The 52026-nt window shown below is 57.9% G+C and carries 51 protein-coding genes, 3 tRNA genes, 1 rRNA gene and 1 other annotated feature; of the genes, 31 read left to right on the forward strand and 24 right to left on the reverse strand.

Going from position 1 to position 52026, the window contains the following annotated elements; translation table 11 throughout:
* From rrf to J3351_RS11770, 4 genes are all read left to right on the forward strand, one after another.
* A 5S ribosomal RNA gene (rrf, locus tag J3351_RS11755) occupies window positions 1–86 on the forward strand; the annotation flags it as partial.
* Window positions 87–647: 561 nt separating this feature from the next.
* On the forward strand, window positions 648–1328 hold the full coding sequence (locus J3351_RS11760; RefSeq protein WP_207697806.1) for a DUF1287 domain-containing protein: 681 nt from the start codon (window positions 648–650) through the stop codon (window positions 1326–1328).
* 308 nt (window positions 1329–1636) lie between these two features.
* The gene (locus tag J3351_RS11765) at window positions 1637–1966 is read left to right on the forward strand and encodes a PadR family transcriptional regulator (RefSeq protein WP_005936428.1); all 330 of its coding nucleotides are present in this window, start codon (window positions 1637–1639) and stop codon (window positions 1964–1966) included.
* The gene (locus tag J3351_RS11770) at window positions 1963–2631 is read left to right on the forward strand and encodes a hypothetical protein (protein WP_156069899.1); all 669 of its coding nucleotides are present in this window, start codon (window positions 1963–1965) and stop codon (window positions 2629–2631) included. The genes J3351_RS11765 and J3351_RS11770 overlap by 4 nt, the downstream gene beginning before the upstream one ends.
* A gap of 124 nt (window positions 2632–2755) precedes the next feature.
* On the opposite strand, the gene J3351_RS11775 is transcribed toward J3351_RS11770, so the two are convergent.
* The 5 genes from J3351_RS11775 to J3351_RS11795 form a co-directional block, all read right to left on the reverse strand.
* A complete protein-coding gene (locus J3351_RS11775) occupies window positions 2756–4294 on the reverse strand; it encodes an AAA family ATPase (RefSeq protein WP_207697807.1) in 1539 nt (512 codons plus the stop codon).
* A gap of 12 nt (window positions 4295–4306) precedes the next feature.
* Window positions 4307–5749 (reverse strand): VWA-like domain-containing protein, encoded by a 1443-nt coding sequence (locus tag J3351_RS11780; protein ID WP_207697808.1) that lies wholly within the window; start codon window positions 5747–5749, stop codon window positions 4307–4309.
* Complete coding sequence (locus tag J3351_RS11785) at window positions 5733–6809, reverse strand: leucine-rich repeat protein (RefSeq protein ID WP_207697809.1); 1077 nt, start codon at window positions 6807–6809, stop codon at window positions 5733–5735. Before J3351_RS11785 ends, J3351_RS11780 begins: the two co-directional genes overlap by 17 nt.
* Before the next feature lie 63 nt (window positions 6810–6872).
* Window positions 6873–7025 carry a hypothetical protein gene (locus tag J3351_RS11790; protein WP_005936439.1) on the reverse strand — a complete coding sequence of 51 codons (153 nt, stop codon included), beginning with the start codon at window positions 7023–7025 and terminating at the stop codon, window positions 6873–6875.
* 24 nt (window positions 7026–7049) lie between these two features.
* Complete coding sequence (locus J3351_RS11795) at window positions 7050–8708, reverse strand: glutamine--tRNA ligase/YqeY domain fusion protein (RefSeq protein WP_207697810.1); 1659 nt, start codon at window positions 8706–8708, stop codon at window positions 7050–7052.
* Between the two features lie 203 nt (window positions 8709–8911).
* Between J3351_RS11795 and J3351_RS11800 the strand changes: the two genes are divergently transcribed.
* Window positions 8912–8987 (forward strand) — tRNA-Pro (locus J3351_RS11800).
* Window positions 8988–9039: 52 nt separating this feature from the next.
* On the opposite strand, the gene J3351_RS11805 is transcribed toward J3351_RS11800, so the two are convergent.
* A complete protein-coding gene (locus tag J3351_RS11805) occupies window positions 9040–9390 on the reverse strand; it encodes a recombinase family protein (RefSeq protein WP_207697811.1) in 351 nt (116 codons plus the stop codon).
* On the reverse strand, window positions 9353–9553 hold the full coding sequence (locus tag J3351_RS11810) for a hypothetical protein (RefSeq protein ID WP_207697812.1): 201 nt from the start codon (window positions 9551–9553) through the stop codon (window positions 9353–9355). Before J3351_RS11810 ends, J3351_RS11805 begins: the two co-directional genes overlap by 38 nt.
* A 192-nt stretch (window positions 9554–9745) precedes the next feature.
* Between J3351_RS11810 and J3351_RS11815 the strand changes: the two genes are divergently transcribed.
* The 3 genes from J3351_RS11815 (at window position 9746) to J3351_RS11825 (ending at window position 11290) form a co-directional block, all read left to right on the forward strand.
* On the forward strand, window positions 9746–10429 hold the full coding sequence (locus tag J3351_RS11815) for a hypothetical protein (RefSeq protein ID WP_207697813.1): 684 nt from the start codon (window positions 9746–9748) through the stop codon (window positions 10427–10429).
* A gap of 385 nt (window positions 10430–10814) precedes the next feature.
* On the forward strand, window positions 10815–11033 hold the full coding sequence (locus J3351_RS11820) for a hypothetical protein (protein WP_117477396.1): 219 nt from the start codon (window positions 10815–10817) through the stop codon (window positions 11031–11033).
* 26 nt (window positions 11034–11059) lie between these two features.
* Window positions 11060–11290 carry a hypothetical protein gene (locus J3351_RS11825; RefSeq protein WP_207697814.1) on the forward strand — a complete coding sequence of 77 codons (231 nt, stop codon included), beginning with the start codon at window positions 11060–11062 and terminating at the stop codon, window positions 11288–11290.
* Window positions 11291–11373: 83 nt separating this feature from the next.
* On the opposite strand, the gene J3351_RS11830 is transcribed toward J3351_RS11825, so the two are convergent.
* The gene (locus J3351_RS11830) at window positions 11374–11805 is read right to left on the reverse strand and encodes an Rrf2 family transcriptional regulator (RefSeq protein WP_005936443.1); all 432 of its coding nucleotides are present in this window, start codon (window positions 11803–11805) and stop codon (window positions 11374–11376) included.
* Window positions 11806–12086: 281 nt separating this feature from the next.
* Between J3351_RS11830 and cysK the strand changes: the two genes are divergently transcribed.
* Together cysK and J3351_RS11840 are read left to right on the forward strand one after the other, a co-directional pair.
* The gene (gene cysK / locus J3351_RS11835; RefSeq protein WP_005936447.1) at window positions 12087–13019 is read left to right on the forward strand and encodes a cysteine synthase A; all 933 of its coding nucleotides are present in this window, start codon (window positions 12087–12089) and stop codon (window positions 13017–13019) included.
* An 89-nt stretch (window positions 13020–13108) separates the two neighbouring features.
* A complete protein-coding gene (locus J3351_RS11840) occupies window positions 13109–14050 on the forward strand; it encodes a tRNA-dihydrouridine synthase (protein ID WP_207697815.1) in 942 nt (313 codons plus the stop codon).
* Between the two features lie 45 nt (window positions 14051–14095).
* On the opposite strand, the gene J3351_RS11845 is transcribed toward J3351_RS11840, so the two are convergent.
* Window positions 14096–14341, reverse strand: coding sequence for an IreB family regulatory phosphoprotein (locus J3351_RS11845; RefSeq protein WP_005936452.1), 246 nt, complete (start codon window positions 14339–14341; stop codon window positions 14096–14098).
* A 187-nt stretch (window positions 14342–14528) separates the two neighbouring features.
* On the opposite strand from J3351_RS11845, the gene J3351_RS11850 reads away from it, so the two are divergent.
* Both J3351_RS11850 and J3351_RS11855 read left to right on the forward strand, forming a co-directional pair.
* A complete protein-coding gene (locus tag J3351_RS11850) occupies window positions 14529–14945 on the forward strand; it encodes a holo-ACP synthase (RefSeq protein ID WP_117477392.1) in 417 nt (138 codons plus the stop codon).
* A gap of 143 nt (window positions 14946–15088) precedes the next feature.
* Window positions 15089–15439 carry a type II toxin-antitoxin system PemK/MazF family toxin gene (locus J3351_RS11855; protein ID WP_005936458.1) on the forward strand — a complete coding sequence of 117 codons (351 nt, stop codon included), beginning with the start codon at window positions 15089–15091 and terminating at the stop codon, window positions 15437–15439.
* Window positions 15440–15492: 53 nt separating this feature from the next.
* Here J3351_RS11855 and J3351_RS11860 read toward each other — a convergent pair whose 3' ends face one another.
* Entirely contained in the window at window positions 15493–15879 is a 387-nt protein-coding gene (locus tag J3351_RS11860) for a metal-dependent transcriptional regulator (RefSeq protein ID WP_035395062.1), read from the reverse strand.
* A 403-nt stretch (window positions 15880–16282) separates the two neighbouring features.
* Between J3351_RS11860 and J3351_RS11865 the strand changes: the two genes are divergently transcribed.
* Window positions 16283–17425, forward strand: a complete 1143-nt coding sequence (locus J3351_RS11865; RefSeq protein WP_097772746.1) for a ribose-phosphate pyrophosphokinase — start codon at window positions 16283–16285, stop codon at window positions 17423–17425.
* Window positions 17426–17521: 96 nt separating this feature from the next.
* Here J3351_RS11865 and J3351_RS11870 read toward each other — a convergent pair whose 3' ends face one another.
* The 3 genes from J3351_RS11870 to J3351_RS11880 all read right to left on the reverse strand — a co-directional run bounded on the left by J3351_RS11870 (window position 17522) and on the right by J3351_RS11880 (window position 20257).
* Window positions 17522–18073: a Fe-S-containing hydro-lyase gene (locus J3351_RS11870; protein WP_207697816.1), complete on the reverse strand. Its 552-nt coding sequence runs from the start codon at window positions 18071–18073 to the stop codon at window positions 17522–17524.
* Between the two features lie 156 nt (window positions 18074–18229).
* On the reverse strand, window positions 18230–19069 hold the full coding sequence (locus J3351_RS11875) for a fumarate hydratase (protein ID WP_207684804.1): 840 nt from the start codon (window positions 19067–19069) through the stop codon (window positions 18230–18232).
* Window positions 19070–19084: 15 nt separating this feature from the next.
* Window positions 19085–20257 carry an NADP-dependent malic enzyme gene (locus J3351_RS11880; RefSeq protein ID WP_207697817.1) on the reverse strand — a complete coding sequence of 391 codons (1173 nt, stop codon included), beginning with the start codon at window positions 20255–20257 and terminating at the stop codon, window positions 19085–19087.
* A gap of 280 nt (window positions 20258–20537) precedes the next feature.
* On the opposite strand from J3351_RS11880, the gene J3351_RS11885 reads away from it, so the two are divergent.
* From J3351_RS11885 to rfbB, 9 genes are all read left to right on the forward strand, one after another.
* Entirely contained in the window at window positions 20538–21680 is a 1143-nt protein-coding gene (locus tag J3351_RS11885; RefSeq protein WP_242699402.1) for a trigger factor, read from the forward strand.
* A gap of 237 nt (window positions 21681–21917) precedes the next feature.
* Window positions 21918–24530: an ATP-dependent chaperone ClpB gene (gene clpB / locus J3351_RS11890; protein ID WP_035395067.1), complete on the forward strand. Its 2613-nt coding sequence runs from the start codon at window positions 21918–21920 to the stop codon at window positions 24528–24530.
* Between the two features lie 306 nt (window positions 24531–24836).
* The gene (locus J3351_RS11895; protein ID WP_207697818.1) at window positions 24837–26156 is read left to right on the forward strand and encodes an HlyC/CorC family transporter; all 1320 of its coding nucleotides are present in this window, start codon (window positions 24837–24839) and stop codon (window positions 26154–26156) included.
* Between the two features lie 154 nt (window positions 26157–26310).
* The gene (locus J3351_RS11900; RefSeq protein ID WP_207697833.1) at window positions 26311–27381 is read left to right on the forward strand and encodes a sporulation protein SpoIID; all 1071 of its coding nucleotides are present in this window, start codon (window positions 26311–26313) and stop codon (window positions 27379–27381) included.
* A gap of 131 nt (window positions 27382–27512) precedes the next feature.
* Entirely contained in the window at window positions 27513–29942 is a 2430-nt protein-coding gene (locus J3351_RS11905) for a glycosyltransferase family 2 protein (protein WP_207697819.1), read from the forward strand.
* Between the two features lie 4 nt (window positions 29943–29946).
* Window positions 29947–30738 (forward strand): glycosyltransferase, encoded by a 792-nt coding sequence (locus J3351_RS11910; protein WP_207697820.1) that lies wholly within the window; start codon window positions 29947–29949, stop codon window positions 30736–30738.
* A 287-nt stretch (window positions 30739–31025) separates the two neighbouring features.
* Complete coding sequence (gene rfbA, locus J3351_RS11915) at window positions 31026–31913, forward strand: glucose-1-phosphate thymidylyltransferase RfbA (RefSeq protein ID WP_156182605.1); 888 nt, start codon at window positions 31026–31028, stop codon at window positions 31911–31913.
* 19 nt (window positions 31914–31932) lie between these two features.
* Complete coding sequence (gene rfbD / locus J3351_RS11920) at window positions 31933–32847, forward strand: dTDP-4-dehydrorhamnose reductase (RefSeq protein WP_097771807.1); 915 nt, start codon at window positions 31933–31935, stop codon at window positions 32845–32847.
* 53 nt (window positions 32848–32900) lie between these two features.
* Complete coding sequence (gene rfbB / locus J3351_RS11925; protein ID WP_005936500.1) at window positions 32901–33965, forward strand: dTDP-glucose 4,6-dehydratase; 1065 nt, start codon at window positions 32901–32903, stop codon at window positions 33963–33965.
* A 299-nt stretch (window positions 33966–34264) separates the two neighbouring features.
* Here the strand turns inward: rfbB and J3351_RS11930 are convergent, their stop codons facing one another.
* The 4 genes from J3351_RS11930 to J3351_RS11945 form a co-directional block, all read right to left on the reverse strand.
* Complete coding sequence (locus tag J3351_RS11930; protein ID WP_207697821.1) at window positions 34265–34720, reverse strand: DUF3592 domain-containing protein; 456 nt, start codon at window positions 34718–34720, stop codon at window positions 34265–34267.
* 87 nt (window positions 34721–34807) lie between these two features.
* Window positions 34808–35884, reverse strand: a complete 1077-nt coding sequence (locus tag J3351_RS11935; protein WP_154277649.1) for a 6-phosphofructokinase — start codon at window positions 35882–35884, stop codon at window positions 34808–34810.
* Between the two features lie 148 nt (window positions 35885–36032).
* Window positions 36033–36105, reverse strand: a tRNA-Pro gene (locus tag J3351_RS11940).
* A 34-nt stretch (window positions 36106–36139) separates the two neighbouring features.
* Window positions 36140–36213, reverse strand: a tRNA-Gln gene (locus J3351_RS11945).
* Between the two features lie 177 nt (window positions 36214–36390).
* On the opposite strand from J3351_RS11945, the gene J3351_RS11950 reads away from it, so the two are divergent.
* Complete coding sequence (locus tag J3351_RS11950; RefSeq protein ID WP_005936512.1) at window positions 36391–37272, forward strand: CPBP family intramembrane glutamic endopeptidase; 882 nt, start codon at window positions 36391–36393, stop codon at window positions 37270–37272.
* An 86-nt stretch (window positions 37273–37358) separates the two neighbouring features.
* On the forward strand, window positions 37359–38843 hold the full coding sequence (locus J3351_RS11955; protein ID WP_207697822.1) for a C69 family dipeptidase: 1485 nt from the start codon (window positions 37359–37361) through the stop codon (window positions 38841–38843).
* An 88-nt stretch (window positions 38844–38931) separates the two neighbouring features.
* Here J3351_RS11955 and J3351_RS11960 read toward each other — a convergent pair whose 3' ends face one another.
* The 6 genes from J3351_RS11960 to J3351_RS11985 form a co-directional block, all read right to left on the reverse strand.
* Window positions 38932–39486 (reverse strand): DUF4358 domain-containing protein, encoded by a 555-nt coding sequence (locus tag J3351_RS11960; protein ID WP_207697823.1) that lies wholly within the window; start codon window positions 39484–39486, stop codon window positions 38932–38934.
* A 158-nt stretch (window positions 39487–39644) separates the two neighbouring features.
* On the reverse strand, window positions 39645–40085 hold the full coding sequence (locus J3351_RS11965; protein ID WP_097771813.1) for an Lrp/AsnC family transcriptional regulator: 441 nt from the start codon (window positions 40083–40085) through the stop codon (window positions 39645–39647).
* Window positions 40086–40685: 600 nt separating this feature from the next.
* Window positions 40686–41951, reverse strand: a complete 1266-nt coding sequence (hflX, locus tag J3351_RS11970; protein WP_207697824.1) for a GTPase HflX — start codon at window positions 41949–41951, stop codon at window positions 40686–40688.
* Entirely contained in the window at window positions 41948–42553 is a 606-nt protein-coding gene (locus J3351_RS11975; protein WP_207697825.1) for a GNAT family N-acetyltransferase, read from the reverse strand. Before J3351_RS11975 ends, hflX begins: the two co-directional genes overlap by 4 nt.
* A 159-nt stretch (window positions 42554–42712) precedes the next feature.
* On the reverse strand, window positions 42713–43045 hold the full coding sequence (locus J3351_RS11980; RefSeq protein WP_207697826.1) for a type II toxin-antitoxin system RelE/ParE family toxin: 333 nt from the start codon (window positions 43043–43045) through the stop codon (window positions 42713–42715).
* Window positions 43042–43308: a type II toxin-antitoxin system prevent-host-death family antitoxin gene (locus tag J3351_RS11985; protein ID WP_207697827.1), complete on the reverse strand. Its 267-nt coding sequence runs from the start codon at window positions 43306–43308 to the stop codon at window positions 43042–43044. The genes J3351_RS11980 and J3351_RS11985 overlap by 4 nt, the downstream gene beginning before the upstream one ends.
* Window positions 43309–43393: 85 nt before the next feature.
* Between J3351_RS11985 and J3351_RS11990 the strand changes: the two genes are divergently transcribed.
* The 7 genes from J3351_RS11990 to J3351_RS12020 all read left to right on the forward strand — a co-directional run bounded on the left by J3351_RS11990 (window position 43394) and on the right by J3351_RS12020 (window position 51623).
* Window positions 43394–45184 (forward strand): bifunctional homocysteine S-methyltransferase/methylenetetrahydrofolate reductase, encoded by a 1791-nt coding sequence (locus tag J3351_RS11990; RefSeq protein ID WP_207697828.1) that lies wholly within the window; start codon window positions 43394–43396, stop codon window positions 45182–45184.
* Window positions 45185–45215: 31 nt separating this feature from the next.
* Window positions 45216–45447: a binding site (T-box leader), on the forward strand.
* Window positions 45448–45503: 56 nt separating this feature from the next.
* Window positions 45504–48209: a valine--tRNA ligase gene (locus J3351_RS11995; RefSeq protein ID WP_207697829.1), complete on the forward strand. Its 2706-nt coding sequence runs from the start codon at window positions 45504–45506 to the stop codon at window positions 48207–48209.
* 4 nt (window positions 48210–48213) lie between these two features.
* Window positions 48214–48723, forward strand: a complete 510-nt coding sequence (locus J3351_RS12000) for a VanZ family protein (protein ID WP_005936544.1) — start codon at window positions 48214–48216, stop codon at window positions 48721–48723.
* A gap of 4 nt (window positions 48724–48727) precedes the next feature.
* A complete protein-coding gene (locus tag J3351_RS12005; RefSeq protein WP_156071146.1) occupies window positions 48728–49993 on the forward strand; it encodes a folylpolyglutamate synthase in 1266 nt (421 codons plus the stop codon).
* 184 nt (window positions 49994–50177) lie between these two features.
* Window positions 50178–50492, forward strand: coding sequence for an anti-sigma factor antagonist (locus tag J3351_RS12010; RefSeq protein WP_005936547.1), 315 nt, complete (start codon window positions 50178–50180; stop codon window positions 50490–50492).
* A gap of 2 nt (window positions 50493–50494) precedes the next feature.
* Window positions 50495–50935, forward strand: a complete 441-nt coding sequence (gene spoIIAB / locus J3351_RS12015) for an anti-sigma F factor (RefSeq protein WP_035395071.1) — start codon at window positions 50495–50497, stop codon at window positions 50933–50935.
* 19 nt (window positions 50936–50954) lie between these two features.
* Window positions 50955–51623 (forward strand): sigma-70 family RNA polymerase sigma factor, encoded by a 669-nt coding sequence (locus J3351_RS12020; protein WP_207697830.1) that lies wholly within the window; start codon window positions 50955–50957, stop codon window positions 51621–51623.
* 216 nt (window positions 51624–51839) lie between these two features.
* On the opposite strand, the gene J3351_RS12025 is transcribed toward J3351_RS12020, so the two are convergent.
* Window positions 51840–52026: hypothetical protein (locus J3351_RS12025; protein ID WP_207697831.1), on the reverse strand; the 187-nt coding region annotated here is incomplete at its 5' end.

Raw genomic sequence — 52026 nt, forward strand, 5'->3', positions numbered from 1 at the left:
TTCCCATTCCGAACACAGAAGTTAAGCTCACTCGTGCCCAAGATAGTTCGCTGGAAACGGCGCGTGAAAATAGGTAGTCGCCGACTTAAACAAAACCCCTGAGGAAGAAATTCTTCAGGGGTTTGTTGTTTTTGTGCGGTATTTTCTTTCACCGGCAAAGAAATTGCCAAAAGTTTCTATTTTTGCTTGATTTTTTCGTGCATTATGTTATGATGATATTGGGGATGCTGGTTGGCCAATCCCATTCTATAATGATGTGTTATCTAGTGACCTCGGATCCGCTTATTCAACATTAGACAGAAGAAAGGAAATCAGAAAGGATTAAATTATGAAACGTGCAATACTTGTACTGCTTTCGGTTGTTCTGATGCTGGGTGTGCTGTGCAGTTGCAGCACCAACGATAAGGCTGCGGATGATTCGGTTCAGACTACCACCTCTTCTCACCACTCTGGTCATCATGCAGAACCCGGTGAACCAAACCATCATAAATAAATCGGCATAGATGTAGTCCGCCGACTTAAACAAAACCCCTGAGGAAGAGATTCCTTGGGGGTTTGTTTTTACCATTTTCCGAGAAAGAATATATGTTAGAGGATTGCAGACTGGACTAAAAACTGGTATTCTCAGAACAGAAAGGGGTGAGAATATGCGTTCGGACATGACACGCAAAGATTCAGCAATGTATTATGCGATAATGATAGTACTTTTTGTATTTTGCAGTATTGTATTTTATGTGCAGACACATTACCAGCATACCTCGGCAATCAGGCCGGAGGACGATTATAAGGGCAAGATACCGCAGCTTCATAGTAGCGAGGATCGGGATGATGACGGTGTAGATGACCAGTTAGATATTCTGAACGGTGCACTGGCCTATGTGAGTACACATCCAAAATACAAAAGCCGCTACTATGAGAACGGTTATCCTGACGATAATTACGGAGTGTGCACTGATGTAGTGGCTTATGCGTTGAAATATGCCGGATATGATCTACAAGTGCTTGTGGACGCGGATATCCGGGTACACCCACAAGATTATATGGTAGCCGAGCCGGATGCAAACATAGACTTCCGGCGGGTGCGAAACCTGAATATATTTTTTTCACACACAGCAGTTGCCCTGACCACAGATGTCTCAGAAATAGAAGCATGGCAGGGTGGCGATATTGTAATCTTCGAAAGACATATCGGCATCGTGTCCGACCGACGAAATAAAAATGGAGTGCCCTATATCATTCACCACAATGATCCATGGCAGATGGCCTACGAGCAGGACATTCTGGAAAAACGAACTGACATCGTGGGTCATTACCGAATTTCAAAATAAAAAGCGGTCCTACTGCACGGTTATGCACAATGCAGCAGGGGGGCATACTTTATTGGGCGGTATATCGGTTACGATACGGGCTTCTGCAGATAGTTCGCTGGAAACGGCGCGTGAAAATAGGTAGTCGCCGACTCAAGTGAAAGCTCTGAGATGAAAATCTCAGGGCTTTTTTGTTGTGTATTACCGAAATGCGAAGATACAGTTTGTTCAAACCGCGCATAGCGTACTGCTTGACAGACTGACTACTATGTAATACAATGTAGATAAGCTACAACGCATTGCATAGTAGATAGAAAGGAGGAAGCGGATTGGAAAATAATGCACAGCTGCTAAAGGGTGTATTGGAATATTGCGTGCTGCGGCTGATTGAAAAAGAACCAACCTATGGCTATGAAATAGTGATGCAGTTAAAACAGGTCGGTTTTGCAGAGATCAGCGAAAGCACGCTGTATCCGCTGCTTTTACGCCTGGAGCAGCAGGAGAAGGTGACAGTGGAGCGGCGACCTTCTCCCAAGGGACCAAGCCGGAAGTACTATGTGATCACCGAAAGGGGGACGGATTCTCTTTTGGATTTTCAACAGGAATGGAACCGCCTGTGCGGTTTGGTAGAAAAGATTTTTCGGGAGGATAGAAGATGAATAACTATTTCACCTTGCGAAGAGCGAACCGTCTGCGCGTAAAACTGCTCAACAGCAAAAGCCAGGAGCAAATCAGAGAGGTTATTCGATATCTGCGGCGTACCAGTTGGGATGAGTGCGGCGTAGAGCTGATATACAGTGACCTGATCGATATGGCGGTGCAGGCCAATGAGAATGGGCAGGAACTATTCAACGTGATTGAGGATGCAAAAACCTTTGCTGAGGAGGTTAAGTCAAGCCTTAAAACTTTGAGGACTGGAGATTATTTCTGGTTTGTGGCACCACTGTATTTCTTCTTTGGCTGGGGGATAGGGGGTCTGCTGCTGTATCCGGTGGTTCCGGACTGGGTGTTTGAACTCTCACTTGGGTATTTGATGCAGCTTGTGGTCTGCATAACTGCTTTTTGCTGGCTGTTCCGGAAGATGATGGAGCAGGCGGGGTTTCCGCCAAGCAAGCATCGTCTGAAATACTGCGGCTGGCTGGTGCTTTATATTGCAGTGCTGTATGCAACAGGTGCATTTTTTACACGGATCGCTGGAGCTTTTGTTTTGCTACGCCTGCCGATTTTGCCTTATGCCCTTTTCAGCCTCCTGCTGGGTGCGGGGTTGTATGGCATAAAATTTTGGAAGTATGGCAAAGATGAACGCTTGAGAGAACGTATCTGAATCCTCCTTATGATGCACGTCTGCCGGGCCGTGGAAAACGAGCTCATCCCTGACCTGAACAAAGTAAAGAAGCGCTTCATCCTCTCCCGGATGAGGCGCTTCTGTGCTTATAAATGATGAGTGCTTACTGCCCTCCGTGGCGGCGGGCTTCGGCGGCAAGCTCCTGCTGCAGCGCGGCCTTGCGATGGTCGAGCAGCAGGTCTTTGTTGTACCGGAAATAGCGGTCGCAGCCATTTTCGGTGATGAAGGCATGAGAAGCGGGGTTCAAGGTCAGCTCCGTGACGAACACCACCATCTCCTGGCTTTCGGCAAAGGCGTTCTCCATAAAGTCAAATGCAGCTTCCAGCGCGGCGCTGGCGGCTTCCTGTGCCTGATCCCGGGCCTCGGCAAGGGACTGGAACTGTGTGCGCAGGAGGTCAAAGGCGGGCTGTGTGCTCACCGAATTGGCGCGGCGCAGCTCCGCATCCCAGCTGCGGAGGGCGGCATACACCTGCAGGCGGGTATTCAGCGCGTCATGGCCCAGCAGACCGGCAGCACGCTGGCGCTGGGTCTCGGCATCATAGTCCGTGACCATCTGACCGAACAGGGTAAGCTCCCCATCCGGGATGTCTGCAGGCAGGGTGGAGAAGCCCTGTTTGGCCTCCCGCAGGAAGGCGTAGCAGGCATCGGCGACGGCATCGGCCTGCCGGGAAGCAGTGAACCGGGTGTTCAGACCGGACAGAATCAGACTGACCAGCGAGAGCCGTTCATCAAACGGTGCATTGAGCAGGCGGGCATAAACGGCAGGCTTGACCTGACCGGCCAGAATCTCCTCTACGCCGTAGTTATCACGATACTTATAATAGAGATCAAGATAGGCAGAGAAGTCCTCTGCGATCTTCTGGTGCTGGAGATACTGCCGGATGAGTGCTTCATCTGCCTGCAGGCCCAGCGATTCATAGGTGTCCAGCAGGTTGGACAGATCCTCCCAGCCGCGGGCAGTGACGAACTGTGTGCCGTCCACGTCGGCGTTGATCTGGTAGAAGTTCTGGGGATGCAGATCGAGGTAGCTCAGGATGGCACTGTGGATGTGGGCTGTGCGGGCGTAATCTTTCCATACCTGCAGGTCGGGCTCAATGTCCATCCGACGGACACGATCCAGCGTGACGATATCGAAATCGCGGACAGATTTGTTATACTCCGGCGGGTTGCCTGCCGCCACGATGACCCAGCCGGCAGGCACTGCCTGGTTGCCGAAGGTCTTGCACTGCAGGAATTGCAGCATGGTGGGGGCCAGCGTCTCGGAAACGCAGTTGATCTCGTCGATGAAGAGGATGCCCTCTTTCAGGCCGGTGGCTTCCATCTTGGCGTAGACACTGGAAATGATCTCGCTCATGGTGTATTCGGTCACAGAGACATCCTTGTCGCCATAATGGCGCTGCCGGATGAAGGGCAGGCCCACGGCGCTCTGGCGGGTGTGGTGGGTGATGGTGTAGGCCACCAGTGCCACGCCGCACTCCCGGGCGGCCTGCTCCATGATCTGGGTCTTGCCGATGCCCGGAGGGCCCATCAGCAGGATGGGGCGCTGCCGGATGGAGGGAATGGCATACTCGCCCAATGCGTCCTTGGCCAGGTAGGCTTTGACAGTGTGTTCGATCTCTTCTTTGGCGCGTTTGATATTCATAAGTTCACATCCTCACGAGTTGTTTAATTCACGGTAAGGGTCGTCCTCTTCGGCCAGCGCGTCGGCCAGTGCCGATGCGGCCCGGGCCGTTGGCCCTGAAAATTCATCCTCATCCAGAACCACCTTCATGGCCCAGGGGGGAACGTTGGCATCATCGAATTTTTCGCCCAGGAACAGGAACGCGGTGTCGTAGGCCGGGCGGCGGGTCGGGTAGGTGCCCATGCCATCGGTAAAATAGAGCAGGCCCCGCAGGTTGGAGAACTTCTTCTCGGCGCAGAGCTGGTTCACATATTCAAAGGCAGGCCGGAAATCGGTGCCGCCGCCGCCCCGCAGCTCAAAGTGGTTCATGGCATGGATGAGCTCGTCTTCGTTACGGATGAGCAGATCCTGCCGGATGGCGTTGTCTGCCTGAATGAGATGCAGGTTCATCCGGTGGAAGAAGTTCTCCCGCCCTTTCAGCAGGGTGTAGGTTTCGGCCAGAAAGGCCCGTACCAGCTCGCCGGAGGTGGAGTAGCTGGTGTCAATGACCAGCGCCAGCTCCTCGATCTTCTTGCTTTCCCGGGTCTCCAGGGGCTCGATCAGGGGCATGTTACCGTAGACCGACAGGCCGTAGGTGTAGAAGTTCAGGTCGAACTCATCCGGATCGAGGTGGACCTCCTCCCGGGTCACGCAGAACCGGCGCAGGAAATCCTGATAGCTCCGGCGGCTGCGGTTGGCGGCCTTGACCTGCTGCTTCAGGGCATCGGCACCGTCACCGGCTTCCTTGTCCCGCAGGTCCAGCTCGGTCTGCATCCGCTCACCGATCTTCTGCCACGTCTTCTGGGGCAGGGGCGTGGGCATCTGCTGGGGCTGCTCGGGGGCATCCTTGGGCCACAGGCGGTGGTCATCGGTGTAGAATTCCCGCTCCAGCTGGCGCAGAATGCCGGGGGTCTGGCCCGCCAGCCACCGGTAAGCCGGGGCAGCGGCCACCACCCTGCCCTCCGCGGCAATGGCGGCGTAGGCGTTCTGGCGCACCCAGGTCAGCGGGCGCTTGACACTGGAACGATTCAGATTGTCCAGCACATTCTCCACGGCGATATCGCAGGCCAGATTCCACAGCCGGGCATCCCGCTTGCCCTTGAGCCAGAGATGCCGGAATACGCAGTGGAATACCGTGTGCAGATACAACCGATTGAGATATTTTGGGTTCTCCTGGTAAAGCCGCAGCAGGGCGCTGGGCTGATAATAGAGGTTCACACCGTCTGTGGCCAGCACACCGCACCGCTCGTCCGGTACCGGGGTCAGGGCACTGAGCGCCATATCCAGAAAGCGGAAGTCGAGGTACAGCCCGCTGCGCACCACAGCCAGCACCTCGCCACCCATCCGGGCCTGCCACTCCTCATGGGTCTCAGGCCGTTTGGATGCAAAGGGCTTGCGGGGGTCGAAGAATTTTTCTTTTTCAGAAATCAAAATCATACCTCCGCTTCTTCGGGGCGGAACCCCTCTTTTTGTGCTCTGCGTCGGCCAGCAGTGCAGCGGCAGCTGCGTTGTCTGCCTTGGCGGCAAGCGCCGCGCCCTCAGCAAAGGCAGCAGCATCCAGCACATCCAGCGCCAGCAGATCCTTTATGCTGTCGGTATCCTGTGCCTTCAGCAGGCGCTGGAGCACAAGGCCGGTGTGAGCGGCCAGAAATTCACGGTAGGGGGCCTTTGCCTTTTCGGTCAGGTTCCATGGCCAGCGCAGGCGGTCAAAGCAGAGCATGGCTGCCACGCCCTGATCCTCGGCAGCGTGGCCGTCCGGGAAGATGGCATCATATTCTGCGGAAAGGATTTTTCCATCCAGAAAACACTGTCTGTAATGGTACCCCTGCCCCGAAAAGGTGTGAAGCAGGATGTGGGCGGGGCTTTCCTCTACGTCCTCCCAGTAGGCGGGGTACCATAGCCCTGCCCGGGGACGCGCCTCGCCCGGGAGCCAGAACAGTGCCCGCACGGCTTCGGTGATGTTGTTCACAAGGGCGAACAGGCCGGTCTTTTCCTCGGGAGCGGCCCGGACAAGGAGGTCTGCCAGCGCAAAACAGTTCAGGAACACGTCGCTGCCCACGGTCAGATCTCCGGCTCCCACACTGAGCCGCCGCAGCCTGCGGCAGTTGTAAAAGGCGCAGCTGCCGATGACCTGCAGGCTGTCCGGCAGGATGACCTCCTCCACGAAATTGCCGCACACCGGGTGCAGCTCCTCCGGGGCAGCAGCCCCTTCCCCGAAATCGAGGTCATAGCGGCCATGCCGTCCGGTCAGGTCGCGGCCAAAGGCCTGCACAAGGGTGCAGGTGCCGTCCGGGCTGACTTCATAGCGGCAGAGCGCATCGGCCCCGGGCAGGCTTCTGGGCTTCTCGGAGAAGCAGTAGTCCCCCAGCTCGGTGATGGCCAGCACCCCGCCCTCCGGGCCCGGTACGCTTGCGGGAAGGGCCGCACAGGGCGCGTCGCCGTAAACACGGGTCAGGCGGGCGGTGTTCTTCTGTAACGGGATGATATCGATAAACATAGGGTCTCCTAACAAAAAAACTGCTGCACGGGCAGAGCCGTGCAGCAGTTGGGAGGGATGCGGTTACTGTGCGGCCTGTGAAGAAGCGGTAGAGGCGGCCGCATTGTCGGCAGCTGGAACCGTGCCGGTATTGGCAATATACAGGCTGAGGAACACACCCATGATGAGGGTGGCAACAGCCATCAGGATCGCATTCCGGATCAGATGCTTTTTCATCTGTTTGTACTCCTTTGAAAGGATTTACTTTGCAGGCTTGAAGCTGTCGCGCAGAGTGACCACGCGGTTGTACACGCCGGGGTTCTTGCTGTCCGGGGTGAAGAAGCCGGTGCGGACAAACTGGAACTTCTCGCCGGGCTTGGCATCCTTCAGGCTCTCTTCCAGCTTGCAGCCCTTGCGCACCACAACGCTCTCGGGGTTCAGGTAGTCCTTGTAGTCGCTGCCCTCGGGGATGGCGTTCATGTTGGACTCGGTAAACAGCTTGTCGTACAGGCGGACTTCAGCATCCACAGCGTGGTCAGCGCTGACCCAGTGGATGGTGCCCTTGACCTTGCGGCCATCTGCGGGGTTGCCGTTGCCGGTCTCAAGGTCGGCGGTGCAGTGGATGGCGGCGATGCTGCCGTCGGGGTTCTTCTCCACGCTCTCGCACTTGACGATGTAAGCGCCCATCAGACGAACCTCGCCGCCAATGGTCAGGCGCTTGAACTTCGGGGGCGGCACCTCGGCAAAGTCCTCGCTCTCGATCCACAGCTCGCGGGTAAAGGCGACCTTGCGGGTGGAGGCATCGTTGGCTTCGCGGTTGGGGTTGTTGGCCACGTCAAAGAATTCAGTTTTGTCGGCGGGGTAGTTGTCCACGACCAGCTTCACAGGGTCCAATACGGCGATCCGGCGCTGGGCGGTCAGGTCCAGCTCACTGCGGATGCAGGCTTCCAGCTGACGCATGTCGATCAGGTTGTCGGACTTGGAGATGCCGGCCTCCCGGACAAAGGTGAAGATGGAGGTGGGGGTGTAGCCGCGGCGGCGCAGGCCGCACAGGGTCGGCATCCGGGGATCGTCCCAGCCGTCCACGATGCCCATTTCCACCAGCTCGCGCAGGTAGCGCTTGCTCATCACGGTGTTGGTCATGTTCAGGCGGGCGAACTCGCGCTGCTTGGGGAACTCGGTGCCAAAGATATTCTCGATGACCCAGTTGTACAGGGGACGATGATTCTCGAACTCCAGGCTGCACATGCTGTGGGTGATGCCCTCAATGGCATCCTGGATGGGATGCGCAAAATCGTACATGGGGTAGATGCACCACTTATTGCCCTGGCGGTGGTGTTCAGCATACTTGATGCGGTAGATGGCCGGGTCACGCATGTTCATGTTGGGGCTGGCCAGGTCGATCTTGGCACGCAGGGTCTTTTCACCCTCCTGGAACTCACCGGCACGCATCCGGCGGAACAGGTCCAGATTCTCCTCCGGGGTGCGGTCACGCCACGGAGAGGGACGGCTGGGCTTGCCGGCATCGGCACCACGGTACTCGCGCATCTCGTCACGGGTCAGGTCGTCCACGTAGGCCTTGCCCTCCAAGATGAGCTTCTCGGCGTACTCGTAGCACTTGTCAAAGTAATCGCTGCCATAGAAGATGCCGCCGTTGGGGTCAGCGCCCAGCCAGTGCAGATCCTCAATGATGCTGTTGACATACTCCTCACCTTCGCGGGCGGGGTTGGTGTCGTCCAGGCGCAGGTTGAACTTGCCGCCATACTGGTTTGCGATGGACCAGTTGATGTAGATGGCCTTGGCGCTGCCGATGTGCAGGTAGCCGTTGGGCTCCGGCGGGAAGCGGGTATGGATCTCGCTGATCTTACCCTCGGCCAGGTCAGCATCGATGATCTCCGTCAAAAAGTTTTTATCTGCCATAGTGGTTTCCCCCTTGGTTTCAGGGCATCGCAGCCCGGAATTACACTTTCTTTCAATACACTTTATAATACACCATTTTTGGCTCTGCTTCAAGGCAAAAATACAAAGTAAGGGTGGTTTTTGGTGCCCCGGGCAGATTTCCGCATTCTGTGCACTTGACGAATGCACAAAAAAAGGGTATAGTATGGTAGTATTCATTTTTACGGGGTGTTGCGCAGTTGGTAGCGCGCCTGCTTTGGGAGCAGGAGGCCGCGAGTTCGAGTCTCGCCACTCCGACCATGCAGAGTGTCCTTATAGGATCTGAGTATCCTGTAATGGACACTCTGCTTTTTTATGTAGAGAATGGTGAAACGCCGGAGATGTCGCTGCTCACCCGTTCCCGCAGGCACAGCAGCTTGACCTTATGCTCGGTCAGCAGGGCGATGTACTGCTTTGTCATGCCCCAGTCCCGCCCTATACGGTCAAGGCTGCTTATCAGCACCACATCCACCTTTCCGGCAAGAACGGCCTCTATCACTTCTTGCAGAGCCGGACGGTCCAGGGTCATTCCAGAGCCATGCTCGGCGGCAGCACCAACGATGGTGTACCCGGCTTGTTCCGCATAGCGGCGAAGCTCCTTGGCCTGCCGTTCCAAAGAAAAGCTATCATCGTGAGCGACGCGGCAATAGAAATAGGCTTTCATCGTGTCGTACCGCCTGTCCCTCATGTTCCAGCATGACCGCCTCTGCGTCGGTCAGCGCAGGCTCGGGAGCGGGCTGCTCCGGCACGACGGCATTTTCTACCGCAGGAGCGGGAGCCTCGGCGGGCGAGGCTGCCTCGGGAATGTTTTTCTTATCATCTGCCATTTGCAAACCTCCTTTTCGTGGCATGAAAAAAGCCAGTCCGCAGACTGGCCGGGTGAAAGTGACCTCCCTTCATGGTTTTATATATGAAAACGCCGCTCGTTGTCCTGTTGGGCGGCGTTGACATCAAGAGTGGTGACAAATTTTCAATTACCTGATATACTTTAACAATCAAGTTATAAGGATGGTGCAATTATGAGTGAGTTAGTTCCTGCACTTAAAAATACTCTATTTTCTTCTACCCACGGAGTCGTTGGCGAATATGTTGAACTTGGGATTGACGCACTTTTAGAAAGCGAGGCATTAAAAGGAATTCCCGTTGTCAACACTATTGCAGCTATTTGTAAAACAGGGTATAACCTTCACGAACGCAATCTTATAAAGCAAACCCTTACATTTATTTCAGAATTTAATTCCGGGAGTATTCCCCAAGAGAAATTAGACGAACATCGCAAAAAACTTGATGCAGATCCTAAAGAGGCTGAAAAAGAACTTAGTCGGGTGCTTATAATTTTAGGGAATCAAATAGATGAAATCCAATCCAAGGTTTTAGGCAGTTTTTATGCTTCCTATGTAAAAGGAGCTATTTCTTGGGAAAAATTTTGCGAATTGACAGAAGCAAATCGGCGAATGTTTATTAGCGATTATGCTCTTTTATTTGAAGCTGCTATCAAAGGTGGATTAAAAATTCAAGGTAGAGAATTATATCAAGTTGACCGATTGATTTCGTTAGGACTGTTGCAAAACCAAAATCGACTTGGTGGCAATGTGTGGATGGAGATTACAGATAATCCAGATAAGCAGAATGATATAATCGTTACATCCTTAGGGATGACATTCTACCATAATGCGCCAAGCACATTAAAAATGGATATATAAGAACACCGCCCGTTGTCCTGTTGGGCGGCGTTGTTCTCGTCATTTTGAATTTTTAGAATAAATACCTCTTGCCGACTGCCAGCAAACCGTTGATATATCTGCGTTTTCTGAAATCCTATAATTACACTCCGACCACAAGAAAAGCCACGATGAACCGTTTATAAATGCGGTTTTGTCGTGGCTTTATTTGTTGTATAAATGCTCTGAAAACACTGGTTTGTGCGTCTTTTGTGCGTTATTGGCGCAAAAACTGCTGACAGAACAGACAGAGTTGAACCGTGAACTTTGTACAGCTTTACACTGTTCAACAAGGACGAAAAGCGCTATATTGTTTATGGGGCAGAATAGGCATTTTATAACAGCCCCGCCGGAAAAGAGGTTGAATATGCTGTCTGACGCGAAGAAAAAGGCAAATGCCAAGTGGGACAAGGCCCATATGATGATTTTGGGCTGTAAGGTCCGTAAGGATTTTGCGGCCCAGTTCCGGGAGGCCTGTACCGCAGCGGGGACCACCCCCAACGCTGTTCTGAAACAGGCAGCGGAACAGTTTTTGAAAGAACACGCGGTATCAGAGGGGAAAACCGCCGTGGAAGAATGCGCATAATATCCATACGAAAGGACAGGTGCAACATGAGTACAAGAGAATTGGCAAGAACCCTGCTGGACGAGATGCCGGATAATGATTTAATCTATCTGGTGGCGTATATGCAGAGCTTAAAGGCTCTTAAGGATGCAGAAATTCCCAACGTCAAGACACAAGCGGCGATTGATGAAGTGGACAGCATGATTAGAACCGGCGAGGGAGAACACTTTGAAGGCTCTACCGCTGACTTCTTCGCTCAACTGGCGGCGGAGGGCTAATTCGTGCTCCAATATGCAGCAAAGCCAAAAAGGCACGCTGATCCGTTGGAGACCAGCGTGCCTTTTTGTATTGTTTCTGTCATTTAGATGATATAATCATTCCCCGCCTGATCTGGTGCGGCAAGGTCGGCCAGAGTGATCTTGCCAAAGTAGTCGGCGATCATGTCGTTCAGGCCCTTCCACATCGTATAGGTGCGGCAGTTGGGCAGCCGCTCGCAGGCGGGAGCACCGGGCACAAGGCAGCTCACGGGGGCAAGGCTGCCCTCGGTCAGCAGCAGGATCTCTGCCACGGTGTACTGGTCGGGGGTGCGGGTCAGCCGGTAGCCGCCGCCCTTGCCGCGCAGACCTTCCAGAAAGCCGTTCTGCACCAGCACCTTCAGGATGTTTTCCAGATATTTTTCCGAGATCTCCTGCCGTTCGGCGACCTCCTTCAGCGGCACATACCGCTCCGCCTGGTGTTCGGCCAGGTCGATCATTACGCGCAGTGCATAACGGCCCTTGGTTGAAACGATCATAGCTTTTCTCCTTATCACCCCCTCAGACGCTTTGCGCCAGCGGCCCAGTCAGGGGCGGCAATGCGCAGGCATGGATGGTGGGGCTGTCCTCTTCTCATTAACAAACCTATTATACAACAGGGTTTGTAACTTTTCAATCGCTTTTTCGTTTTTCCATTGACAAAGGGGAAAAAGAGGACTATAATACCATCAAACCTACAAACCGTGTTGGTTTACAGGAAATATGGTTTGCGTCAGAATAACATCCCGGGCCCTGCGCCCGCAGAGGGAGGACTTTTACTATGAGCAAGATTTACACTTCCGCAGATCAGCTGATTGGCCACACTCCGCTGCTGGAGCTGACCCATATTGAGAAGGAAGCAGACCTGAAGGCCACCGTTCTGGCCAAGCTGGAATACTTCAACCCCGCCGGCTCTGTCAAGGATCGCATTGCCAAAAAGATGATCGACGATGCCGAGGCCACCGGCAAGCTGAAGCCCGGTTCCGTGATCATTGAGCCTACCTCCGGCAACACCGGCATTGGTCTGGCCGCTGTGGCCGCTGCCAAGGGTTACCGCATCATCATCGTGATGCCTGAGACTATGAGCGTGGAGCGCCGCCAGCTGATGAAGGCTTACGGCGCAGAGCTGGTCCTGAGCGAGGGCGCAAAGGGCATGAAAGGTGCCATTGCCAAGGCGGATGAGCTGGCAAAGGAGATCCCCAACGCCTTTATCCCCGGCCAGTTCGTGAACCCTGCCAATCCGCAGGCACACATCGAGACCACCGGCCCTGAGATCTGGGAGGACACCGATGGTCAGGTCGATCTCTTTGTGGCTGGCGTTGGCACCGGCGGCACTGTTACCGGCGTGGGCAAGTACCTCAAGAGCAAGAACCCCAATGTCAAGGTCGTGGCTGTGGAGCCTGCCTCCTCTCCTGTGCTGAGCAAGGGCGTTGCAGGTGCGCATAAGATCCAGGGCATCGGCGCGGGCTTTGTGCCGGATGTGCTGGATACCAAGGTCTACGATGAGATCATCACCGTGACCAATGAGGATGCCTTTGCGACCGGCCGCCTCATCGGTCACAAGGAAGGCGTTCTGGTGGGTATCTCTTCCGGTGCAGCGGTCTGGGCTGCGCTGGAGCTGGCAAAGCGCCCCGAGAACGCAGGCAAGAAGATCGTTGCTCTGCTGCCCGATACCGGCGACCGTTATCTGTCCACCCCGCTGTTTGCTGAATAAGCTGTAACCCCAAAGCTGCTGCGCAGAAATTTTTGCGCAGCGGCTTTTTTTGTGCTACAATAAACCCATCAATTCCAAGGAGAACTGTTATGAACTACTACGCCGCCCCGATGGAGGGGCTGACAGACCGCATCTGGCGGCAGGCCCACCAGCGCTGGTTCGGCGCACCGGAGGCCCCGGTGCGGTACTATGCGCCGTTTCTCTCGCCGCCGGAGAACCGGGTGCTCATCAAAAAGAAGATGGCTGAGCTGGAACCGGCGGCCAACCCGGGGGTGCAGGTCATCCCGCAGCTGCTGGCAAAGGACGGCGAACTTGCGGCCTGGATGATCGGGGAACTGCGCCGGATGGGCTATACCGAGGTCAACCTGAACTTCGGGTGTCCCTCCGGCACCGTGACAGCCAAGGGCAAGGGTTCCGGAATGCTCCGGGACCCGCAGAAGCTGGATGCCTTTCTGGACGCTGTTTTTTCGCAGGCAGGCGGGCCGGTGTCGGTCAAGACCCGGCTGGGCGTGGCCCGGGCGGAGGAGTTCGGGGAGATCCTGAACGTTTACAACAAATACCCCCTCTGCGAGCTGACCATCCATCCCCGGGTGATGAAACAGCTCTACCGTGGCCAGACCGACCGGGAAGCCTTTGCTGCCTATCTGCCTGCCTGCACTGCTCCGGTCTGCTACAACGGCGATGTGACCACCGTGGATGACCTGCGGGAACTGGAAGCGGCATTCCCGGAACTGTCTGGTATCATGGTGGGCAGGGGCCTCATTGCAGACCCGGCTCTTCTGCGCAAGGCTGTGGGCGGCCCTGCTGCTTCCCGGGAAGAACTGCGCGGCTACCATGATGAACTCTATCACGGCTACACCGAAGCCTTTGGGATGGCCAGCTGTGCCGTGAGCCGGATGAAGGCCCACTGGTTCTACCTCATCCACCTTTTCGATGGGGCCGACGCACTGGAAAAGCCCCTGCGCAAGGCCCGGGAAGGCTGGGAGTATGAGACGGTGGTGAACCAGATCTTTGCCTGCTGGCCAAAATAAAAGCCCGCCGCCTCCTGCGAGGCAGCGGACTTGTGTAAGCGCGGCTCAGACGTTCAGGTAGCTGCGGAGCATGGCCTGCAGCAGATCGTCACGGTCAACTTTGCGGATGAGGGAGCGGGCTCCCTTGTATGTGGTGATATAGGTGGGATCTTCGGACAGGATATAGCCCACCAGCTGATTGACCGGATTGTAGCCCTTTTCCTTTAATGCATCGTACACCTGCTGTACGATCTCGTGAATCTCGTAGTCCTTTTTGTCGTGGATCGAAAAAATAGCAGTCGCGTCGCCCACGCAATGCACCCCCTTCGGTATCCCTCTCGCATTCCGTTCCGAGAGGTCATTGGAACTTATAGCCCATTGTACACGAAATGAACGCTGACTTCAAGATTCCAAGCTGGAATTTGCACACTTTGCCTAAAAATTTTTGAAAATTTGAGTAAAAAGAACGGAGCGAATTTTCCCGTTCAGGAGGTTTTTCATGGTCTACGGAATCGGCTGCGACCTATGCAGCATTGCGCGGATGGAAAAGAGCCTGCTGGGCCCCCATGGCGCGGTCTTTGCACGCCGGGTGTTCGGCCCGGCTGAGCAGGCGGCACTGGGCCTGCCTCTGGCAGAAGAAGAGGACACGGCCCGCCGCACCGCCCATACTGTGGCCAGCGCGGCGGCGGACTTTGCGGCCAAGGAGGCTTTCCTCAAGGCGGCGGGCACCGGTCTGCGGGAGCCCTTCTCCCTCTGCGAGATCGAAGCCGTCCGCCTGCCCGGCGGGGCACCGGCCTATCGCTTTTCCGGCCGGAGCGCCCAGTGGGTGGAAGCACGCCGCCTGCGGGCACATCTCTCCCTGAGCCATGAAGACGGCATGGCCATGGCGTACTGCATCCTGGAAACGGAAACCTGAACTTCCCGTCTGCATACAATGGAATAAGCCCGCGCGTGCATAGCGGCCCTGCAGTCGGCTCATACTAAAGGCAGAGCGACTGAGGATGCGCAAAACGCACCACATAGCGGGCGCATCCTCCAAGATCAGGGAGGGAAGATTCCATGGAGGTACACAGAGGAGAAGTTTTTTACGCCGATCTTTCGCCGGTGGTGGGCTCGGAACAGGGCGGCATCCGGCCGGTGCTCATCGTCCAGAACGAGATCGGCAACCGGCACAGCCCCACCGTGATTGCAGCGGCCATTACATCCCGGCTGGACAAAGCCCGCCTGCCCACCCATATCAACATCCGGGCGGCAGATACCGGCCTTGCCAAGGACAGTGTGGTGCTGCTGGAACAGATCCGCACGCTGGATAAGCACCGCCTGCGCGAGCGGGCCGGGCAGATCACGCCTGAGGATCAGCGTCGGGTGAATCAGGCGCTGGATGTCAGCCTTGGGCTGGACAGCTACTGACAAAAAAATGAGACTGCCAAGGCCTGGCAGTCTCATTTTTTTGATGATTCCGGTTATTTTACGCTGTCCTGCGCGTCGTGGAGCAGGGCATATTCGCGAATCTTTTCCAGCGTCTGCTCGCTCAGGATATGCTCTGCCTTGCAGGCATCCTCGGCGGCGACCTCCTCGTCCACGCCCAGCTGCACAAAGAAGTGGGTCAGCAGGCGGTGGCGGCTGTAGATGCGCTCTGCGATCTCGCGGCCCGGTTCCAGCAGGGTCAGGTTGCCCTCACCGTCCACCGCGATATAGCCGTTCTCCCGCAGCTTCTTCATGGCAATGCTCACGCTTGCCTTGGTATAGCCCAGCTCATTGACCACGTCGATGGAACGGACACGGCCCATTCTCTGGTTGAGCATCAGGATCGTTTCAAGATAATCTTCTGCGGATTGGTGGATCTGCATGGTATCGGCCTCCTGCCTTCTTGATTCCCGGCCCGGGGCTGAAAACGCACGTCGGTTCGGTTTGTTATAGAATACCACATTCTCCCGGGGGATGCAAGCAATCCCTGAAAGTTTACTAAAACAAACCGACTGAAACATGAAAAATTTGTGGGTTTATGCGCAGGAACCACCGGGCAGCAGGCAGGGGGAAAGGGAAGAGGGAGGTAAAAGGAAGGTTTTTTGTGTGAAACTCACAGTCTCCAACGTGTTTTTGAACAACAGCTGTGCAAGCCGCAGAAAATGGCTCCAAGACAGAAATTAGGTGTGTCGAAATCTGTTTTTTGTGATAAAATAAGAACAGATATGCGCTTTCAGCATCTGATTTCATCGTCAAGACAACAGGAACATTGAAGGAGTTGTAAGTATGTCCAACGAGATCAATCCGATGGCATTTTTCCAGGAACCCAGCGTGGCAGACCTGCGTCTGCTGGCCTGCCCCGGTGCAGAGGAGCTGACCAAGCTGATCGACCAGCATCTGGTGGAATGGGCAAAGTCCGCAGGCGTGGAGAAGGATAGCTTTATCATCCCCTGCGAGTGCCCCCGCTTCCAGAGCGGTGACGCAAAGGGCCTGGTCAGGGAGTCTGTGCGCGGCGACGATATCTTTATCGTTATCGATCCGGGCAATTACAGCGTTACCTACAACCTGTTCGGTTACGAGAACCACCTCTCCCCGGATGACCACTTTGCCAACCTCAAGCGCCTGATCCAGGCAGTGGCCGGCAAGGCACACCGTGTGTCCGTTATCATGCCCAGCCTGTACGGCGGCCGCCAGCATCGCCGCGTGGTTCGCGAGAGCCTGGACTGCGCTGTGGCCCTGCAGGAGCTGCAGACCATGGGCGTGCGTAACATCATCACCTTTGATGCCCACGATCCCCGCGTTCAGAACGCTGTGCCGCTGCTCAGCTTCGACAATGCAATGCCCACCTATCAGGTACTCAAGAGCCTGCTGAAGAAGAACCCCGAGATCAGCTTTGATAAGGAGAAGTTCATCGTGGTCAGCCCCGACGAGGGTGCCATGAACCGCAACATGTACTTCTCCAGCGTGCTGGGCTGCAACCTGGGCATGTTCTACAAGCGCCGCGATTACACCCGCGTGGTGAACGGCCGCAACCCCATTGTGGCACACGAGTATCTGGGCGATTCCGTTGAGGGCAAGACTGTCTTTATCGCCGACGATATCATCGCTTCCGGCGAGAGCATGCTGGAGGTTGCCGGCAACCTGAAGGAGCGCGGTGCTGCCCGCATCATTGCCAATGCGACCTTCCCGCTGTTCACCAGCGGCCTGAAGAAGTTCGATCAGGCAGTTGCCGATGGTAAGCTGGACTACGTTGTGGGCACCAACCTGACCTACCGCCAGCCCGAGCTGCTGACCCGCGACTGGTATGTTGACGTGGATGTCTCCAAGTATGCTGCCTACTTCGTGGTGGCACTGAACCACGATATGTCTGTTTCCAGCATCATCGATCCCATCAAGAAGATCGAGGCTCTGCTGGCAAAGCGCAGCTGATCAGAAAAAATGCAATGCAAAAGGAGCTGTACTCCCGCGGGGGTACAGCTCCTTTTTGTATGTACAGCATTTGGCAGAAGCCTGGGCTGCTGTTCCTCAGCGGTTCCGGTAGGCCTCCGGGCCTTCCAGATACAGATCTCCGCCGTGGGCATCCAGGATGACAGTCAGGGGCATATCCTGCACGGTCAGGCGGCGGACGGCTTCACAGCCGAGGTCGGGCCAGGCGATGACCTTCAGCGTCTGGACGCTTTTGGCCATCAGGGCACCGGCACCGCCCAGAGCAGCCAGATAGACCGCGCCGTTGCGGACAACGGCCTCCTTGACAGCGGCATCCCGCTTGCCCTTGCCGATCATAATTTTGTTGCCCAGATCCAGCAGGCGGGGGCTCATGGCATCCATCCGGCCGCTGGTGGTGGGGCCGGCAGAGCCGATGACCTCACCCGGGCGCTCCGGGGTGGGGCCGACGTAGTAGATAGCGCTGCCCTCAAGATCGAAGGGGAGCGGTTCGCCCCGGTCCAGTGCTTCGATCATCCGCTTGTGGGCCTGATCCCGGGCGGTATACACCACGCCGGAGAGCAGCACGGTATCGCCTGCCCTGAGGGGGGCCAGATCCTGGGCGGTGCAGGGGGTGGTTAAGGTATATTGCATAGGTTTCTCCTTTGTACAACCTCTCAGTCGGGCTTGCGCCCGCCAGCTCCCCTGGTAGGGGAGCCTCTGGCGTATCCGGCAAGCTTTACCCGACTGCCAAGGCCTCTCCTACTAGGAGAGGTGGCAATGCGAAGCATTGACGGAGAGGTTTGACCCTTATAAAGTCGCGCTGGCCCGCCGGGTGACATGGCAGGAAACGTTCACGGCCACGGGCAGGCCCGCCACATGGGTGGGCATCTGCTCAATGGCAAGGCCCAGACAGGTGGTCTGGCCGCCAAAGCCCTGCGGGCCGATGCCCAGCTCATTGATGGCGGTCAGCAGCTCACGCTCCAGACCGGCATAATAGGGATCGGGGTTGGGAACATCCAGCGGGCGGAGCAGCGCCTTTTTGGCCAGATAAGCCACCTTGTCAAAGCTGCCGCCCACGCCGATGCCCAGCACGATGGGCGGGCAGGGGTTGGAACCGGCCAGCTGGACGGTCTCCAGCACGAACTTCCGGAAGCCCTCCACGCCGTCGGCGGGCTTGAGCATCTGGATGCGGCTCATGTTCTCGCTGCCAAAGCCCTTGGGGGCCACGGTGATGGTACAGCCGTCGCCGTCTACCAGATGAACGGTGATGGCGGCGGGGGTGTTGTCGCCGGTGTTGCCCCGGCGCAGCGGGTCGGCCACGATACTCTTGCGCAGGTAGCCGTCGGTGTAGCCGCGGCGCACGCCCTCGTGGATGGCGGCTTCAAAGCTGCCGTCGATGTGGACGTCGGTGCCCAGCTCCACAAACACGCAGGCCATGCCGGTGTCCTGGCAGATGGGCAGGTCTTTTTCTCTGGCGGCGCTCAGGTTGGACCACAGCAGGTCCAGGGTATTCTTTGCCAGCGGCCAGGGCTCTTCCTGCCGGGCCTTGTCCAGTGCCGCCTGCACATCCTGCGGCAGGCGGGTGTTGGCCTCGATGCAGAGCCGGGCTACGGCATCGGTGATGGCTTGTGCGGAGATGTTCCTCATCTCGTGTTCCTCCCTTTACAGGCGGGCAGTGCCGGTCTCGCGGGCAGCCTTTGCCACGGCAGCAGCCACGGCCTCGGCCACACGGGGGTCGAACGCGCCGGGGATGATGTTCTCCTCGCTGCGGTCGGCATCGGTGATCAGGTCAGCGATGGCATAGGCTGCGGCCAGCTTCATCTGGTCGTTGATGTCGCGGGCGCGAACGCTCAAAGCGCCCTTGAACAGGCCGGGGAAGCAGAGCACATTGTTGACCTGGTTGGGGAAGTCGCTGCGGCCGGTGGCCATCACGCGCACGCCGCCTGCCTTGGCATCGTCCGGCATGATCTCGGGGGTGGGGTTGGCCATGGCAAAGACGATGGCATCCTTGTTCATGGTCTTGCACAGCTCGGTGGTCAGGATGCCGGGGCGGGACACGCCGATGAATACGTCGGCTCCCTCGATGGCTTCCTTCAGGCCGCCCTTGATCTGGCGGGGGTTGGTCACCTCGCCCAGCCAGTTCTTGTGGGCCTCGGCGCTGTTGCAGCCCTTGTACAGGGTGCCGAACTGGTCCACGGCCACGATATCCTTTGCACCGGCGGTCATCAGCATCTTGATGATGGCAGTACCGGCAGCGCCGGGACCGTTCAGGACGATGTGCACGTCCTCCATCTTTTTGCCCACCACGCGCAGGGCGTTGATGAGGGCAGCGGTCACCACGATGGCGGTGCCGTGCTGGTCATCGTGGAACACGGGGATATCCAGCTCCCGCTCCAGCGTCTCTTCGATCTCAAAGCACTCGGGGCTCTTGATATCCTCCAGATTGATACCGCCAAAGGTGGGGGCAATGGCCTTGCAGGCTGCGATCACGCTGGCGGCATCGTGGGCATCGATACAGATGGGGAAGGCATCCACGCCGCCGAACTCCTTGAACAGCACGGCTTTGCCCTCCATCACAGGCAGACCGGCCTCGGGGCCGATGTCACCCAGGCCCAGCACGGCGGTGCCGTTGGAGACAACGGCCACCATGTTGCCCTTGAAGGTGTACTTATAAACATCGTCGGGGTTTTCCTTGATCTTGCGGCAGGGCTCGGCAACGCCGGGGGTGTAGGCGGTAGACAGGTCATCACGGGTCCTGACCTCCACCTTGCTGGTAATGCCCACCTTGCCGTGGTGGGTCTCGTGCATTTCAAGGGCGGCTTTGTTGTAATCCATGGGGTGTTCCTCCGTTTGTATCGGGCGCTTCCCGCGGAAGGGAGCGGCCGGGGTTTCTCGTATCTCTTTTATTTTAACAGAACCAGGCGGGCATTTCCACCGGAAAAGCCGCTTTTTCGGCCGGTGCCCCGCAAAAGTCGGACAAACCCGGCGCTCTATTTGTGGAATTTCTGCAAAATTCTTTTCTTTTTCACTTTTGCCCTTTATAATAAGGTCTGTACTATGCGACCCGAATCTGAACCCGGCGGGATGCCGATGTTCCAACAGGAGGAACTTTATTTTGAAAAAGATCATCACAAAGGCAGTCTGCCTGCTCTGCGCCGGTGCGCTGGTGCTGGGCGCAGCAGGCTGCTCCAAGTCCGCTGATTCTTCTTCTGTCGCTTCCAGCACAGCCGCCGCTGTTTACGGCAGCGCGGAAGATTACGATTACGAGAACTTCTCCTACAGCAGCGGTCTGGACGAGAATGGCTACTGGGAGGGTGTGAAAGCGCTTGACTATGTCACCCTGCCCGAGAACTTTGCAAGCCTTACCTTCAAGCGTTCTGAGATCGAGCCCACCGAGGAGGAGATCCAGAGCGAGATCGACAGCCTGCTCAGCGACCACGCCACCGAGAAGCAGGTAACGGACCGTGCCGCAGCGGACGGTGATACCGTCAACATCGACTATGCCGGTTCCGTGGATGGCGTTGCGTTCAGCGGCGGCACTTACAGCGGCTACAGCCTGACCCTGGGCAGCGGTACTTTCATCGATGGCTTTGAGGATCAGATCGTAGGCCACACCCCCGGCGAGACCTTTGATGTCACCGTGACCTTCCCGGAGGGATACAGCGATTCTACCGATTCCGAGGGCAACACCGTTGTCCTGAGCGGCAAAAAGGCTGTGTTCTCCGTTACCCTGAACTACATCAGCGAGAAGGTCCTGCCCGAGCTGACCGACGCGTGGGTGGCCGAGAACTACGGCGAGAGCGATGATGTTCACACCGTGGAGGAGCTGAAGGCGCTCTACCAGAAGATGCTCTACAACACCAACCTGCAGAACGCCATCATGGACGACCTGCTGGCAAACTCCACCTTCAAGGAGCTGCCCAAGGAGGTCACCGATTATCAGGTGAACCAGTGCCTGAACTACTACTACACCATGGCCAACTACTACGGCTACGATCTGGACAGCTTTGTGCAGACCGCCGCTGGCTATGAGAACGCCGATGACCTGCTGGAGGGGATGAGCGACAGCATCACCACCTACTCCAAGGAGGCTCTGCTCTATCAGGCAGTGGCCGAGACACTGGACATCGTGCCCACCCAGGAGCAGATCGATACCTATTCCTCCTACACCGGCACCTATGGTGAGAACTACTGCACCATGGTCGCCCTGATGGATGCCGTCACCGATGCGCTGACGGAAAGCGCAGTGGTGAGCTGAGTGCCCTGCCCCCATCTCAAGAGAACTTGTGCCGCTTCGGGTCTGCCGGGGCGGCATTTTTGTCTTGTTTGCAAACAATTTGTGAATTGTTGCCGTACCATCGAAAACCCTATTGACAAAGTGGGGTGTTTGGAGTATAGTTTTAGCAGTCGAATAGATAGAGTGCTAAAAATGAAATGGCAATCGATCTGAAAGACTGCTGAAATAACACTTCCGGTACGAATGGAGGTCGATTCTATGAATACCAATCAATATACGCAGAAAACACTGGAAGCTCTGCAGGCTGCCCAGCAGCTGGCTGTGGAGTACCAGCACAACGCTTTGGAGCCGGAGCATCTGCTGCACGCCCTGGCTTCGCAGGAGCAGGGCCTGATCCCGCAGCTTCTGCAGAAGCTGAACGTGGATCCGGGCAGCTTTGCCGCTGCCGTGGCCGAAAAGCTGTCGGCCCTGCCCCGGGTGTCCGGCTCCGGCCGTGACCCGGACAAGGTCTATATCTCGCAGGCAACGGATAAAGTCCTGAGCGCCGCCGCCCGGGAAGCTAAGGCCATGAAGGACGAATACGTCAGTGTGGAGCATGTGTTCCTGGGCCTGCTGGATGAGCCGACCCAGAACACCACGGAGCTGTTCCGCGCCTTCAACATCAAGAAGGATGCGTTCCTGCAGCAGCTGACTGCCGTGCGCGGCAACCAGCGCGTGACCAACGACAACCCCGAGGATACCTACAACGCCCTGCAGAAATATGGCCAGGATCTGGTCGATCTGGCCCGGAAGCAGAAGCTGGACCCCGTGATCGGCCGTGATCAGGAGATCCGCAATGTCATCCGTATCCTGTCCCGTAAGACCAAGAACAACCCCTGCCTGATCGGTGAGCCCGGCGTTGGCAAGACCGCCATCGCCGAGGGCCTGGCCCAGCGGATCGTGCGCGGCGATGTGCCCGAGAACCTGAAGAACCGCACCGTGTTCAGCCTGGACATGGGTGCGCTGGTGGCCGGTGCAAAGTACCGCGGCGAGTTTGAGGAGCGCCTGAAGAGCGTCCTGAATGAGGTCAAGAAGAGCGAGGGCAAGATCATCCTCTTCATTGATGAGCTGCACACCATCGTGGGTGCGGGCAAGACCGACGGTGCCATGGATGCGGGCAACCTGCTCAAGCCCATGCTGGCCCGGGGCGAGCTGCACTGCATCGGCGCGACCACGCTGGACGAATACCGCCAGTATATCGAAAAAGACCCCGCTCTGGAGCGCCGGTTCCAGCCGGTGCAGGTGGATGAGCCCACGGTGGAGGACACCATCTCCATCCTGCGTGGCCTGAAGGAGCGCTATGAGGTGTTCCACGGCGTGAAGATCAGCGATAATGCGCTGATCGCCGCCGCAACCCTCTCTGACCGCTATATCACCGACCGTTTCCTGCCGGATAAGGCCATCGACCTGGTGGATGAAGCCTGCGCCATGATCAAGACTGAGATGGACAGTATGCCCAGCGAGATGGATGATCTGGCCCACCGCATCACCCAGCTGCAGATCGAGCAGGTCAGCCTGAAAAAGGAGACCGATGCCCTGAGCCAGAGCCGCCTGCATGAGCTGGAAAAGGAACTGGCTGAGCTGCAGGATAAGTTCCGCAGCATGAAGGCAAAGTGGGAAAACGAGAAGAACGCCATTGGCAAGGTACAGACCCTGCGTGAGCAGATCGAGCAGACCAATGCCGCCATTGAGAAAGCCCAGCGTGAGTATGACCTGAACAAGGCTGCTGAGCTGAAATACGGTAAGCTGCCCGAGCTGCAGAAACAGCTGGAAGCGGAGGAAAAGCTGGCCAACGAGAAGAAGGAGGACAGCCTCCTGCGTGACCGTGTGACCGACGAGGAAATCGCCCGCATCGTGGCCCGCTGGACCGGCATCCCGGTGGAGAAGCTGGTGGAGGGCGAGCGCGAGAAGCTGCTGCATCTGGACGATGTGCTCCACAAGAGAGTCATCGGTCAGGACGAGGCCGTGACCAAGGTGAGCGAGGCCATCCTGCGCAGCCGCGCCGGAATCGCCAACCCCAACCGCCCCATCGGCAGCTTCCTCTTCCTCGGTCCCACCGGTGTGGGCAAGACCGAGCTGGCCAAGGCGCTGGCACAGGCTCTGTTTGACGATGAGCGCAACATGGTGCGTATCGATATGACGGAGTATATGGAGAAGTTCAGCGTCAGCCGCCTGATCGGCGCGCCTCCGGGATACGTGGGTTATGAGGAGGGCGGCCAGCTGACCGAGGCTGTCCGCCGCAAACCCTACAGCGTGGTGCTGTTCGATGAGGTGGAAAAGGCCCACCCCGATGTGTTCAACATCCTGCTGCAGGTGCTGGACGATGGCCGCATCACCGACAGCCAGGGCCGTACCGTGGACTTCAAGAACACGGTCATCATCCTGACCTCGAATCTGGGCAGTGACATCATCCTGAACGATCTGGAGCAGCGCCGGGCACAGGGTTCCAACGAACTCAGCGACGAGGCAAAGCATCAGATCGACCTGCTGCTGAGGAGCAAGTTCCGCCCCGAGTTCCTGAACCGTCTGGACGAGATCGTCTACTACAAGAGCCTGACCAAGGACGAGATGCGCAAGATCGTGGATCTGCAGCTGGCAGACCTGCGCAGCCGCATGGACGAGGGCAAGCATCTGAATCTGGACGTGACCACCGCCGCCAAGGACTACATCATCGATTCTGCCTACGACAGCGTCTATGGTGCCCGCCCCATCAAACGGTTCATCCAGAGCCGGGTGGAGACTTTGATCGCCAAGGCGATCATTCAGGGCCGCTATGCCGAGGGCAGCACCCTGACCGTGGATTACGACGGAAATGCCCTTGTGCTGAAATGATTTTCCACAGTTTTACCAGTTTTGTACCTCTGTGCCGGCTGTAATGCTTGCATGGGGGTGCGGAATATGATATTATAACAAGTAACATTGATGTGCTTTTCATCGCGGAACAGCCACGGTGGAAAGCACATTTTTGTATCCCTAGGAAAGAATTCCTTCCGTCATCGCTGCGCGATGCCACCTCCCTCGGTGAGGGAGGCTGACCGTGCGGCAAGGCTCCCTCTTTGAGGGAGCTGGCTGCGAAGCAGACTGAGGGAGTCCGTTCTTTAATAAAAAACAGAAAGTTGAGTGTGATTTTCCTTTATTATGGACGATGGCAGTATGACGCTCTGGGCAGCGCTGGTGATCCTGGTGGGTTTCTCCGCCTTTTTCTCCGCATCCGAGACCGCATTTTCCTCCCTGAATCAGATCCGCCTGAAAAGCCGCGCCGAGGACGGTGATTCCTCTGCCGCCCGGGTGCTGGCCATGGCGGAGCAGTATGACAAGCTGCTTTCCACCATCCTCATCGGCAACAATATCGTGAACATCGCCGCTGCTTCCATCGGCACCATCCTGTTTACCCAGATGCTGGGTGCCGAGCGGGGCGCTACGGTGTCTACCATTGTGCTGACGATCATTGTGCTGATCTTTGGCGAAGTGACTCCCAAGAGCCTGGCCAAGGAGATGCCGGAAAAGGTGGCCACGGCAGTCTCGCCCTTCCTTGTGCTCCTGATGGCCCTGATGACCCCGCTGACCTGGCTGTTCACCCAGTGGAAAAAGCTGCTGGGCCACTTTGTCCACAGCGGCGAGGCCGATACCATCACAGAGGGTGAGCTGATGACCATGGTCAGCGAGGCTGAAAATGACGGCGAACTGACTGACCGGGAAAGCGAGCTCATCCGCAGCGCCATCGAGTTCGATGACGTGGAGGTGGAGGAGATCCTGACCCCCCGTGTGGATGTGGTGGCTGTGGAGGATGATATCCCGCTGGAGGAGCTGGCCCAGACCTTTGCGGAGTCCGGTTACTCCCGTCTGCCTGTCTACCACGGTACCATTGATAACATCATTGGTGTGGTACATGAAAAGGATTTCTATATCGCCCGCCTGAAAAAGGCGACCAAGATCGATGATCTGGTGGTGCCCACCCTGTATACCACGGGCTCCACGCAGATCTCCCAGCTGCTGCGCACCCTCCGGGAGCAGCACCACCACCTGGCCGTTGTTGTGGACGAATACGGCGGCACCGAGGGTATCATCACGCTGGAGGATATCCTGGAGGAGCTGGTGGGTGAGATCTGGGATGAGCACGACGAGGTCACCGAGGACTTCCGCAAGCAGTCGGACGGCAGCTGGCTGGTGTCCGGCTCTGCCAGCGTCGATGATCTGTATGAGGAACTCGACCTGCCGGAGGAAGAGGATATCGATTCCAATACCGTCAACGGTCTGGTGCAGGAAAAGACCTGCCATCTGCCCAAGGTAGGCGACCGCTTTACCCTGGGCGAGTACGATGGTGTTGTTACCCGCACCGCCAAGCGCCGCGTGACGGAAGTGCGCCTGACTCCCGCCGCCCCGGCTGAGGATGCCGAGAAGGACGACGAAAAGGAGAAGCGCTTCTCCCGCCTTGCACAGCGCGGGGAGAGCCGCTGACAGGAAGCATAAGATAGAAACAGTGAAACGCCGCCGGGTGGAGCTTTTGGCTCTGCCCGGCGGCGTTTTCTTGATTCAAGTCCTTGCCCGCGGCCCTGCACTGTGCTAAACTGAATAAAATACAGAACGCAGGAGGACAAGGAACTTGAAACGGATGTTGAAGTTTGTGCGCCGGTGTGCGGCGCTGATGCTGGCGGTGGTGCTGCTCTGCATGGCAGTGCCTGCCGCCTTTGCAGCGGAAGGGGATACCCTGCCCGCCGGTGCCACCACCATGGGCGGTGCCAACACTACTCTGATCCCGGACGAGGAGGAAAACTGCCTGAGCTGGCTCTTCGGCTCTGGCGATACCATCACCATGCCCTACCTGAACGTCAAGGGGCAGGGCCTGCGCCGGAACGTGACCCTGGATCTTGAGGACTGTCTGGTGGGCATCACCTACACCGAGCTGGGCTCCATCGGCAGCTATGTCAGTGACGCGGCGGCACAGCAGGCGTGGAAAGCGCAGGCGGTGGCCATCCACTCCTATCTGGAATACCACAAGAAATACGGCTCTTCGGCCAACGCGCTGGTGTACACCCCCGTGGATCAGATCCCTTCCTCTGCCCGCAGCGCCATCCGCAGGGCAGTCTCTGAGGTCAAGGACGAGGTGCTGACCTGCAACGGCAGCGTCATCGATGCAGTGTGGTCGGCCAGCGCGGGGTACAACACCCAGACCGGCGTGTACGGCACCTGCTCCGGTCTGGATGCCTGGGGCACCGATGTGCCCTATCTGCAGAGCGTGGAAAGCCCCTACGAGGAGCAGTATCACAACCTGATGCGCCGGATCATCGGCAAGGATTACCGCTACATCGAATATAACGACAGCAAGACCGGCCAGCCCTACGAGAGCGCCGACACCACTCATAAGGATCTGGGCGGCTTTGTCCAGTACAATACCTTTGTCTCGAACGGAAAGAGCTACCGTTACATCGGCCAGTTCGTTTCCTCCCGTTATTGCTTTGATTTCAGCGCGGACGAGAACGGAACCCCCTGCATGAACTACTATGGCTTCGGCCACGGTGTGGGCATGAGCCAGTGCGGCATGGTGGGCTATGCGCAGGAGCAGGGCATGGGCTACCGGGACATCCTGCGCCACTACTATACCGGCGTGTCCTTTGGCACGGTGGGCAGCGGCAGCTCGAACGGCGGCCTGTTCGGCTGGCTGTGGAGCCTGCTGGGGCTGTAATAAATTTTGCACCGGAAAGCGCAGGAAATGCGGAAAAGCGCTTCTCAAACGGGACGAAATCTGGTATACTATTATAGTTTGTAAAAATGCGTCTGGGCGGCGGAATGGCCCAGTGAAGTGGAGAAGTCGGAATGCAGTTGGAGAAAGCAAAGGAAACAAAGCAGGACATGGAGCGCTGCCGCCTGCTGGCACAGCGCATTGCGGAGGAGCTGGCCCCGGCAACAGCTGCGGTGCTGAACGCCGAGACCCCGGCACTGGAAAAGGCCCTGCACCGGGCGGGCGTGGATGCCAACCCCTTTACAGTGGCTGCCCGGCAGGCAGACCTGCTGGTGGTGGAGGACCCCGCCTGGGTGGAGATGCCCGCGCAGCTGCCCGGACAGGTGCTGCTGGTGTTTACCGGTAGCAACGTGGCTGAGGGCTGGGCCGAGGAACTGGCCCGCCGGGGCTACTACCGGGATTTCCGCTGGCGCAGCCGGGGCCGTGCCCAGCAGTCGGCTCTGTACTGCACGGTCCAGCCTGCCACCGCCGAGATGATCGCGGGCTATGAGAAGGAGTTGGATCTCCTGCGCGACCGGATGGTGCGTGCCGAGCGCACCTGCAACGAGGAAGCCGCCCTCATTGAGCGGCTCCGCAGCGATCTTTCCCTGAGCCGCAGCCATGCCAAGAACCTGGAAAAGACCCTGAACGAGGTGACCAGCTCTACCTTCTGGAAGCTGACCTGGCCCATGCGGTATGTTGTCAGCAAGAGCCGCCAGATCTGGCACACCTTCCCGCTTTTCGTCCTGCTGGGTGAGCTGCGCCGGGACGGCATTTCGGGAGTGCGGGAGCACGCCCGCGCCAGGCGGGAGTATGCCGCCCTCTTCCCGGGAAACCTCCTGCGGGCCGACCGCTTTGCCCCGGTGGAGCTGCTGGTCAGGCAGGCGAACGATCAGCCTGCCGGTCTCAAGATCAGCATCGTGGTGCCTCTGTACAACACCCCGCTGGATTTCCTGGACGAGATGCTGGATTCCGTGGTGAACCAGACCTACAAGAACTGGGAGCTCTGCTGCGTGGATGCCGGTAAGGACGAGGCCGTAGGCCAGCATGTGCAGGCCCGTGCGAAGGCCGATGCACGCATCCGGTATCAGAAGCTGGAAAAGAATGAGCTGATCCCCGGCAACACCAACAAGGGCTTTGAGATGGCCACCGGTGAGTATATCGCCCTGCTGGACCACGATGACCTGCTGCATCCCTGCGCCCTGTGGTACGCGGCCAGGGCCATTGCCGAGCAGAAGGCCGACTTTGTCTACACCGACGAGGCGACCTTTGAGGGGAAGCCGGAGCATGTGGTGCTCTACCACTTCAAGCCCGACTTCATGCTGGACAACCTCCGCTCCAACAACTACATCTGCCACCTGACCGTGTTCAGCCGCGCCCTGATGGAGCGGGCCGGCGGCGGCGAGCGGATGGAGTACAACGGCAGCCAGGATTACGAGCTGTTCCTTCGCCTGACGGAGCAGGCTGAGAAGATCGTTCACATTCCCCATGCTCTGTATTACTGGCGCTCCAGTCCCGGCAGCACGGCGGCAGATATCTCCGCCAAGACCTACTGCATCGACGCAGGCATTGCGGCCCTCAAGGCCCACTATGCCCGCTGCGGGATCGCTGTGGACGATGTTGCCCTCATCCCCGGCACCCCGGGCTATTACAAGACCGATTACACCATCGAGCACCCGGGCCGGGTGAGCATCCTCATCCCCACCTGCGACCACATCCGGGATCTGGAGCTCTGCGTGGATTCCATCTATGCCCGCACCACCTACCCGGATTTTGAACTCATCCTCATCGAGAACAACAGCAAGCAGCCCGAGACTTTCCGCGCCTACGAGCGGATGCAGAAGGAACACCCGGACAACCTCAAGGTCGTGACCTGGGAGGGCAAGGGCTTCAATTACAGCGCCCTGAACAACTTTGGTGAGCAGTATGCCACCGGCGAATACCTGCTGCTGCTCAATAACGATACCGAGGTCATCACCCCCAACTGGCTGGAGGAAATGGTCATGTACGCCCAGCAGAAGCGGGTGGGCTGTGTGGGTGCAAAGCTGCTTTACCCCGATGACACCATTCAGCACGCCGGCATCGGCTTTGGCATCGGCGGTGTGGCGGGCCACCTGCACAAGTATTTCCCGGCAGCATCCGATGGCTACATGGGGCGGCTGAACTATGTGCAGGATGTTTACGGCGATACCGCCGCCTGCCTGCTCATCCGCAGGGAGATCTATGATGAGATGAACGGCCTGGACGAGAGCTATGCCGTGGCCTTCAACGATGTGGATTTCTGTGTCCGTGTGCGGGAGGCAGGCTACACCAACGTGTTTACCCCCTTTGCCCAGCTCTACCACTACGAGAGCAAGAGCCGCGGCACCGAGGACAACCCCGAAAAGCAGAAGCGCTTCCAGGGCGAGGTGCTCCGCTTCCAGGCCCGCTGGGGAGACCTGCTGGCCGCAGGTGATCCCTGCACCAACCCCAACTTTGATATCCAGCGTGAGGACTTCACGCTGAAGATCCTGCCTTTGGAGTGAATTGATGAAACTATCAGCCTGTATTGTTGTATATAACGGCTATGACGAGGCGCTGAAGGCGGCGCAGACGGTGCTGCACTGCACGCGCCGCTACCCGGTGACCCTGTATCTGGTGGACAATGCCAGCCCGGACGGCAGCGGCAAAAAGCTGGAGCAGGCCGTGGCGGACGGCCTGCTGGCAGCAGGCCCGGGCCAGCAGGTGGTGGTGCACTGCCGCACCGAGAACGGCGGCTTTGGCACCGGCCATAATATGATCCTGCCCGAGCTGGACAGTGATTTCCACTTTATCCTCAACCCGGATATCCAGCTGACCGCTGATACCCTGAGTGATCTGGCCGACTGGATGGCCGCCCACCCGGATGCCGTGATGGCCCGGCCCTCGCTGGTGTTCCCGGACGGCAAGCCCCAGCAGCTGCCCCTGCGCCGGTGCGCCCTGCGGCCCATGCTCTACCGCCAGCTGCCCCGGCTCAGCTTCTGGAAAGGCCAGAACGACCACTACCTGATGCTGGATGAGGACCTGACCAGGCCCATCGAGATCGAGTTCTGCACCGGCAGCTTTTCCGGTGTGCGTACCAGCACCTTCAAGGCGGTGGGCGGCTTTGACGAGAGCTACTTCATGTATGTGGAGGACGCGGATCTCACCCAGAAGATGCGCACTCAGGGCAAGGTGTATCTGGTGCCCCAGTATACCGCCATCCACGCCTGGCACCGCGCTGCCCACCGGGATCTCAAGCCCGCCCTCTGGCAGACGGGAAACCTGCTGAAGTATTTCCATAAGTGGGGCTTCAAGTGGTAAGAAACGCTCCACCATCGCGATGTGCTGCCGCCGTGGGCGGCTGAACGGTTCTGTTTGACGGCCTGTTCCGGAAAAAATTCTGGAACAGGCCGTTTTTTCTTGCTTTTTTTTCGATTTGAGAGTAGAATAAGGTGTAAAACTATCTGATGCCGCCCCGCGCGGCCGGAACTTTTACCCTGTAACTTTGTTGACAGCGGACGCAGCTCCGCTTTGAATATTACGAGGTGAGCGTTTCACCCCGTATAGCTGCACAACTTTTTCAATACAAATAAAGGAGTGCACAAATTATGAAAGGCATTATTCTGGCCGGCGGTGCCGGCACCCGGCTTTATCCGTTGACGATGGTCACCAGCAAGCAGCTGCTGCCTGTCTACGATAAGCCCATGATCTACTATCCTCTGTCCACCCTCATGCTGGCCGGCATTCAGGATATCCTGATCATCTCCACCCCCACTGATACGCCGCGCTTTGAGGCGCTGCTGGGCGATGGCAGCCAGTACGGCATCCATCTGCAATATAAGGTCCAGCCCTCTCCCGATGGTCTGGCACAGGCCTTTATTCTGGGCGAAGAGTTCATCGGCGACGACTGCTGCGCCATGATCCTGGGCGACAACATCTTCTACGGCAACGGCTTCTCCAAGATCCTCAAGACTGCCGCCGCCAATGCAGAGACCAAGGGCCGCTGCACGGTGTTCGGCTACTATGTGCAGGACCCCGAGCGTTTCGGCATCGTGGAATTTGACCAGAACGGCAAGGTGCTGAGCGTGGAAGAAAAGCCCGAGCACCCGAAGAGCAATTACGCCATCACCGGCCTGTACTTCTACAACAAGGAAGTGGTCCGGATGGCAAAGCAGGTCAAGCCCTCTGCCCGCGGTGAGCTGGAGATCACGACCCTGAACGATATGTACCTGAAGAAGGACGAGCTGGATGTCCAGCTGCTGGGCCGTGGTTTTGCATGGCTGGATACCGGCACGATGGAGAGCCTGGTGGATGCCGCCGACTTTGTCCGCATGGTCGAGAAGCGTCAGGGCATCAAGATCAGCGCCCCCGAAGAGATCGCCTTCAAGTACGGCTGGATCGACCGCGAGACCCTGCTGGAGAGCGCTTCCCGTTATGGTAAGAGCCCCTACGGCCAGCACCTCAAGAACGTGGCCGATGGAAAACTGAGATATTGATGCAGGAGGGGAATCACCCATGAAAATCATCGTCACCGGCTGCAAGGGCCAGCTTGGCACCGAGATCATCAAGCAGCTGCGGGAGGGCCGCAGCGAGATCGGCCCCATTCCCGAAAAGCTGATGAATGCCACCGTGATCCCGGTGGACCTGCCGGAGCTGGACATCTCCAACTATAAGATGGTGGATGACTTCATCCGCCGCCAGCGCCCGGATGTCATCATCAACTGCGCCGCCTACACCAACGTGGACGGCTGCGAGGTGAACCACGACGCAGCCTTCAAGGCAAACGCTCTGGGCCCCCGCAATCTGGCACAGGCCGCCGAAAAGACCGGTGCCCGCCTGGTGCATGTCTCCACGGACTATGTGTTCTCCGGCCGTGAGAACGGCGGCATTGCACAGGACGAGGCCACCATTCCCGGCCCCATCAGCGCCTACGGCTCCACCAAGCTCATGGGCGAAAAGTATGTGGAGCAGTTCTGCCACCGCCACTTCATCGTCCGCACGGCATGGCTGTACAGCTACTACGGCAAGAACTTCGTCAAGACCATCGTCAACGCTGGCCGGAAATTCGGCAAGCTGGAGGTGGTCAACGACCAGTGCGGCAACCCCACCAACGCGGTTGACCTGGCCCACGAGCTGCTGCAGCTCTGCGTGACCCATGAGTACGGCCTGTATCACTGCACCGGTGAGGGCATCTGCTCCTGGTACGATTTTGCTTCCGAGATCATCCGCCTGTCTGGTGTGGATGCCTCTGTGGCCCCCTGCACCAGCGAGGAGTACAAGGCCAAGCACCCCGAAAGCGCCGACCGCCCCAAGTGGAGCGCACTGGACAACCGGATGCTCCGCTGCACCGTGGGCAACGATGTGCGGGACTGGAAAGAGGCCCTGGCCTGCTTCTTCGCCCACTGGGACGGCGAGAATGGGATGAAATAAGGGGAAAGCTTCCCCCAAAAGATAAAACCTGAAAATTGAGGTAGAATAAACCTATGAAAAAATATCTGATCACCGGCTGCGCCGGTTTTATCGGCTCCAACTTTGTCCACTATATGCTCAAGAAGTACCCCGAGATCCTGCTGGTCAACCTGGATAAGCTGACCTACGCGGGCAATCTGGAGAACCTGAAGGATGTGGAGGGCGACCCCCGCCATGTGTTCGTACAGGGCGACATCTGCGACAAGGAGCTGGTGGAGAGCCTGTTTGCAAAGTACGATTTCGATTATGTCATCAACTTTGCTGCTGAGAGCCATGTGGACCGCTCCATCAAGAACCCCGAGATCTTTGTCCAGAGCAACGTCATGGGCACCGTGAACCTGCTGCAGCGTGCCAAGGAAGCCTGGTACGATGCCGATGCCAAGACCTGGAAGGAAGGCAAGAAGTACCTGCAGGTCTCCACCGATGAGGTCTACGGTGCTCTGGGTGCCGAGGGCTACTTCATGGAGACCACCCCGCTGTGCCCCCACAGCCCCTACTCCTCCTCCAAGGCCAGCGCTGATATGTTCGTTATGGCATTCCACGATACCTACGGTATGCCCATCAACATCACCCGCTGCTCCAACAACTACGGCCCCTATCAGTTCCCCGAGAAGCTGATCCCCCTGATGATCAACAACGTCAAGCACCACAAGCAGCTGCCTGTCTACGGTGACGGTATGCAGATCCGTGACTGGCTGTACGTTGAGGATCACTGCAAGGCCATCGATATGGTCTGCAACGGCGGCAAGATCGGCGAGGTCTACAATGTGGGCGGCCACAACGAGCGCCCCAACATCTTCATCGTCAAGACCATCATCGCGCAGCTGCACGACCGCCTGAAGGACGACGGCATCAGCGAGGATCTGATCAAGCACGTTGCCGACCGTCTGGGCCACGACCGCCGCTACGGCATCGATCCCACCAAGATCAAGAACGATCTGGGCTGGTACCCCGAGACCCCGTTCGAGAAGGGCATCGTCCTGACCATCGACTGGTATCTCGACCACGAGGAGTGGATGGAGCACATCACCAGCGGCAACTACCAGAAATACTACGAGGAAATGTACAAGAATAAGTAAGTTCTTGTTCGGTATATTGAAAAAGAGAGAACGTCCATCCGCAGACTGTTCGTAAAACAGTATTCAACAAATGACACGGCAACTGGATGTCAGGATTGATTACTGTTCACTCCGCTAGGTCTAAAAAGCAAAAAGTCCCATGCCCGCACCGCCAAAGTGCTGGGCATGGGACTTTTTGCGTCTGGGAACGGTACACCTCTATCGAGGTGTAACATACTAGACTTTGTACCAAAGTCGTGTGCCAAAGGAGATTGTGCTCCTTTGGAATTTCCGTCATCATAGAGGAAAGAAACAATCTATTAACATTCCCATGCAGCAACAATGCTTCTTTCTGGGTTTTGAGGATCAATAGTCACCTCTATAGGTGTTCCCTTGCTCACGAGAGGATTGAACCAAAACCAATGGGACTGTCCATAATAAGTGTCTTTTCCAATCTTATATTGGTACCGGATCACCCAAGGATAAATTACATCTTCATCAGCAAGGTGATAGGTACTCATGTGGAATTTTATGTGAACCCTTTTTACTGCATTAACTTTTCCGGAAACAATCTTTCCGTTTTTCAGCAGGTCTGCTTTGCGGATGTCTGTAATCCATGCTACCCCGATCATTGCGATAGCAATAAGCCACGCAGCTATGAGTGCCCCGATTCCAACTTGCTTATAGGCGATAGAAATCAGAAAAGCAACAAAAATCCCAACAGCACCAAGAATATGGAGCAAATCTTTAGAAAAGAACTTATGGATTTTTTTCATGGAGAGACACTTCCTTTCACGAGGTTTTGTTACACTTGGAATACGGATAAACCGGGAAGAAGATTGCGGTCATACCGGAAAGATTTCTCAGCCCAAGCTGATCCCCATGCGTTTTGCCACGGTGAGGAGCTCGCAGCCCTCGGGGATATTGCGGGTCTTACCGGCGATATCCTCCAGACGGTTGGAGATGACGTGGTTGTTCACGAGAGCCACCGTAACGCCGTACTGCTCGATCTCCACCAGCTTGGCGGCATAGCTGCCGAACTGGGTGGCCAGCACGCGGTCGTAGGCGCTGGGGCTGCCGCCGCGCTGCATGTGGCCCGGGATGCAGACCCGGGTCTCCATGCCGGTCTTTTTCTGGACGGCAGCGGCAATGCGGTTGGTGGCGGTGGTGTAACCGGCCTCGGCGCGCTTGGCGGCCCACTCCTTGCGCTTCAGCTTGGCCTCGTCCACGTTCATGGCACCCTCGGCCACGGCGATGATGGAGAAGTTGGAGCCGCGCTTTGCCCGGCGCTCCACGGCCTCGCAGACGCGGTCGATGTCGTAGGGCTGTTCGGGCAGCAGGATGATATCCGCGCCGCCTGCAATGCCGGAGTAGAGGGTCAGCCAGCCGGCCTTGTTGCCCATGATCTCGATGCACATCACGCGGCTGTGGCTGCCGGCGGTGGTGTGGATGCGGTCAATGACCTCGGTGGCAATGTCCACAGCGGTGTGGAAGCCAAAAGTCACATCGGTGCCGTAGATATCATTGTCGATGGTCTTGGGCAGGCCGATGATGTTCAGGCCCTCCTGCGAGAGCAGGTTGGCGGTTTTGTGGGTGCCGTTGCCGCCCAGGCAGAGCAGGCAGTCCAGCTTTGCGTCCTTGTAGGTCTTTTTCATGGCCGCGACCTTATCAATCTTGTCGTCCTCGACCACGCGCATCAGTTTGAAGGGGGTGCGCTTGGTACCCAGAATGGTGCCGCCCAGTGTCAGGATGCCGCGGAAGTCATCCTCGCACATCTCCCTGTACTCGCCGTTGATCAGGCCGTGGTAGCCGTTCAGGATGCCCACGATCTCCACATTATCACCCATCCGGGCATACAGTGCCTTTGCCACGCCGCGAATGGTTGCGTTCAGGCCCGGGCAGTCGCCGCCGGAGGTCAGGATGCCAACACGTTTTTTCATCTCACAAATCCCTCGTTTCCTCTTGATCTTTCCCGCCGCAGAGCAGGGGATATCTGGTACTATAAGAGTATTCCCAAAGGGGAAATGTGTCAAGAAAAAATTTTGTAAAAAGAAAAAAGAGACACACCGAAGTATGTCTCTTTTTCGATCGGAGCAGCGGGATTTGAACCCACGGCCTCCTCGTCCCGAACGAGGCGCGCTACCAACTGCGCTATGCCCCGAAAATACCGCAGCCGGAAGGCGACTGCGGTTTTCTGGTTGGGGATGAGAGAATCGAACTCCCACAAGTAGAGTCAGAGTCTACCGCACTACCACTATGCAAATCCCCATCATTCTGTTGTCGTCAGCTTTGAAGCTCGCCGCTGACAAGGGATATTATACTATACGGCCCGGGTCTTGTCAACACTTTTTTTGAGATTTTTCGCCTGAGCAGAAAATGCCAAAAACTTTCTCTTTCCGACAAAGTATGTTAGAATAGAGCCACTAAGATTCAGGAGGATATTTTTATGCTGAAACGTCTGCGCGCAAAGCATCCCATCGGCTTCTGCGTTTTATCCGAGGTGCTGTTTCTGGGCAGCCTGCTGCTGGCATCCTATCTCATTGTGTTTGCACTGGTGCTCTTTGGGGTGGATCTGGAACGGGTGGACTCCTACTTCCTCAGCGCCGTGCAGGAGGCGGTGGGCATGGTGGTGGCGTTGGTCATTCTGGGCCGCACCGGTAAGATGTACCTGCTCCGCCGCCGGGGCAGCGGCTTTTTCAATGGGCTGCTGGTGGGAATGTATCCGCTGGTTCTCATCGGTTACAGCCTGTATACCAAGCTGATGTTCGGGATGCCCGAGGATGGCCAGCTGCAGCCTGCGTTCAGCATCTTCAGCTTCTTTTTGAGCATGGCGCTGGTGGGTGTGGCGGAGGAGTTCATCTTCCGCGGGGTCATTGCCCAGAGCCTGCTGGAGCGCTTCGGCACCGGCAGGGCGGGGGTCTGGAAAGCCTGTCTGCTGTCGGGCCTGCTGTTTGGCGCGGCCCACCTGACCAATCTGCTGTCCAGCGCTCCCTTCGGTGTGCTGATGCAGTGTGTCTTTGCGGCATCGCTGGGCACGCTGTTCGCAGCCATCTATTTCCGCACCGGCAACCTGTGGGTCACGGTGTTCCTGCACGGGGCCATGGACATTGCCTCTATGCTGGTGGGCGGCCTGTACGGCACGGAGGACGTGGCCGAGAGCATTTCGGGCTATGATGCCAGCATGATGCTCTCGATCTTGATCTATCTTATCCCGACTCTCTTCCTGCTGCGCAAAAAGAAGATCGGCGAGGTGGCGCTCTACTTTGGCCGGGACTGTGCCCCGGCAGCTGCTCCGGCCCCGGAGGAAAACGGGGAACGGCTCCGGTAAGCCCTCTTGCCTTTTGAAACAAAAAGGATTACAATCAGTCAAGGCAAACCGAGAGACAAATACTTCGATTCGGAGGAGAAGATATTATGGCATGTACAACGCTTCTGGTTGGTAAAAACGCATCCTATGACGGCTCCACCATGATCGCCCGCAACGACGATTCCGGTTCCGGCCATTTCACGGCAAAGAAATTCGTGGTGGTCCAGCCCGAGGAGCATCCGGCGGTCTATCGCTCGGTGCTGTCCCATGTGGAGATCCCGCTGCCCGGTGACCCCATGCGGATGACCGCCATGCCCAACGCCGTGGAGGGCAAGGGGATCTGGGCCGCAGCCGGTGTCAATGCCGCCAATGTCGGCATGACCGCCACCGAGACCATCACCTCCAACCCCCGCGTGCTGGGCGCTGACCCGCTGGTGGTGTACCAGCCCGCCAGGGGGGAGCAGCCCGAGGTGCCCGGCGGCATCGGCGAGGAGGACATCGTCTATCTGGTGCTGCCCTACATCCACACCGCCCGCGAGGGCGTGGAGCGGCTGGGCAAGCTGCTGGAGACCTACGGTACTTACGAGATGAACGGCATTGCATTCCAGGACGTGAACGAGATCTGGTGGCTGGAAACCATCGGCGGCCATCACTGGATGGCACGCCGCGTGCCCGATGACAGTTATGTGGTGATGCCGAACCAGCTGGGCATTGATGCCTTTGATCTGGACGATGCCTTTGGCGCGCAGGAAAACCATCTCTGTTCGGCTGACCTGAGGGAGTTCATTGCAAAGTATCACCTTGACCTGGCACAGGACGGCGTGTTCGACCCTCGTGCCGCCTTTGGCAGCCACACCGATTCCGACCACGTTTACAACACGCCCCGCGCCTGGTACATGCTGCGTACCCTGAACCCCACCACCTGGGTCTGGGATGGCCCCGATGCCGACTATACCCCGGCTTCCGACGACCTGCCCTGGTGCATGGTGCCTGAGAAGAAGATCACCCCCGAAGACGTGAAGTATGTGCTGTCCAGCCATTATCAGGGCACGCCGTACGATCCGTATGCAAGCTACGGTGCCAGAGAGAACCGGGGCGTTTACCGCTCCATCGGCATCAACCGCAACGACTTTGTGGCGCTGATCCAGCTGCGGACTGATCTGCCCGCCGACCTGCAGGCAGTGGAGTGGGTGGCCTACGCCTCCAATGCCCTGAATGCCATGGTGCCCTTCTACGCCAATGTGGAGACGACCCCAGCCTATCTGGCCGGCACCACCGGTGAGGTGTCCACCGACAGCTTCTACTGGGTCAGCCGGATGATCGCTGCGATGGCGGATGCTTCCTATGGCAAGTCGGTGTTCCATGTCGAGCGCTATGAGCTGGGGGTGCTCTCCGCCTGCCGTGCCCTGCTGAATCAGTATGACGCAAAGCAGCTGGCCGAGACCGACCCCGCCCGCCGCGCCGCCCTGCGCCAGGAGGCCAACGAGGCCCTGGCCGCTGAGGTCAAGGCCCGCGCCGCCGACACGCTGGATAAGGTGCTGTTTGAGCTGAGCAGCAATATGAAGAACGCATATTCTCGTTCGGATATGTGATATTTGAACGATATAATCCATCTGGTAGAAATAAGAATGCCCTGTACCATGCAAAACGGTACAGGGCATTGTTGTTTTGAAAGATAATTTAAGCGGCCAGAGCGGTCTTGATGGCGTTCATCACGGCATCGCTGTTCTCACAGCACACCATGACCACTTCGCCGGTGGGGACAGTGGCCACCTTGGCGGCGGCAGCGATCTGATACTGATCCTCGAGGTAGTGCTCCATCGTCTGCTGCTGGTTCTGGATATAGGCATCCATTGCGTCCACGACCTCCTGCGTCTTGCCCTCAGCAGGCTTGACGATGGCAACGCCGTAGCTCTGCACCATCATGGCAGAGAGGGAGGCGGCAAGATCGGTGTAGCTGCCCTCGGGCAGGTCCAGCAGGGGGAGCAGCATGTTCTGGATCTCATCGTTCAGGTCATCCGCCGGATAGCTGGCGCTGTAGCCGTACTGGGCGGTGAACTTGCCGTCCTCTGCCGGGGAGAAGATCATATAATAATCATTGTCCTCGGCTTCCCGGGCATCGTGAATAATCTGGGTGTAGTCTTTGGGGGTGGTATCTTTTTTGCTGCCGCAGCCGGTGAACACCAGCAGGGCACAGCCAAGAGCCAGCAGAGTGGCAAGAATGCGTTTTTTCATGGTCGTAGTTCCTTTCGTCTGACAAAGGCAGGGTGATCGTGATCAGTCTGCCCGCCTTTGGGGGCGTTTATGCAGCCGCTGAACGGCGGCCTTGTATCAGGAATACGGCCCGGAAGGCCGGAAGATTGCACGGCAGTTGTAACAGTTCTGTGAACGGCTTACAGCTGCAGCGCTTCCAGATCACCATGGTTGACCGGAGTAGAAAGGATGATCTGGGTGCTGGTGGTGCCCAGCTTCTGGAACTGCAGGATCAGGTGCTCCAGCTGGGGCATGCTGCCGCAGCTGACCTTGATGAGGAAGGTGTAGGCACCGGTGACATGGTAGCACTGCAGCACCTCCTTGCTGTTCTGCATCAGCTCCACCAGCTCGTCCCGATGGCTGGGTGTGACGGACAGGCTGATGAGCGCGTCCACATAGACACGGTCTGCCGGGCGGTTCAGCACCACGGTGTAGCCGCTGATGATGCCGTCGGTCTCCAGCTTGTGGATGCGGCTGGAAACAGCCGGGCTGGTCAGTGCCACCTGCTCGGCAATCTCCTTGACGGGCATCCGGGCATTTTTTGCGAGAAGGGAGAGGATCTTGCGGTCTAAATCGTCCATGAGAAAGGTCTCCTTTTATGTTTTTGTTGAATTGTACAAAAATTTTTAAAAGTAAAGTTTTACTGTTGTCGCAATCGCATAAACTGCGGAAAAACTCGCTTTTGTGTTTTCCGTGTTAATTATATAAAGTTTTGATCGAAATGTAAAGTGCTAAATTAAAGCAAATGTCAAAAATTTTGTTTGACAAGAAAAGAAAAAAGCGTATAATACATATCGCGGGGCACGGTAAGCGCCAAAGTCTGCGCAAAACACGTTGTTTCTCAAGTGCCTGCATTTGAATTGCGATTCCCAACTTTATATACTTTCCCACCCCTCTATACACAAAAACCCGCTGCCAGGCGGGTTTTTGTGTTTGTTGGGGATTTTTTTTATTGTTCGAGACGATAGGACGGCGGGGAGTTTCCCAAAGCAAGTGTCCGGAGGGTGGGACCCGACTGCCGTCAGGCAGTTGGGCGGGGGATGGAATGCCCTGCAACGGCAACGACCGCCGCCAGTGGCGGATACAGGGAGTTGCTGTTGGGGCCGCGGCCAGCAAGACGCAAGCAACGCGCAGCGGATGCTGGGAGCCGCAACCCGAATTCGCGTCCGGAGAGCAGATGCTTAAACTAAATATCCTTCAAAACAGTGCAGGTCCTCGGTTTTGACGATGCCTTCCAGATAGAGCCCGTCCTCCCGGTACTCCTCCACCTGCACGCTGCCCCGCTCCCGCATGGGGGCGGCCAGGCCCAGCTTATCATAGGGCAGCAGCACCCGGATGGTGTGCACCCGGTCACTGAGCAGCTCGTCCAGCTTTTTCAGTAGGGCATCCAGACCGTAGCCGGTCTTGGCGCTGGTCAACAGGATGTCCGGGTCAAAGTTCAGGGCATTGGGCTTGTCACACTTGTTGTAAACGGTCAGGCGGGGGATGTCGGCACAGTCCAGCCCGTCCAGGACCTCATCGGTAACGGCCAGCTGTTCTTCCCGCTGGTCGTCGCCCGCGTCCGCCACCCGCACGATGACATCAGACCATGCGGCTTCCTCCAGCGTGGATTTGAATGCCTCCACCAGATTGTGGGGCAGGCGGGAGACAAAGCCGACCGTGTCCACCAGCAGAACGGCCATGCCGCTGGGCAGCATCAGCTTCCGGCTGGTGGGGTCCAGGGTGGCAAACAGCATGTCGGCCTCGGCCACGCTGGGGCCGCACAGGGCATTCATCAGGCTGGATTTGCCCACGTTGGTGTAGCCCACAAGGCTGACCACCGGCATTCCGGTCTTGGCCCGGGCCTTGCGGCTCTCGCCCCGGCGCTTTTCCATCTCGGCCAGCTTTTCGGCCAGTGCGTCGATGCGGGCGTGGACGTGGCGGCGGTCCAGCTCCAGCTTGGTCTCACCGGCACCACGGCGGGCACCACCGCCGCCGCCGCCACCGCCGCCCTGGCGGCTCAGGCTTTCGCCCATTCCCTGCAGGCGGGGCAGACGGTAGCGCAGAAGCGCCAGCTCGGTCTGCAGCTTGCCCTCGTTGGTCACGGCGCGGCTGCGGAAAATTTCCAGAATCAGCATGGTGCGGTCAATGACCTCCATGCCGCCCAGCGCCGTGGAGATGTTGCGGATCTGGCTGCCGGTCAGCTCGCCGTCAAACACGGCACACTCGGCACCCAGCTCCCCGGCGGCAGCGGCGGCCTCCTCCAGCTTGCCGCTGCCCAGCACGATGCCGGTCTCGGGGGTCTGCCGCTTCTGGGTCACGGATGCCACAGCCTCCATGTGGTTGGCCTCGCAGAGTGCAGCCAGCTCGTTCAGGCTGCGCTCACAGTCCCAAAGCCCCTGATCCAGGGCCAGTAAGATGACCTTTGTGGGGGGCGTTTCTACTAAAATGTCATAAAGTTCGCTCAAAATAAACCTCTCAGTTCTTCATAGTGTTCCCGGGTAAGGGCATAGCACTTGCAGGCAACCGGCGTGCCGTCAAATTTGTGATACTTTGCATCATGGTCATAGATAAAGCCGGCTTTCTGCTGGACCCGGCCGCTGGCAGGATTTTCAAACGCATGGCAGCAGGCCAGCCAGCTACTATCTGTATTTTTGAACCAGTATTCTACAACTGCTTTTAGCGCTTCGGTGGTAAAGCCTTTGTTCCACCAGGCCTTGCCGATGCAGTAGCCAACCTCCCACACGCCGTTCGTGTGGTCGAAGCCGGGCCAGGGGTCACGCTCCGGCTCGGCGGAACTGGATGTGAACACGCCGATGGAGCCAAATACCTGCCTGGTAGATTTTTCCACGATGGCCCACTGGTAGTAATCTCCATTGGGGTAGAGCAGTGCCCATGCGGCCAGCAGTTCCCGGGTCTCGTTCACGTTTTTGTGGGGCTCCCACCGCAGCCAGCGGGTCACGTCCGGGTCGTTGGCCCAGTTGGCGTACATCATGGGGGCATCCTCCGGGGTCAGCGGGCGCAGAAGCAGCCGCTCCGTTTCGATCGTTTGTGTGCCTGCATGGCGCATGATACATCTCTCCTCACATGTAAAAGTTACGCATAGGATAGCACAAAACTGCCCTGCCTGCAAGCTGTGGCACGAAAAAACGCTTGACAAGAGGCGAAACTTTATTAAACTGAAGGAAGAGAGCAACAAAAAACTCCCCGGAGCCCGGGGAGTGGAAGGTTATTCTGTGTTGAAGTCGGTTTTGAGGATGGAGACCCAGTTGCTTTTACCATAGAGGAACCGGAGAATGTGGACGACCTGAGCGGGTTCCTCGATTTGATAAAAAGCCATATAGTTTTGAACAATGATAAAGTGAATGCCAAGGCCATACAAAAACGGATCACGGACAACAGGATTCTGATTAGGAAAACGATCGAGCTTCTGTAAACTGGTTCCGACACTTTCTGTCAGAAAATCAGCCGCGGTGGGATTTTTTAAGGTCAGATCAATATAGTCGTAAGCTTCCTGAATGTCTCGTTCAGCGGCATCAGTGACGTGAATATAGTAGCTCATCGGCGATTCCTCCGATTTCGCAGGTCAGCCATTACTTCATCAAGTGGACGCTCGCGTCCGGCGGCAACATCGTCCAGACCTTCCTGGAGCTTGGAATAAAGCTCAAAGCGTCCTGCCAGCTCTTCGTAGGTCTCAATGCTCATCACGGCCAGATCGCCCTTGCCGTTTTTGGTGATGAACACCGGCTCTGCGTAGGTGTGGCAGAAGGTAGAGATATCATTGTAGTTGTTGCGCAGGTCTGCGCTGGAACGAATCTTCGGCATGAAAATACACCTCGCTTTCATAACAAAATTATACCTGAATTTTTTTATATTCGCAAGAGGGAACTGAGGGAAAAGGAGACATTTTATGAAAGACATCCGCGAACTGTTACAGACCCGCCCCCTGCTTTTTGATGGTGCCATGGGTACTTATTATAAGGCGGCTCCCGGGGTGGAGTGCGAGCAGGCCAACCTGACCGACCCGGCGGGGGTGCTGGCTGTCCACCGGGAGTATCTGGCGGCAGGGGCTGATGCCGTCAAGACGAATACCTTCAGCCTGCCCCGGCTGGCGGCGGCACACACGCCCGGCTGGGAACAGCTGGCGCAGGCAGGCTGGCAGCTGGCTGTGCAGGCCGCAGAGGAGACAGATGCCGCCGTTTTTGCCGACCTCGGCCCGGCTCCGGATACCGAGGCGGTTCCGGCGGGGCAGGTATATACGGCTGTGGCAAAGCAGTTCGCGGCGCTGGGAGCCAGAAATTTTCTGTTCGAGACCCTGAGCTCCGATGCGGGCCTTCTGGATGCCGTGGGGGCCATCAAGGCGGAAGTGCCGGATGCCTTTGTGCTGGTGTCCTTTGCGGTCCTGCCCGACGGCTACACCCGGGAAGGCATGTACTGCAAAGACCTTGCCCGGCGGATGCAGGAAAGTGGCATCGTTGATGCCGTGGGCCTGAACTGCGTGTCGGCACCCGGTGCCATGCGCACACTGGCAAAGCAGCTGGGGGGCACGCTGCCCCTGTCGGTCATGCCCAACGCGGGTTATCCCGTTGTCACCCGGACGCAGGTGAAGTATCAGGGCAGGCCGGAGTACTTTGCAAGGGAGCTGGGCCGTCTGGCCGCCGAGGGCACGGTTCAGATCCTGGGCGGCTGCTGCGGCACCACCCCCGCCCACATTGCTGCCCTGCGGGCGGAGCTGGACAGCCTGCCCGTGGTGGAAAAAACGGCTCCGGCAGAAGAGTTTTCCACCATGAAGAAACAGACGGTGGAAAACGAGGACGCTTTTCTGCGCAAGCTGAACGGAGGGGAAAAGGTCATTGCCATTGAGCTGGATTCTCCCCGCAATGCGGACCTGACCGGCTATCTGGAAGGGGCGAAAAAGCTGCAGGCGGCGGGCGCTGACCTGCTGACCATTGCCGACTGCCCCATTGCACAAGCCCGGATGGATTCCTCTCTGGTGGCCTGCCGGGTCCACCGGGAGCTGGGGCTGTGCACTCTGCCCCACATGACCTGCCGCGACCGCAACCTGAACGCCACCAAGGCCCTGCTGCTGGGCCTGTATGCCGAGGGCGTGCGGGAGGTGCTGGCCATCACCGGTGACCCCATCCCCACGGCAGAGCGGGACGAGGTGAAGAATGTTTACCAGTTCAACTCCCGCAAGCTGGCCCAATACATCGTCTCGCTGGCAGGGGAAGGCCGGGAGATGCCCGGCCCCATGACCGTGTTCGGTGCCCTGAATCTGAACGCCCGCAACTTTGATGTGGAGCTGCGCCGGGCAAAGGAGAAGCTGGAAAACGGCATGAGCGGCTTTCTGACCCAGCCGGTGCTCTCGGCACAGGCGGTGGAAAACCTGAAAAAGTCCCGGGAGACGCTGGGGGCCGATGCAAAGATCCTGGCCGGTATCATGCCGGTGGTCAGCCAGCGCAACGCCATCTTCATGGAGAACGAGATCAACGGCATCCATGTGGAGGACTGGATCATTGAAAAGTTTGCCGGGCTCGACCGTGCCCAGGGCGAGGAGCTGGGTCTTGCCATCTCGCTGGAAATGGCAAAGGCCGCCCTGCCGTACGCGGACGGCCTCTACCTGATGACCCCCTTCAACCGGGTGGCCCTGATGGAGCGGCTGATCGGCAGATTGAAGCAGGAAGTTCTCGGAGCATATTGACAAAACGCCAAAAAAACGTTATATTCTTTGTATAAATGCAACGAGAAAGAGTGTGCGCGGCAAACCGCCTTGCAGAGAGCCGGGGGCAGGTGAGAGCCCGGCAGGTAAGCGCTGCGCACTGTCGCTTTTGAGCAGGGGCGGTGAAGCCAGTAGCCGCTCTCGGAGCTGCCCCACGTTACCGGGGCATCAAGGGGCACGGGCTGTGTTTGCAGCCGGTGCAATTTGGGTGGTACCGCGGTATGTAGTTTACAGCCGTCCCATGGAACGTTCCGTGGGGCGGCTTTTTTCGTCCCACTCATCACATTTTTGGGAGGATACAATGAAAGAACTCGCAAAACAGTACGATCCCAGCCAGGTGGAAGACCGCATCTACCAGTTCTGGCAGGATGGCGGCTACTTCCACACGGAAGCGGACCCCGACAAGAAGCCTTACACCATCGTCATGCCCCCTCCGAACGTGACCGGTCAGCTCCACATGGGCCATGCGCTGGATAACACCATGCAGGATGTGCTCATCCGCACCAAGCGGATGCAGGGCTATGCCGCCCTGTGGGTGCCCGGCACCGACCACGCATCCATCGCCACCGAGGCCAAGGTCGTGGAGGCCATGCGTGCCGAGGGCCTGACCAAGGAGATGGTGGGCCGCGACGGTTTCCTGGAGCGCGCCTGGGACTGGAAGACCAAGTACGGCAACCGCATCGTCAGCCAGCTGAAAAAGCTGGGCACCAGCTGTGACTGGCAGCGGGAGCGCTTTACCATGGACGAGGGCTGCTCGGATGCCGTCAAGGAAGTGTTCGTGCGCCTGTACGACAAGGGCCTGATCTACCGCGGCAACCGGATGGTCAACTGGTGCCCCCACTGCAACACCTCCATCTCGGATGCCGAGGTGGAGTACGAGGAAAAGGATGGCAATTTCTGGCACCTGCTCTACCCGGTCAAGGAGACCGGCGAGATGCTGGAGCTGGCAACCACCCGCCCCGAGACCATGCTGGGTGATACCGCTGTTGCCATCAACGGCGAGGACCCCCGCTATGCCCACCTCCACGGCTGCCATGTTGTCCTGCCCCTGCTGAACAAGGAGATCCCCATCGTCTGCGACGAGCACGCTGATATGACTAAGGGCACCGGTGTCGTCAAGATCACCCCCGCTCACGACCCCAACGACTTTGAAGTGGGTCTGCGCCATGATCTGCCCATCGTCCGGGTGTTCACCTACGACGGCCACATGACCGGTGCTGCCGATAAGGCCGCTGCCGATGCACTGTTTGCCGCAGGCAAGGACACCGTGAACGAGCCCGAGGTGCTGGACTGCGGCAAGTACGCCGGCATGACCACCCTCGAGGCCCGCAAGGCCATTCTGGCAGACCTGAAGGAGGGCGGCTTCCTGAAGGAGATCGAGCCCCTGAAGCACGAGGTCGGCACCTGCTACCGCTGCCACTCCACCATCGAGCCCATGGTCTCCAAGCAGTGGTTCGTCAAGATGGAGCCTTTGGCAAAGCCTGCCATCGAGAGCGTGGAGAAGGGCGAGATCAAGTTCGTGCCCGAGCGCTTTACCAAGAACTACCTCAACTGGATGAAGGGCACCCGCGACTGGTGCATCAGCCGTCAGCTGTGGTGGGGCCACCAGATCCCGGCCTTCTACTGCGATGACTGCGGCGAGACCGTGGTTGCCAAAGAGATGCCCTGCACCTGCCCCAAGTGCGGCGGCAGCCACTTCACCCAGGACCCCGATACGCTGGATACCTGGTTCTCCTCCGCTCTGTGGCCCTTCAGCACTCTGGGCTGGCCCAACGAGGACAGCGCGGACCTGAAGTACTTCTACCCCACCAACACGCTGGTCACCGGCTATGATATCATCGGCTTCTGGGTCAGCCGCATGATCTTCTCCGGCCTGGCCTACACCGGCAAGGCTCCCTTCGACACCGTCTGCATCCACGGCATCGTCCGCGACAGCCAGGGCCGCAAGATGTCCAAGAGCCTGGGCAACGGCATCGACCCGCTGGAGGTCATTGCCCAGTACGGCGCGGATGCACTGCGCTTCATGCTGCTGGACGGTTCCACCCCCGGCAACGATATGCGTTACAGCGAGAAGAAGGTGGAGGCTGCCCGCAACTTTGCCAATAAGCTGTGGAACGCCACCCGTTTTGTCCTGATGAACCTGCCCGAGGACTTCCAGCCTGGCCTGCCCGAGGAGAGCAAGCTGGACATGAGCGACAAGTGGGTGCTGACCAAGCTGAATCAGGTGGCCGGTGCCATGACCGACAACCTCGACCACTTCGAGATGGGTCTGGCCGCTGCCAAGATCAACAGCTTCATCTGGGATGTCTACTGCGACTGGTTCATCGAGATCGCAAAGCCCCGCCTGAACTCCGGCGATGCAGAGCAGGCAGATACCGCCCGCCGTGTGCTGGTGTATGTGCTGGACAAGGCCCTCAAGCTGCTGCATCCCTTCATGCCCTTCATCACGGAGGAGCTGTATCAGGCCCTGCCCGGCTCCGCCGAGACCATTATGACCCAGAGCTGGCCCACCTTTGACGAGGCACACAACTGGGCCGAGGAAGAGGAAGCCTTTGAAAAGGTCATGGACTACATCAAGGCAGTCCGCACCATGCGCACCGAGATGAATGTCCATCCTGCCAAAAAGACCAGTATGATCATCGAGACGGCTGATCCCGCTCCCTTCCGGAATGCAGAGGTCTATCTGGCAAAGTTTGCCTTTGCCACCGACGTGACCTTTACGGAAAAGTACGAGGGCAGCACCGATGGCATGGTGCAGGTGTCCACCCACACCGCCCGCGGCTTTATCCCCATGATGGAGCTGATCGACCGCGAGAAGGAGCTGGCCCGCCTGAACAAGGAAAAGGTCAAGGCCGAGAAGGAACTGGCCATGTTCGAGAACCAGCTGGCCAACCCCAAGTTCGTGGAGCGTGCCCCCGCCGCTCTGGTGGAAGAGATCCGCGCAAAGCGCACCAACAGCCAGAGCAAGCTGGCCAACATCGAGCAGAGCATCAAGGCTCTGGGCTAAGCGGATGCAGGAACAGAATCAACGCACCTCCCCGTGGCTCATCGCGTGGCGGGTGATCTTTACTTTTGCCCTCATCGGCTGCATCGTGTTCATCTTCTCGAACTCTCTGCAGATCGCGGATGTGTCCGAGGGGGCCAGCGGCCGGGTACTGGGGATACTGCAGGGCATCCTGCGGCATCTGGGTCTTCCCGGTGCCGCTGACCGGCTCACCATGCACATCGTGCGCAAGCTGGCGCATTTCTGCGAGTATCTGCTGGAAGGCTTCCTGCTCATGCTCTGCCTGCGGGTGTACACCCGGCACTTCTTCAAGCATGTGTCCTGGCCCATGCTGGGCGGCCTGCTCACAGCCCTGACCGATGAGACCATCCAGCTCTTTGTGCCGGGCCGCAGCGGCCAGGTCACCGATATCTGGATCGATTTCTCCGGTGTGATGACCGGCCTGCTGGTGGGGCTCATCCTGCTGGGGCTTGTCCGGATGTGCATCATTCTCTATCAACATCGAAACGAGGTTTGACGCAATGACCATTGAACAGGCAAATGCCTATTTTGCATCTCTGCCCGAGGGCTTTGCCCCGGCCCGGCAGCTGCAGGAAGCCCTCTCTGCCAAGGCAGGCCGGGTGGATTATCTGGGCGTAGCCGGTACGGCTGGCAAAACGACTGCCGCCGCCCTCACGGCGGCGGTGCTCAGAGCTGCCGGCCTCGTTACCGGCAGCTACCACGCAGGCTGTGAGCCGCTCTCTGCCCGCATCCGGGTGAATGGGGAGCCTGTGGCACCGGAGCTGCTTGCACAGGCCGCCGAGACCCTGAGCGCCCGGGAGACCCTGCCTCGTGCGGCCGCCGAGCTGGCTGCCGCTGCCCGCTGCTTTGGCGAGGCAGGCTGTGCGCTGGCCGTGGTGGAGCTGCCCGATGCGGGGCTTGCCGAGGCCCTGCCCAAGATGCCGGTCTGTGCGGTCACCTCCATCGGCCCGGACGGCATTAGCGCCTCGCTGGAGCGCTCCGCCGCGCTGGCGGCCGGTGTCATGCGCAAGGGCAGTATCTGCGTCACCGCGCCTGAGCAGCCCAAGGCTGTGGTCAGTGAGCTCGTCGTGGCCGCCGGTAAGGCAGACTGTGAGCTGGTTGTGCCGGACCCCGATGACATCACCTTCCTCGAAGCCGAAAAGTTTGCCAGCCGTGTGGACTACGGCGGCTATACCGTGCCGCTGGCCTTCCTGGGCCGTCACGCGGCGGGCAGTGCCGCCATTGCGGTGGAGCTGGCTCTGGCCCTCTGCAAAAAGGGCTATGACATCTCCGATGAAGCCATTCTGGAAGGTCTGGCCGCTGTGGAGAACCGCAGCAGCATCCGGGTCCTCTCCCAGCGCCCGCTGGTGGTGCTGGATGCCTGCCGCACCCCGCAGCAGGCCATTGCCCTGCTGCGTGTCCTGAACATGGCCAAGGTGCGCCACCTGAGCGCTGTCATCGGCCTGGCAGAGGAAGAAGGAGCCGAGGCTTTCTTCTCCGCGCTGGAAAGCGGCCTGACGGCTGAGACCCAGAAAAAAGACCGTACCACCATGCCCGGCATGAGCGAGAATCCCTTTGATAAGGTGTTCCTCGTTCCCCCGGCGGGTACGGATGCCGCCATGACCGAGCGCCTGCTGGAAAAGGCACGCTACCACTTTGATGCCGAGCTCTGCGGGAGCCTGGCCGAAGCCATGGAGCTTGCCCGGGCCAACAGCCGCCGCGGGCTGCTGATCTGCGGCGGCGAAGCCATTGCACTGGAGGCTGCCGAGCTGCTGGCTGAAAAGTAAGCGACACCCTTTTCTAAAATATGCTCGAAAGAGCCTGTACACTGATGAAAACGTGTACAGGCTCTTTTATTTTGGTTTAGAGGAAACCGCTCGGGCTATGCTTCGCTCTGCCGACCTCCCGGAAAGGGGAAGCCTCCGGCAGACCGGACAAGCCTGAGCGATTTACGCAAGGAAAGGACAGAAAATGGCAACAGTTACATTCAGTGCGGCGGACGATCTGCTCTATGCCTATCTGGCAGGTGAAATCGACCACGATGCCGCACAGAACCTGCGCATCCAGCTGGACGATGCCCTTTTGGCCCGCACCCCCAAAACACTGGTGCTCGATCTGGGCGGGGTTGGGTTTATGGATTCGTCCGGGGTGGGGCTGATTCTGGGCCGCCAGCGCTGCGCCCGCAGTCTGGGCGGAACCCTGCGTATCCAGCACGCCCCGGAGCAGCTGCGCCGCGTTCTGCGGCTGGCCAATATCCCCTGCACGGATGCAGGACAGGAGGAATGAAGATGAAAGCGGAAAACACGACCAGGATCCAATTTGATTCCCTCAGCGTCAACGAAGCGTATGCCCGCGGTGCGGCAGCGGCTTTTCTGGCCCGGTATGACCCCACCGTGCCCCAGCTGGCTGACCTGAAAACGGCGGTATCCGAAGCCGTCACCAACTGCATCGTCCACGCCTACCCCGACCGGGTGGGGCCCATCACCATGACAGTCTCCGTTTATCCGGGGCGGGTGGTCAGGATCGTGATCGCAGACAAAGGGGTCGGCATCCCGGATATCCCCAGAGCGATGGAGCCGCTCTTCACCACCGGCAACCCGGAGGAGCGCTCCGGTCTCGGTTTTGCGGTCATGCAGAGCTTTATGGATAAAGTCAGTGTGCGCTCCGCTCCCGGCCGGGGCACCCGGGTCATTCTGACAAAGCATCTGGAGGAAAAGCCCTCTACATAAAAGGAAATGAGGGAATACCATGGTAACGGACAAGACCCGGCGCAGTGCATTCATTGAACAGAACCTCGGGCTGGTACACGCCTGTGCCGGACGCTTCCGGGGCAGGGGCATTGAATACGATGATCTCTACGGCGCTGGCTGCATGGGACTGGTCAAGGCGACCGACGGTTTTGATGAAGGACGCGGGGTCTGCTTTTCTACCTATGCAGTGCCAGTGATCCTGGGCGAGATCAAAAAGCTCTTCCGGGAGGGCGGCACAGTCAAGGTCAGCCGCTCCTTAAAAGAACTGGGGCTGCGGGTCAATGCGGCGCGGGAACATCACAGGAAGCTCTGCGGCACCGAGCCGACCCTTTCTCAACTGGCAGAAGAGCTGGGGGAGAGCGTGGAGAACATCACGCTTGCAATCCAGGCTGCACAGCCCGCCCTGAGCCTGACCCCGGAAGGGGAGAACAGTGACCGGCAGATAGATATCCCGGTGGAATCCCCGGAGGAAGAACTTGCGGATAAGATCGGCCTGACCGAGGTACTGGAAAGTCTGCCGGAAGAGGACCGGCTCCTGATCCGTCTGCGTTTTTATGCCAACCGCACCCAGAGTGAGACGGCAAAAGTGCTGCATACCACGCAGGTACAGATCTCCCGGCGGGAGCGCAAGATCCTGCGCAAAATGCGGGAACGGTTATTGGAATGAGCCGTGCAAAAGAAAATAGGGCTTTTCTTGAAAAATGTGAAAAAAGGGCTTGCTTTTTGTCTGAGTCTGTGCTAAAATACATTACTGTCAGGCGGATGTCTGACACAAACGCTTCAGAAAAAACGGATGAAAAGTGACGAAGGTCGATTGGTTCTTCTAAGAACTTCAAAAAAGTGCTTGACATTTTGACACAAACGTGCTAAAATGTATAAGCCATCAGCCGCTAAGGCTGAGGCGCACAGGACCTTGAAAATTGAACAATATCGAAAAACTTGCAACGGAACCTATTTTCGTGTTGGAAAAACACGTTAAACAATTCCAAACAAAGTAATTCACACAGGACGCAAGCGATTGCGTGCTGAGCGAAGAAGATTTAACACTTTTTAAGTGATAAATATCATTT

This window comes from Faecalibacterium sp. Marseille-Q0746 (assembly GCF_017377595.1).
Lineage (GTDB): Bacteria > Bacillota > Clostridia > Oscillospirales > Ruminococcaceae > Faecalibacterium > Faecalibacterium duncaniae.

Bases quoted from the DNA above. Each gene is read 5' to 3' on its own strand.
- J3351_RS11785 (WP_207697809.1), bottom strand. From the start codon at position 6,809: ATGTTTATCGATATCATCCCGTTACAGAAGAACACCGCCCGCCTGACC.
- J3351_RS11935 (WP_154277649.1), bottom strand. From the start codon at position 35,884: ATGAAAAAACGTGTTGGCATCCTGACCTCCGGCGGCGACTGCCCGGGC.
- J3351_RS11850 (WP_117477392.1), top strand. From the start codon at position 14,529: ATGGTCTACGGAATCGGCTGCGACCTATGCAGCATTGCGCGGATGGAA.
- clpB (WP_035395067.1), top strand. From the start codon at position 21,918: ATGAATACCAATCAATATACGCAGAAAACACTGGAAGCTCTGCAGGCT.
- J3351_RS11825 (WP_207697814.1), top strand. From the start codon at position 11,060: ATGAGTACAAGAGAATTGGCAAGAACCCTGCTGGACGAGATGCCGGAT.
- J3351_RS11895 (WP_207697818.1), top strand. From the start codon at position 24,837: ATGGACGATGGCAGTATGACGCTCTGGGCAGCGCTGGTGATCCTGGTG.
- J3351_RS12005 (WP_156071146.1), top strand. From the start codon at position 48,728: ATGACCATTGAACAGGCAAATGCCTATTTTGCATCTCTGCCCGAGGGC.
- rfbD (WP_097771807.1), top strand. From the start codon at position 31,933: ATGAAAATCATCGTCACCGGCTGCAAGGGCCAGCTTGGCACCGAGATC.
- J3351_RS11985 (WP_207697827.1), bottom strand. From the start codon at position 43,308: ATGCCGAAGATTCGTTCCAGCGCAGACCTGCGCAACAACTACAATGAT.
- J3351_RS11870 (WP_207697816.1), bottom strand. From the start codon at position 18,073: ATGCAATATACCTTAACCACCCCCTGCACCGCCCAGGATCTGGCCCCC.
- J3351_RS11840 (WP_207697815.1), top strand. From the start codon at position 13,109: ATGAACTACTACGCCGCCCCGATGGAGGGGCTGACAGACCGCATCTGG.
- J3351_RS12010 (WP_005936547.1), top strand. From the start codon at position 50,178: ATGGCAACAGTTACATTCAGTGCGGCGGACGATCTGCTCTATGCCTAT.
- J3351_RS11965 (WP_097771813.1), bottom strand. From the start codon at position 40,085: ATGGACGATTTAGACCGCAAGATCCTCTCCCTTCTCGCAAAAAATGCC.
- J3351_RS11775 (WP_207697807.1), bottom strand. From the start codon at position 4,294: ATGAATATCAAACGCGCCAAAGAAGAGATCGAACACACTGTCAAAGCC.
- J3351_RS11860 (WP_035395062.1), bottom strand. From the start codon at position 15,879: ATGCAGATCCACCAATCCGCAGAAGATTATCTTGAAACGATCCTGATG.
- J3351_RS11815 (WP_207697813.1), top strand. From the start codon at position 9,746: ATGAGTGAGTTAGTTCCTGCACTTAAAAATACTCTATTTTCTTCTACC.
- J3351_RS11865 (WP_097772746.1), top strand. From the start codon at position 16,283: ATGTCCAACGAGATCAATCCGATGGCATTTTTCCAGGAACCCAGCGTG.
- J3351_RS11960 (WP_207697823.1), bottom strand. From the start codon at position 39,486: ATGAAAAAACGCATTCTTGCCACTCTGCTGGCTCTTGGCTGTGCCCTG.
- J3351_RS11910 (WP_207697820.1), top strand. From the start codon at position 29,947: ATGAAACTATCAGCCTGTATTGTTGTATATAACGGCTATGACGAGGCG.
- J3351_RS11875 (WP_207684804.1), bottom strand. From the start codon at position 19,069: ATGAGGAACATCTCCGCACAAGCCATCACCGATGCCGTAGCCCGGCTC.
- J3351_RS11950 (WP_005936512.1), top strand. From the start codon at position 36,391: ATGCTGAAACGTCTGCGCGCAAAGCATCCCATCGGCTTCTGCGTTTTA.
- J3351_RS11855 (WP_005936458.1), top strand. From the start codon at position 15,089: ATGGAGGTACACAGAGGAGAAGTTTTTTACGCCGATCTTTCGCCGGTG.
- J3351_RS11795 (WP_207697810.1), bottom strand. From the start codon at position 8,708: ATGGCAGATAAAAACTTTTTGACGGAGATCATCGATGCTGACCTGGCC.
- J3351_RS11790 (WP_005936439.1), bottom strand. From the start codon at position 7,025: ATGAAAAAGCATCTGATCCGGAATGCGATCCTGATGGCTGTTGCCACC.
- spoIIAB (WP_035395071.1), top strand. From the start codon at position 50,495: ATGAAAGCGGAAAACACGACCAGGATCCAATTTGATTCCCTCAGCGTC.
- J3351_RS11780 (WP_207697808.1), bottom strand. From the start codon at position 5,749: ATGATTTTGATTTCTGAAAAAGAAAAATTCTTCGACCCCCGCAAGCCC.
- J3351_RS11805 (WP_207697811.1), bottom strand. From the start codon at position 9,390: ATGAAAGCCTATTTCTATTGCCGCGTCGCTCACGATGATAGCTTTTCT.
- J3351_RS11770 (WP_156069899.1), top strand. From the start codon at position 1,963: ATGAATAACTATTTCACCTTGCGAAGAGCGAACCGTCTGCGCGTAAAA.
- J3351_RS11900 (WP_207697833.1), top strand. From the start codon at position 26,311: ATGTTGAAGTTTGTGCGCCGGTGTGCGGCGCTGATGCTGGCGGTGGTG.
- J3351_RS11980 (WP_207697826.1), bottom strand. From the start codon at position 43,045: ATGAGCTACTATATTCACGTCACTGATGCCGCTGAACGAGACATTCAG.
- rfbB (WP_005936500.1), top strand. From the start codon at position 32,901: ATGAAAAAATATCTGATCACCGGCTGCGCCGGTTTTATCGGCTCCAAC.
- cysK (WP_005936447.1), top strand. From the start codon at position 12,087: ATGAGCAAGATTTACACTTCCGCAGATCAGCTGATTGGCCACACTCCG.
- J3351_RS11810 (WP_207697812.1), bottom strand. From the start codon at position 9,553: ATGGCAGATGATAAGAAAAACATTCCCGAGGCAGCCTCGCCCGCCGAG.
- J3351_RS11930 (WP_207697821.1), bottom strand. From the start codon at position 34,720: ATGAAAAAAATCCATAAGTTCTTTTCTAAAGATTTGCTCCATATTCTT.
- J3351_RS12020 (WP_207697830.1), top strand. From the start codon at position 50,955: ATGGTAACGGACAAGACCCGGCGCAGTGCATTCATTGAACAGAACCTC.
- J3351_RS11830 (WP_005936443.1), bottom strand. From the start codon at position 11,805: ATGATCGTTTCAACCAAGGGCCGTTATGCACTGCGCGTAATGATCGAC.
- J3351_RS11975 (WP_207697825.1), bottom strand. From the start codon at position 42,553: ATGCGCCATGCAGGCACACAAACGATCGAAACGGAGCGGCTGCTTCTG.
- J3351_RS12000 (WP_005936544.1), top strand. From the start codon at position 48,214: ATGCAGGAACAGAATCAACGCACCTCCCCGTGGCTCATCGCGTGGCGG.
- J3351_RS11760 (WP_207697806.1), top strand. From the start codon at position 648: ATGCGTTCGGACATGACACGCAAAGATTCAGCAATGTATTATGCGATA.
- J3351_RS11955 (WP_207697822.1), top strand. From the start codon at position 37,359: ATGGCATGTACAACGCTTCTGGTTGGTAAAAACGCATCCTATGACGGC.
- J3351_RS11820 (WP_117477396.1), top strand. From the start codon at position 10,815: ATGCTGTCTGACGCGAAGAAAAAGGCAAATGCCAAGTGGGACAAGGCC.
- J3351_RS11990 (WP_207697828.1), top strand. From the start codon at position 43,394: ATGAAAGACATCCGCGAACTGTTACAGACCCGCCCCCTGCTTTTTGAT.
- J3351_RS11905 (WP_207697819.1), top strand. From the start codon at position 27,513: ATGCAGTTGGAGAAAGCAAAGGAAACAAAGCAGGACATGGAGCGCTGC.
- rfbA (WP_156182605.1), top strand. From the start codon at position 31,026: ATGAAAGGCATTATTCTGGCCGGCGGTGCCGGCACCCGGCTTTATCCG.
- J3351_RS11880 (WP_207697817.1), bottom strand. From the start codon at position 20,257: ATGGATTACAACAAAGCCGCCCTTGAAATGCACGAGACCCACCACGGC.
- J3351_RS11995 (WP_207697829.1), top strand. From the start codon at position 45,504: ATGAAAGAACTCGCAAAACAGTACGATCCCAGCCAGGTGGAAGACCGC.